Source organism: Caulobacter sp. 602-2, from assembly GCF_011043625.1.
GTDB lineage: Bacteria > Pseudomonadota > Alphaproteobacteria > Caulobacterales > Caulobacteraceae > Caulobacter.
The window spans coordinates 508,780-561,731 of record NZ_JAAKGT010000002.1; the positions used below are offsets into that span (position 1 = coordinate 508,780).

Sequence of the window (52,952 nt, forward strand, 5' to 3'; positions counted from 1 at the left end):
ACTCGCCGCGCTCGGGGATGAGGGTCAGCAGCCGGATCGTCGGGTCATCGGCGTCCTCCCACCAGGCCTCGTCGGCCTTGGTCCAGAGCTCGGCGATCTTGGCCCGGTCGTTGGAGAGCCGGGCCTGCCCCGAGATCAGCACGTACTTGTAGGCGCCGTTGTCGGCCCAGGCGCAGGACACCACCGGAAATCGCTCGAGCTGAGCGTTCTTCTCGCCGCTCTCATCGACAAGGAAATAGATCGCGTGCTCACCTTGGCGCACCCGGGCAGAGAGCGGCCGGCTTTGCTGCGCGCTGCCGTCCCAGGTGGTGAACATGCAGATGTCGATCTTCTCGGCCAGTTCCCAGATGCGATCGCGGACGTCTTCGGGGGGCTTGGGATTGTCGTCTTGCCGCTCTTTCACGGGCGCCTCCTTGCTTGGAAGTGCGTCAACGTCTCGCTCGCCTCGCCGTTGCTCGCCGAAGCAGCGACGTTCCTCGCGAACGCGACCGACCGCAGTTTGGGATCATCGCGGGCGTTTCGCGGGGCTCTAGCTGTCCTTTGCGCGTTCGGCGGGCGCCCGGCGACGGTTTTGAGCGCGCCACTCTGCGGCCCGCGCCGCGCTCGGCCTATGTGCTGACCGGTCCCGCGCGCGAGATCTGGGAGCACTCGATCCCGCCAGTGGCGGCTCTGCGCTACTCGGTGACCTTTCGCCTGTTTCGCAAGGATCCAGCCCAGGGAGCGGTCTTGCCAAGATCGAGCGCAGGCCCAGGGCGCCGACCAGCCGGTCCTGATCCCACACCTCCACGTCGATCGCCGAGACATGGTCGAGCAAGGCAAGGCGCCCGTAATCCAACGCCTCCGCATCGCTGGCGAAATCGACAACCATGAAGGTCAGGCAACTACCGTTCGGAAGATAGGGATAGAAGCTGTAGCTGGTCATGCGGGGCTCCACGCAGCAGGCGGGAGCACGGGGCGATGACCACTCTCTCAGCCGCCGGCGCCCGAAAGCTCGTAGCCAGCGATGGGCGCGAGGTTAGGCTGCATCACAACGATATGCGAGCGCGAGCATGGGAACGAATTGTTACAAGCTCCTAGCGCCCGGAACGTCTTCTGGCACGAGGAATTTGAGGGCCAGGAGCCCTCCCATGTCCGAACACGCTCGTCACCCCACGTCCCCGGCGCCGCCACGCATCGACATCGACGACCCAATGGATCTGGCCCGCTGGGCGCATCGTCTGGGCGTGGCGGAGGCGGACGTGATCAGCGCCGTGATCGAGATCGGACCCGACCGCGACGCTGTAGCCCAGCATGTTCGCATCACGCGCGACGCCGCAGACTGAGCCGGCCTTTGCGGATCGCCACCTACAACATCAACAACGTCGGCAGCCGACTAGACAATCTGCTGGACTGGCTGGCCGAGGCCGAGCCCGATGTGGTCTGCCCGCAGGAACTGAAGGCGGAACAGGGCCGATTTCCGGCCGAGCCTCTAGAGCAGATGGGCTATGGCGCGGTGTGGAAAGGCCAGCGCACCTGGAACGGCGTGGCGATCCTCGCGCGCGGCATGACCCCGGTCCTCACCAGAACCGCCCTCCCCCATGATCCCGATCCAAGGCAGGCTCGCTACATCGAGGCGGCGGTAAACGGCGTCCTCGTCGGCTGCCTCTATCTTCCCAACGGCAATCCCGCGCCGGGCCCCAAGTTCACCTACAAGCTGGCGTGGTTCGACAGCCTGCTTTCCCACGCACGCGCTTTGCTCGACAGCGGAGCGCCCGTCGTCCTCGCAGGCGACTACAACGTCGTGCCCACCGAAGCCGACATCTACCCCAAGCATTCCTACAGCGGCGACGCCCTGCTGCGCATCGAGACCCGTGAGGCCTTCGACTGCTCGACCAGGGCTGGACCGACGCCTTGAGGCAAGCACACCCCATGGCCCCGCCCTATACCTACTGGTCCTATCTTCGTGAGCGCTGGCCCAAGGACAAAGGCCTGCGCATCGATCACCTGCTGCTATCGCCCGGACTGGCCGATGTTCTCGTGGACGCGGGCGTCGACCGCTGGGTTCGGGGACACGGGGCCAGCGATCACGCGCCAGCCTGGATCCTGCTCGATCCATGACCTCTCCCCCCGTCACGCCCGACGGGCGTTACATCGTCGTGCGCGGCAGGCTCTGGCGTCGGAGCAACCCCGACCTGCCGCCCGCGCGACGCCAAACCCTCATCGAACAACTGATGACCGCGCGACGGGCCGTGCGCTGGGCGCGCGCCGCCGGCGACGGCGCGGCCCTTGCCGCCGCAAGAGCAGAGGTGCAGGCCGCAAAAGTCGAGCTTGGCGAGCGTGGAGCGGTCTGGTGGGCCGACGGCGCACCGGATCTGACCCGGCGCCTGGCCAAGACCACGCCCTATGCGGATTGGTGGGCGGCCCAAGGCGGCGGCTAGCGCGACCGCCCGTCGTGATCTAGCCTCCGACCATGCCCCCGCGCCTACGCCCGACCGCTCGCATCCTGACCCCGGCCGGTTGGACCGGCCTCGCCATCTTGGTGGTGCTCGCTGCAGGCGCGTTTGCAGCACTCGCTGTCCATTCGCGCATTTGAACCGGGAAGAGGTCGCCGAGCCGCGGCCAGGGCCGACAAGAGATGGGTCCAAAGCGTGGATGAGTTCGACGACGAGGCCGATGCGCTTTTGGCGCGGATCATGATGATCAGGGACGACCTCAAGGCCGGCCGTCTGTCGCCCAACCAAGAAGCGGCTTATCGCGATCTTGGCCGCAAGGTCGAGCGCGTCACCCGCGACATGGACGCCGCCGCAGATATCGACGCCGCTACGGCGCTCTGGCGGCAAGGCGCCGCCATAATCAAGGCCTACCTCGCGGAGCATTTTCCGGCACCGACCCGTCACTGAACCGACGGCGATCGTTGGCGCTATGATTTCCTAGCCACTAGGCCGCTCCGCCCCTGAGCCCGCCCGCGGTTCGCCCGGGCTCCGGCGTAGCGGAAAAGGCTTGGTCGTCGAGCGCGACGACGGCGCTTGGGGCCAACAACTCCCAGATTAAGCTGCCCGAGCCTCCTGCTCGATTTCGCCTCGCAGCCATCGGAGGCCCTGATCGTAGTCGCGCCTGGCGTGCCAGACCTGCGCCAGCGCGAGGCCGGCAAGCGCGATTGGAGGGGGCGCTATCACCAGACCATCGTCCAGCCTCGCCAAAAGACTTCTACGGGCGGCCGTGAGGATCAGGTCGGAGCCGCGCAACAGCCGAGGGGCGACCGACCAATGCGGCAGAGTGACCGCGACGCGGCGGGCCAACCCCTGGGCCCGTAGCGCGGCGTCTACTTCCCCCAGATCCTCCGGAGAGGCCGCGACCGCCACGTGCGGCCGAGAAAGATAGTCATCGAGTGTTGTGGGAATCCCGGCGCTCGTATCGGCGAGACATGCAAACTCGTCATCAAAAAGTGTTCCAATACGCAGTTCGCGAACGTTTGATTCAACGCCTGGATAAACACCAATCGCCAGATCGATCTCACCCGATTGAATCGACGCCACGGCGCTTTCCCGTCCAAGCGCGACAAGCCGCAGGGCCGCGCGGGGCGCTGATCTTTCAAGCCGGCGCACCAGCCCAGGCAACAGGACCTCGGCCGAGTAATCCGACATCGAAAGCCGGAACTCTCTTCCTGACGCACCGGGATCAAAGGCGTCCTCGCCCAGCAGCCCTCCGATCATGGACAGGGCTTCACGTAGCGGAATCGCCAGTTCCTGCGCCCTGGCTGTCGGCTCAAGACCGCCGGCTCTGCGTACCAGAATTGGGTCGCCCAGAAGGGCGCGCAAACGCGCCAGAGCCTGACTGACGGCGGGCTGCGTCTTGTTCAGCCTCAAAGCGGCTCGCGTTACGTGGCGCTCCAAGAGAAGGGCGTCCAGTACGACGAGAAGGTTTAGGTCGACTCCGCCAAGATCATTAGATTTTCGCATACTCATGATACCAAATGCAAATTTCCATGCACATGAAGAATAACAGACGATGGCGCATCCCCCACCCTGGAGCGCTAAAATGTCCCAAGATGCCTTCACCGATCGCGGGCTGACCCATCTGGCCCTCGTCGTCCGCGACCTCGATCTTAGCCGTCGCTTCTACGAGACCTTTGCGGGCCTCGAGCGCGTGCATGAACGTCCCGGCGAGGGCGCCATCACGCGCGTCGCCTGGATGGCGGATCCACATACCAATTTTACCGTGGTCCTGGTCGAGTCGAGCCAAATGACTGACACGCCGCTTGGTCCTTTTGGCCACCTCGGCATGGCGTGCGAGAGCCGTGCTGACCTGGATCGCTTGGCCGAGCTCGCCCGAGAACGAGGCATCCTTCGCTCTCCACCGACACAAAGCCCACGTCCCGTAGGCTACTGGACCTACATCAGTGATCCGGACGGCAACACTTTGGAACTTTCCTACGCTCAGGAGATCCGCTTTACAGCGCTTCAGACGACGAGGTGACACCAGCACGCTCGTCCGGCGCTAGGCTGCGGCGACGGGCGTTCAAACCCACCTCAGTCAGGATGCGGGCCCTCGCCATCCATGGCGTTTAACGCCATCTAAGCCCATGCCAGGGACACCAGGGGCCGCGGTCGAACCGAGGCATGCGCAAAGCACGCCGCGCCCAGGTGCAGCATCAGCTACAGCCTGAACCCGGCGATCGCCTCAAACGCCCTGGTCACCAAGACGTTGACCGGGGCGCTCCATACGCCTGCGGCGACGACGTTCTCGACCAACATCAACCGTGTCTTCTGACAAGCCTAGAGCATTGAGGCGCTCACGATGGCGCCGAAAGCGTACCGAGTAGAACGAACATCAGCACCCTTATCGTCGGCCGACCATGCTTTCCCCAGCCAAGTGCCCAGGGCGACGGAACACCAAGGCCAAGTTCGCGTTCGCCGCTGTATCGGCCTTGCGCCGAAAGGCGCGCCCCAGGGAACAGCAACATTCGGCCGGACATCTTCACCCGTCTTGCAACACGAGAGTGGCCCTGGCTGGTCCGGGTGATCGGCGGCGGGCTGGCAGCGCTGGCGGCGCTGGCCCTGCATGCATTGATGGACCGCGCCTGGCCCGGCAGCGCCCGTTTTGCGCTGATTTTCCCGACCATCCTCCTAAGCTGCCTGGTGCTGGGGCGCCTGGGCGGGGCCAGCGCCCTTTTCACCGGCCTGATGGGTATCTGGCTGCTGATCATGCCAAGCCGCGGCGACCTGTCAGCCATGAAGGTCGCCGAAGCGGTCAGTCTGCTGACCTACTTGGCCTCCGGGGCATTGGTGATCGTAGTCACCGAGGGCTATCGCGCGATCAGCCGCCAACTGCTCCAGGAACGAGACGCGGCGGCCGCACGCAAGGCGGCGGAGGACGCGCGCTTCGCCGACCTGTTTCGCAACGCGCCCGGTCTGGTCGGCATCTACCGGGGACAGAACCTCGTCGTCGAGTTCGCCAGCCGCAGCCTTCTGGCCTGTCTCGACCGGGGCGAGATGATCGGTCGCTCGTTTCAAGACATGGCGCCGGAGACCGACCCGGCCGTGCTCGCGCTGATGCGGCGCGTCCTGGAAGATGGCGTGACGTTTGAAGGCAAACAGGTCAGCAGCCCCCTGCAAAGGGCCGGCGGCGTCTTGGAAGAGCGCTATTTCGACCTCCTGTTTCGCCGCATCGAGCCAAGCCCGACAGGCGAGGCGCGCCTGCTCGTGCAGGCGGTCGACGTCACCGAGGAGGTGTTGCGACGTCAGGAAAGCGAGCGCGCAAACCAACAGATCAAGGCCGTGCTGGAGGAAATGCCGGTCGGCGTGGCGCTCCTGTCGCCGCAGACCCATGAGGTGGTGCTCTACAATCGCGCCGCAGTCGAAATCCTCGGACATGAGAGCCTGGGCGGCCTGCCCAGCGACTATGGCGCCTATGGCGCAATCCATGCCGACGGTCGGCCCTACGAGCCTCAGGAGTACCCCGCCGCCCGCGCCCTGCAAAACGGCGAGGTGATCGTCAGGGAAGCGATGCTCTATCTGCGTCCCGACGGCGAGAGAGTTCGACTGACGGTGGACTGCAAGCGCGTGGCCGACGTCACGGGCCGTCCGCTCGTGGTCTGCACCTTCACCGACGTCACCGCGCTGCACAGGGCCCTGGACGGCAAGACCCTGCTGATCAACGAACTGAACCACCGGGTCAAGAATACCCTGGCGACGGTGCAATCCCTGGCCAGCCGGGCTTTTTCCCAGGACTTGCCGCCGGCTGCGGCGCGAGAGGCCTTCGAGGGACGACTGCACGCCTTGTCCCAGGCCCACAACGTGCTGACGAGCGCCGACTGGAGAGCCGCCAGCCTGTTGGCCCTGATCGAAGGCGCGATCGCGCCCTTCGGTTCTGAGCGCTTCACCATCCGCGGCAAGGACGTGGATCTGCGGCCCGAAAAGGCCCTGGCCATCGCCATGGCTTTGCATGAGCTGGCGACCAACGCGGTGAAGTACGGAGCTCTTTCAGCCGAGGCGGGCAGCATCGACATCCATTGCGACGACCATGCCGGCGCCAGACGCCTGACATGGCGAGAACACGGCGGCCCACCGGTGGTCGCGCCCGCCACGACCGGTTTTGGCGCGCGTCTGCTGCGCCGGGCGCTGGCCCAGGAAGTCGGTGGAGAGATCCGGCTGGAATTCGCCCGCGAAGGCGTCGTTTGCAGGATCGAGGGGCTGTAAGTCCTCCCGAAAATTCAGTCGCCGATGCGCCTGGTAGCCTTGGCATCGGGCTCACAGCAACGGCGCAGAACGCCTGAATGACAAGCGGCGGGCCTGTCCGACCAAGAGGCTGCCTCTTTGGTCGGACAGGCCCGCCGATATACCGCTTGACCAATCATATAAGCGCTTATACATAAGCACTCATGAGTTCCTCCTCCCCGACCTTGGGCACGCTCTTGCGCCACCTGATCGAACTGTTGGATGGTGAAGTGGAGGCCGCTTACGAGGCGGCCGACCTGTCCTGGCGACCGCGTTACACGCCCGTGCTGCGGGCGCTGATGAGCCAGGGTCCCCAAACGATTAAGGCCATCGCGCTCAAGATCGGCATCAGCCATTCGGCGGTCAGCCAGACGGTCACCCAGATGGTCAAGGACGAACTCGTCGAGCTTCACCCAGGCAAGGATGCGCGCGAGCGGATCGTCACCCTGACCCCGAAGACCGAGCAAATGGTCCCCCGCCTGCAAAGACAGTGGGCTGCGGTCAACCTCGCCGCCGACACGCTCGATCAAGAGCTGTCGGCCCCCTTGTCCGGCGTGGTGAAAGAAGCCATCGCCGCCCTGTCGGAACAATCGTTCGGACAGAGAATCCAGGCCGCGGCCAAGACGCAAACGGCGTCCTGAAGCCCCCTATCCTCTCGGAGTTCATGTTCATGCGTTTCAAGCTGCTTTCAGCCGCTGCGATGTCGCTCGTCCTTATCGGCGGCGAGGCCTTTGCCCAGGTGCAGCCCCCGGCAAATCAAGCCGCGGCGCCCGGCCAGGCTCAGCTTTCCCGAGGCCAGCGCGACGAGGTGCTGGCATCGATCAAGCAAGCCGTCAGGTCGTCCTACGTGTTCCCGGATCGCGCCTCGGCGATCTTCGCCAAGCTGGACGCCGCTCGTCGTTCGGGACGCTATGATGTCGCCTCGCCCAACGAGCTTGCCGGACTGATCAGCGGCGATCTGCGCGAGTCCAGCAAGGACGGACACGTCTATCTGGAGTACGGGCCGGAACGCTATGCGGCGGCCACGGGCGCGCCTCAGGCCCTGCAAACGCTCTCGCAGATCGACGCAGCCGCAGCGCGCCGCGCCAACCACGGCCTGGCCGCCAGCGAGATTCTGTCCGGCAACGTCCGCTATCTGAAGATCACGGCCTTCCATTGGGTCCAGGACGAAACCGGGCAGGCCTATGATGACGCCATGCGCTTCCTGAAGGGAGGCGATGCGGCCATCATCGATCTTCGGGGCAACGGGGGCGGATCGTCCGAAGCCGTCCAGTATCTCGTCAGCCACTTCCTCAAGGCCGGCACGCTGGAGATCACCTTCCTGCAAGCGGGCAAGGAGCCGGTACAGACGCGCTCACTCGACTATCTGCCGGCCGGCCGGCTGTCGGGCGCGCCTCTTTACGTTCTGATCGACGAGGCGTCGGCCTCGGCGGCGGAGTCGTTCGCGTATGACGTTCAGCAGTTCAAACTCGGGCGCCTGGTCGGAACCAACACGGCCGGAGCCGCCAACAACAACGAGTTCAAGCCGATCGCCCCGGGCTTCATGCTCAGCCTTTCAGTGGGCAGTCCCGTTCACCCCGTCAGCGGCGGCAACTGGGAAGGCGTGGGCGTGACGCCCGACACGAAGATTTCGTCGGCGCAGGCGCTCGATGAAGCCCATGCCGAGGCGCTGCGGCTGCTGACCTCCAAGGCCGGCTCCGAGACGGCCAAGGCCGAATACGCCTGGGCGCTCACCGCCGTCGAGGCGCGCCTTAAACCGCCAGTGGTCTCCGCCGATCTGCTTCAGTCAGCTCAGGGCGGCTATAGGAACTATGTGGTCGCCAGGGAAGGCGATGGCCTGTCCGTCGCTCGCCCGGGACATCCGCTGTGGCCGACGCCCCGCAAGCTCCACCCCCTGACGTCCGAGGGTCTCTTCGCCGTGGAGGGTCTCGAGATCCTGCGCGTGAGCTTCAGCAACGGCGCCATGCAGCTTTGGTGGAAAGACGAGAGCGCGCCTCGGAACATCTCTAGAAACTAGCATCCAGGCGTCACTCCCGCGCGTCGGCCTTGCGGCGGCGCTGTGAGACCTTGCGGGCGCACCTGGAACCGGCGCGCAAGCTTTGGAGGTTGAGGGCATCCATGTCGTCTTCCTCAGCTCCCGCAAGCGGCGGCCGAAATGATCGACAAGACCGCCGCGTCCGGAACAATAGGGCTTCGATCGACGACAAAGGCCCGAGGGATCGGCTGCCGGCGCGCCAGACGCGCCGGCGGTAGCGACCATGAACGCTGCTGTAGAAGGCCGCGGCTATATGGCCGAGCCTGCACGCCTGATGTCCGCATCTCCTGTCGTCTGAAGACCTGATCGCGCCATGAACTGCCGCTTGTGCGCCTCCAAGAACAGGACGTTCAGCTCCAGCCCGGCAACGGCAGTGCACGACCCGGAGCGGCAATTGGTGTGCGGTGGAGCTAAGGCCCGCGCATAGGCTTAACGCGGGCAGCGCCCAAGTCCCTGGGCGCGGTCAGCATTACCCTCTGGTGCCCTTTCAGGCCTCCTCCGCCCTCCACCTGGTTCAGTGTGGCATTGGGAAGGTCCGCTCACCACCCTTAGCAGACCCATCCATGGCCTGTTCGCGGCGATGGCCGAGTTGGTCGCCGGTCGTGGGGACAGCTGTTCGATCCGCTGGCTGTCTTCACGAGGATCGCTACGAACCTGTGAGCGGCCCTGTGGAGAAGCGCGACGAATCCGCCGACTCGACCGTCGAGCGATTGACGTTGGCGAGATACGGAACGAGAACATTTCACGAACATTTAATTGCAGCGGCCCGACCGCCAAGGCCCTCCTTGGCGGATCGCGGCCCTACGCCCGGAGCTTCACGCGCATGCCGCCACCGCCCACGTCGTCCAAGCCGCGCATCCATCGCCAGGCGATCGAAAAGCTGTCTCGTTTCGCCTGCGTAGATGTGGTGGATGGCCGCCAGGTCGAACGCACCCTCTACTTCACCTTTCCGGGAGGCGCGCGGAACAGGCGCTGCAACGTCACCTTCGTCGATCCCGAGAACGTGCCGCCGTTTGAAGGCGACCAGGCCTGGTTCTTGATGGAACTGGTCGTCACCAAGCCGTGGTCCTACTGGCGGGCGGTGCGGCAGGTGGGGCAGCCCGATGCCTGAGCGAAGCGACGCGCAACGGCGCAAGGCGGCAGAACTGTCGCCCGAGTTCGCTCAGGTGCGTCTGGTCGAAGCCTTTGAGCGCGAGTGGGAGATCGGTTTTGAGTGCCTGCATTGCGGCGCGCGGCGGACGTGGCGACGCGATGTGATGCTCGGGCGAGCCCGCCGCCTGTTGAACGCCACCATGGCGCAAATCAAGGCCAAGGCCGTCTGCCCTCGCTGTCCTGGTCGACCGCCGGCGATGAGCTTTTCGGGTTTGATGCATCCGGCGGATCCAGAGAGGGCCCGTTGGCGCGCCGTCGAAGCGCTGCTGGAGGCAGGCATCAACCCTTCGGACTACGGCTATGGATATCAGCCCGGACGGCCGCCATGGCGGTGATCTGGCCGACGCTGTCGCGGATCAAATCCCCGCTGACCATCATTTGCCGCCGTTGCGGCAACCAAGCGGTCTGGCCTCGCGACAAAGCGATCATCAGCCTCGGCGGCCACACCCAGCCTCACACGATCCGCGCCAAGCTGCGGTGCAGTCGCCGCGGGGCGAGAGGCCCTGAAGGGCTGATCGAAACCGACGCGGTGTTATAGTCGCCGTGCGACCGCCCTATCGAACGATCCAGGGTCGAACCGCAGCCACGGAAACGACCATCGCCACGCCGTAGATCAGGAAGCCGATGTAGCCCGGGGCGTGGGGCGCGAACAGCTGCAGCAGCCCGATGACCATCAGAGCTGGCATAAGAGCCCCGCCAAGGCATAGCAGCCAAAGCATCGGGCCCTCGGCCCACTGGGGCAACCGGCTTTCATCGTCGTCGTACCAGCCCATGACGCCCCCCCGCAACCTTTACGAGTAATCGTGGGGCGAAAAGCGGCAAAAGGGAAGCCCGCCGCCCTGTCGCCGACGCTTACGAAAGGTCTCGACCTACAGCCCGGCAGGCGGTCGAGGCGGACCGGGTGCCCCGGATCGAGGCGCTCGGATTCGCCGAGGACTGACGGCTAGCCGGGCACCCGCACGTAGACGGTTCGCGGACCGCGAAGCAGCAGCCCCAGAAGGATGCCGACGCCGACAGCGGCGCTCACGGCGAGGAGCGGCTTCTCACGAAGCTTCTCTTCGGCCACCAGACGGGCGGAATCGAAATGCTCGCGGCCGCCGGCGTAGAGCTCCTGGGCGCCGTCCTTGAGATTGTCGTAGGCGTGACGGGCGTCGACGGCGGCGCTGTCGAGCTTGGCCTTGGCGGTGGCGCGGTGACGGGCGGTCGGTGCGGTCGGAATATCGGTCATCGGTTCGACTCCTTGAGGTGGGGGACTCCGGCCAACAAGGGGCGAATGGAGAGATGAGTTCCCCTGCGGCGCCCTCTTATGAATCCTTCGCGGGCGTGGCGCGTTGTGCCTCACGGAGACCTTCAATGCCCCAAGCCGCCAACGATCGCCGCTTCAGCGTCCACGCCCGCCATGCCGGCCGACATCAGACCAGAGTGATTTCCGAGGCGAGCTTCGAGGCCGCTGCCATCGCCTATGTCGAGGACCTGGCCCTAGCGCCGGAGGACGACGGCGAGGTCACCGTAATTGTCGAGGACCTGGACGGCGGCGGACAGCACTGCTTTCGGATCGATCTCGATACCGGCAAGACCGCCTCCTGCAGCTGACGCGAACGAAACGCCGCCCGCGCCGTTGACTCCACGCACCAAACGGCGCGCTGGAGGATGCGACATGGCTTATCGCCCGACTTGGCAGGGACACCTTCGCCTGTCTCTCGTGACCTGCCCCGTGGCGCTCTACACCGCCACCGACAGCGGCGGCGACGTCCACTTCAACCTGATCAATCCCAAGACCAACAACCGGATCAAGATGATCACCACCGATCCGGACACTGGGCCGATCGAGCGGTCGGAACTGGTCAAGGGCTACGAGGTCTCCAAAGGCGAGTACATCCTGCTCACCCAGGATGAGATCAACAGCGTCAAGCTGGAGAGCACCAAGACCATCGACATCGAACGGTTCGTGCCGGCCGATGAGATCGACCGGGTCTACTGGGACAATCCCTACTACCTCGCGCCCGACGGCAAGCTGGCCCAAGAGGCCTTCGCGGTCATCCGCGAGGCGATGGAGCGTTCTGGCCAGATCGCTCTTGGCCGGGTGGTGATGTCAACCAGGGAGCGCCTGCTGGCGCTGGAACCGCGGGGTAAGGGCATCCTTGCCTACACGCTCCGCACCGATGCGGAGGTGCGCAAGGAGGACGAGGTCTTCGGCCCGATCAGCGACAAGGCGCCCGACAAGGCGATGATCGCCATCGCCGAGAAGATCATCGAGCAGCAGGAAGGTCCGTTCGACCCCAGCCAATTCGTCGATCGCTACGAGGAAGCGCTGAAGGAGCTGATCAAGGCCAAGCAGAAGGGCCACAAGGTCGAGAAGGTCGCCGAGCCCGAGGACACCAATGTCGTCGACCTGATGGAAGCTCTGCGCGCCAGCCTCGGCGGCAAGGCCGGCGCAGCCCAAGGCAAGGGCGCGTCCAAGCCCGCCGCCAAATCGGGAAAGACTCCAGCCAAATCGGCCGCGTCAAAGCCTAAGGCTCGCAAGGCCGGATGATCACGCCTCGCCGCCGGCGTCGGTGAAAGCTCGCCGCGCGGCCACAACAGCCTTCTCGGCCTTGCGCCTGTCCTCACGCCAGCGCGCTTTGGAGGCTTCGTCCTCGGCCTCGAGCGCGGTTCGTCGACGGGCGATATCGGCCTCATCGTCGATCCGCCGTTGGTTGATTCTGGCCAGCACCTTCTCCGCCTTGTCGAGCGCTCGGCGATCGGGCTTGGGGCGGGGCGCCGACGGCGCGGCCTTCTCGACCACCTTCAATTTGGGCTTGGCGCGCGGCGCCTCGGGAACCTCCGGCAGGTCCGGCTCCAAGCTATAGCCCCGCGTCGACCCTACGGCGCGCCGCAGAGGCGTCCCCGGATGCGCCAGAGCGGCCTCGACCACAGTGGCGTCCGTCACGAGGCTCGCGGCGCCTTCGGCGAAGAGGTTCTGCCGCGTGCCCCATGCGGCCAGGGCCGCGGCCTGGTTCGGCGCGGCGACCACGCTGTCATGGAACCCGAACTGGGCGCGGTAGACCTTCAGCCGGCGCTTGGCCGGGGCCTTAGCCATGGCCGCAGCGCCGCTGGCAGGCCGGATTAGTCCGCGCCATTGCCGGGGTCGTCGGCCGTGGGATCGTGGGTCGCATCGGTTTTCTTGTTGGGGTCGAGCGCCGGATGAGGCGGCGCCTCAAGGCCGGCCGGGCGCGGCGCGGAGGTCGACTCCTCGGCGGCCTTTGGATTTTCGCTCATCGGCGTCTCCTCGCTTGCCCGCCGCCTTGGCCGATCCGGCCGCAGGGGCGTTAAGAGCCAATCCCCGTCGCCTGGGCCGGTTCCGCCACGTGAAGATCGCTACCTTCAACATCAACAATGTGGTGGCCCGGTTCGACAACCTGATCGAATGGCTCGCGGAGGCCGAGCCCGATGTCGTCTGCCTGCAGGAACTGAAGACGCCGACAGCGAACTTCCCGGCGCAGGCGCTTTCGCAGATGGGTTACGAGGCGGTCTGGAAGGGTCAACGCGCCTGGAACGGCGTGGCGATCCTGGCAAAGGGCGCCAAGCCGGTCGTCACCCGCACGGCCCTGCCTGGTGATACGTCCGACGACCAGGCCCGCTACATCGAGGCTGCGGTCGCAGGCGTCGTCGTCGGCTGCCTGTACCTGCCCAACGGCAACCCTCGCCCCGGCCCCAAGTTCGACTACAAGCTCGCATGGTTCTATCGGTTGATCGCCCACGGGGCGGCCTTGATGGCCAGCGGCGCGCCGGTCGTCCTGGCCGGCGACTTCAACGTCGCGCCTACAGAAGCCGACATTTACCAGCCCAATAGCTGGGCGGGCGACGCGCTCGTGACGCCGCAGATCCGCGAGGCCTTCTCCCGACTGCTCGCCCAAGGCTGGACGGACGCCCTGCGAGCTCTGCCGCCGGGCACCCCGCCGTGGACCTTCTGGTCGTACCTTCGAAATCGCTGGCCGACCGACAAGGGCCTGCGCATCGATCACCTGTTGCTGAGCCCGCACGTCGCCCGGTCGCTGAGCGCCTGCGGCGTCGACCGCTGGACGCGCGGCCAGGACGGCGCCAGCGACCACGCCCCGGCCTGGATCCAGCTCGATCGTTGAGCCACGGCGGACGCGTGGCCGGCGCCGTCAGCATGGGTTAGATGGGGTCATGATCGAAGCGCTCGTCTGTAGTCCCGGCGACGGACTGGCCTTCTGCCTGCAGCCTTAGCCAGCGGCAGCGACGGCCATCGAGCGGTGCGCCGATGATTTCATCGCCGCTCATCGTCTGTTCGGCAAGAAGGCTCGCGGCCATCAGGTGCGGCTCATGCCGCCGTCGACATCGTGCTGGACCGGGTCGCATCGGCCCGTTCGCTCGACGGCCGGCTGATCACGAACCGCCGGCCCTGGCGGCGTTGCGAGAGGACCTGGCCCGCGCCCTGGCCAAGGCTGGCCTGGGCAAGTTCATACCCCCGGCCTGGACGCTCCGGATCGCCCTCGGCGCCTGCGGCTTCGACGTGCCGACCACGCCGGTGACGCCGATCCGCTGGCGCGCGGAAGAGCTTGTTCTGCTCCACCTGCGGCTTGACGGGACGCGACAGGTCGTACTCGGCCGCTGGCCGCTCGCGCCGCCGGCGGACAGGCCCCAAACCTAGTCGACGACGACGCGCGCCGGCGCTTGGGTCAGCTCTTCGTATTCGCCAATCTCCAGCCCCTGCTCGGCGACCTGGGCGCGGCTGAGGATTTTGGTGTCGTAGGCCCTGGCGACGCGGACGCGCAGGCCGCGGTAACGCTGCCCACGAACGGCCGACGTCGTTTCGGTGCGGATCTGCGTCCCATAGAGACGGTCGTTGAGCAGCAGCAGGCCGGGACGAAGCCCGTCGTCGCCCTTGGCGACGGCTTCGGCCGTCATCTCGTCCAGTTGCTCGTCGATCTCTTCCTTGGTCATGCCGGCCTCCTAGGCCGATTCCTCGCCCTGGAAAGCCAGGCTCGTCACCGCGGCGACAGACTGTGCAACCGGGCCAGGAAGGCTTCGGCCGCGACCTCCGCGCCAGCCGTCCGTAGCGCATCGACCTCCAGACCGCGAGCGGCGTCGGTCATCGCGGACAAAGCGTCGATCACCTGGGCGATGTCCTCGGCGGGCACGCCAAGAGCACTGCTCTGGATCAGCAGCGACCGCATCGTCGGCTCGCCGGCCATCTCTCCAAGAAGACGCCGTAGCCGCTTTTCGATCTCGGTGCGCAGGCGGAACAGGCGCATGGCCGTCGGCAGCTGGCGCGACAGGTCCTGAACCGTCGGCAGGACACTCTCCAAGGGTGCGGGCAGAGCCGCCGCCGAGACGGTGTAGGTCGCCACGCCCATCGGCTTGACGCTGTCGCGCAGGGCGTACTCGACGATCGTCTCGTTGCGCGTCTGGCACAGGATGATGCCGATCGACGGCTGGTCGTCGGCATGGCGCAGCTGATCATCCACGGCCGACAGGTAGAAGTTCATCTTGCCGGCGAACTCGGGCTTGAAGGCTTCCACCTTCAGCTCGAAGACCACGTAGCAGCGCAGACGCAGGTGGTAGAACAGCAGGTCCAGCCGGAAGTCCTGATCACCGACCTCCAGCCGATACTGGCTGCCGACGAAAGCAAAGCCCTTCCCGAGCTCCAGGATCAGCTGGCGCAATTGCTCCAGGAGGCCGCGCTCGAGGTCCCGCTCCAGCATGTCCGGGGTCATGGCCAGGAAGTCGAACGCGTAGGGGTCCTTGATCAGCTGCTGGGCCAGCTCCGACTGGGGCGCTGGCAGGGTGCGCCCGAAGTTGGTCAGGGCCTGGCCCTGTCGACGATAGAGATCGCTCCGCAGCTGATGGATGAGGACGTTGCGGCTCCAGCCCTGCGCGACGGCCTGGCGAACATAGAACCGTCGTTCATCGTCGCCGCGCGCGCCGAGCAGCGCGATGTGGTGGCCCCAGGGCAATTTGGCAGCGAGCTGCTGCACAAATTCGAGGTCGGGATAGGCGGCGGCGAAGTCGCGCATGTAGCGCAGATTGCGCGGCGAAAAGCCGGTCATCTCCGGAAACGCCGTGCGAAGGTCCGCGGCAAGGGTGTCGATGATCTTGGCGCCCCAGCCGGCCGACAGCTGTCGCGCGCCGATGTCACGGCCGATCGACCAGTAGAGCCCGATCAGCTCCTGGTTCACCGCCAGAGCCGTGCTCAGGCGCGCTGAGCGGACGCGGGCCTTCAGGGCGTCAAGAAATACGCCGTAGTCCTCGGGCCGGGGGATCAGGCCGGCCATGCCCGCCTCCCCAGTCCTGCGGCGCGCGCCCGGGTCATTCGATCACCGGCCCGCCCCGGGTCCGCCCCAGGGTCCAACTGATGGCGCTCCTGCGCATGACGCCGGAGACGAGCTTGCCCTCCTGACCGTCGAGCACCGGCCGCCAGGGCACGAGGGTGAACTCCCGGCTCTTCTCGATCAGCGCCATCTTGCCCGAGCCCAGAGCGACGGCGCGACGGTAGACGCCCTCGATCTTCTCGCCCGAACGGGTCTCGACGAAGACGCGATTGCGCTCCTGGGCGATGGTGTTGACCGCCGCCTCCAGTTCGCGCCGTTCGAGCCGCGCCAAGAAGCCGGCGCGGAGCACGACGCGCGTCTCCTCCTGGCGGGCAAGACCCTCGGCGATCAGCCATCGCCGGCGCTGGTCGAGCGCCTGACGGACGGATCGCCCGAAGCCCGCGTCGCGAAGGGGCTCGGGCGTGGCCGACACCAGCTCCCGGTCTAGCCAGGTCGCGCCGTCCCGGCCGGCCTGCACCTCGACCTCAAGGGGCGAGAGGACCTCGACCACCACCGGCGTGTCACGCGCCCGCTTCGCCTCATGGGCGGCGGCGCGTTCGACATGGTCCTCAGGGATGTTCCACGAGCCGTCGTCCTGCCGCTCGGGTCCGGCCCCGGCCCGGCGCAGGCCCTCCAGCCGCCGTTCGTGCGCCTGGATGAAGCCCTGGGCGGCTTCCTTGTCCAAGGCGCGATGCAGGCTGGCGCTGTAGCGGCCTTCGTTGACCTCGGCGACCGCCGCCACCGACCGGTCGACGGGGCGAGCGTCGGTCGACCGGCGCGAGACCCGCACCACCGCGCCCTCGGCGACACGCTCCGTCGCTGATCCACGCCCAAGGTCGACGTAGTGGGCGCGGCCGTCGACGCCGTCGACGACGAGATAGTGGCGATCGCGCTGCTCGTCGCCAAGTCCACGGCGCACGACGCGGCCGACGAGCGGGCGCTGGCCAGGCGCGTTCGGATCGAACTCCGCCAGATCCGCAGGCGCTCGCTCGACGCCGCCTTCGGCCAGGGCCCGATAGAGGGTCCGCTGGATGTCTCCGCGCTCGCCCATCCGCCGCAGGGTCTCCTCCACGCCGTCGGCCAGGCGCCAGCGCGACGGCGCGACCTCCTCGGCCAGGCCCAGTCGTCGCAGGGTCTGGAGCCGTCCGGCGCGCGCGGTCTGCTGCAGCGAGTCCCAGTGTCCCGGCGACACCAGGCCCTCCTCGTCGACGGCGGCGATCAGGCCGCGGTCGAGGCTGGTCAGCCGTTCCTGCTCGACCTCGCGTATCAGGCGCATGCGGATGTCGTGGTCGGTGCGCGGGCCTAGATCGAGGGTGACCAGCTCGCTCGCCCGCTCGCGCAGGCCGCGGGTGATGTAGTCCTTGGCGATGATCAGGTCCTTGCCCTGGTCGTCGCGCCCGCGGACGATGATGTGGGTGTGGGGATGGCCGGTGTTGTGGTGATCGACCGCCACCCAGTCGAGCCTGGTCCCCAGGTCCCTTTCGACCTGCGCCATCAGCCGCCGGGTCAGGGACTTCAGGTGCTCGTACTCCGCGCCGTCCTCGGCCGAGACGATGAACCGGAACTGGCGAACGTCCTTGCCCTTCCGCGCGCGGTCGAGGAAGGCGCGGCCGTCGGCCTGATCGGTGTCGGGTCCATAGAGCAGCCCTGGCGCCCCGTCGCGAGTGACGCCGTCGCGCTGGACATAGGCCAGGTGCGCCCGCGCCGCGGCTAGGCCCCTACCCGAGAGCCTGGGCGTCGAGACCTTCACCACCACCCGCCGCGAGCGATAGCCGGCCCGCAGGTCTCGGCCCGAGCGCAGGGTGCGCGCGACGCCCGCGCCGCGTCCGATCCGCTGGCCGGTGAAGCGGCTCGCTGGCTTAGGGCCAGGCAAGCGTCCGCCGCCGGCCAGGATGGCAGAACGCAAGACCCGGGACAGATAGCTCTTGGACCTGGCGCCCAGTGCGCGCGGCTTGCCCAGGCGGGGAATGAAGTCGTCCTCGCCGCTCATGGCCAAAACCCCGTCCGGCGCCAGAAATTCCGTCTCTGAAACAAGGCTTTGACGCCAAACCGGCGCCAGCCGCCCGCCCCTGGCGCCAAGCCGCCGCACCGAAAAACGATGTGCAGACAACACCTTGCGGAGACGGCCGGAACGGCTGGCGCCGCAGCTTTATCTTGCCTTCCCGCCTCCCGCTCAAAGCCAAGCTTGCACCCGTTCATCGCCCCGCCTCCGCAAGCGGCGCCGCAGGCGCGCTGAGGACGAAGAACAGGCGCGTCCCCGAGACGACGGCGGGCGGCATCTCGCCCGTCGGCGGCGAGGCGGACAGCGTCGCCAGATAGGCGCGCGTCTCGGCCGGAAGCGAAGCCCGGCCGGCCAGGTGTTCGGCGTAGCGGGCGGGTCCGGCGTTATAGGCGGCGAACAGGCCCGGGTAGCCGAAGCGCCGGTGGAGTTCGGAAAGATAGGCCGCGCCGGCCATGATGTTGTCGCGCGGATCATGCGGATCGGGGCCAAGACCGTGGCGAGCGGCAAGCTCGGCATAGGTCGCCGGCATCACCTGCATCAGCCCCATGGCCCCGGCGCGCGAGACGATGGGCGCGCCGTCCAGATGCGTGCGGCCGCCGCTTTCAGCCCGCATCACCGCCGCGATCCAGGCCGCCGGCACGTCGAAGCGCTGCGAGGCCTGCGCGATGATCGGCGCCCAGGCGGCGACCCGCGCGGCGACCGGATCGGCCGGCGCAAGGGGCGCCGTCACCGCCGCCAGGACGGTCAAGGCAGCCATAGCGGGCTCGCCTTGCCGATGATCGCCGACTGCTCGACCGGCCCGAAATAGCGGCCGTCGAAGGACTCCGGCGCGGGGTTGAGCAGCAGAACCGCGCCGCCCGCGAGACGCTGGCAGCCGCTCCACCAGGGCAGCGGACGACCGTGACGGTCGGCCGCCCGACGCGTCGCGGCGGGCCGGCCGTTGACCGCCAGCATCGGCCCGTCGGCGCACACCAGGTCGCCATCCGCCGCCGCCACGCCCTTGATCAGCGGCACGTTGGCGGGGAGGTAGCCGCGCCGCGCGGCCAGAGCCCGCGCAGCCGGCGGCGGCACGGCCAGCGCCCGGTCGCCGACGGCGACGAGGGCGCCGGGCCACACGCGCCAGAGGCCGATGGGCGCGCTGGCCGAGGCGTTCCAGACCAGGCGCGGCGCCGGATCGAGGGCCAGCGGCGCGACGACGATGGCGGCGCCGAACGCCGCCCAGGCGAGCAGCGCGGCCCGCTTGCGCGCGCGCGCGGCGAGCACGCGGCTACGCATGGGGCCGTTCCTGGCCGTGGCGTTCGGCCTTCCCGCTGTCCTGCGACCAAGCGTCGAGGTCGTCGATATGATAGCGCACGAAGCGGCCGTGGCGACGAAAGCGCGGGCCGATCCCTTCGCTGCGCATGGTCTCGAAGGTTCGCTCGGACAGGCCGATATAGTGGGCGGCCTGGGCGGTGTTGAGGAACGGGCTGCCCTGCTTGGCGCGGGCGGCGCGCGCATTGGCGTCGTCGTCTACGGTCATCGCCGTGCTCTCCAGAGCGCGGCGCGATGGTCTAGACTGGGGCGCCGCGTACGGCGAGCACAGCGGCGCGGGCGGCTTTGCGGGACGTACGCAAACGCCCTTGCGCGAAATCGTTCCCCCGTTCTTCTGCGCCCTCTGGGCGGGCGGCGAGGCCCCCGCGCCGGGCGGCGCGAGGGCCGGGCCCTTCAGCCTTCGTTCCAGATCATCGCGTAGACGCTGTCGTCGTCCTGGTCCGGGGCGCGGCCAAGATTGACCTTGAAGGCCCGGGGACCGAGTTCCGGATGGGCGATGTTGAAGCTGACATAGGGCCTGCCTTCCTGGTTGGTGTTGTTCCAGCCGGCCCCGACCTCGACTCCGCGATGGGTCAGGCGGTAGTCCGGATGGGCCGGGCTGCGCTTGGGGCCGACGGGGGTGGCGGCGATGGCGCGGGGGCCGTCGAAGGTCAGAAGCTCGCCCGAGAAGCTGCCGTTTTCGTGCTTGGTGACGTATCCGAGGGTGGCGGTCATGGCTGGGGTCCTCTGTTGCTCTTCACCGGGGCCGATCCCCGGCGACAGGCGCCCCGTCTGGCCGACCCGGCCCGCCTTGACCCGAAGGGCCGTAGCGCAGCGAAGGACCCGAGCGGCGGGTTTTTTTGCAGCGAAGCGGCGCGAGGAGCCGCATTCCCCGGCAGGGGGATGCGGCGGGGAAAAAAGCCCGCCGTGACGGTTCAAGGCGGGACGGGGCGGCCATAGGGTTCAAGCCATCGTCGTGGGTTCGACAACGGGGAAGCGCGACTGGACCCCGGCCATGGCCGCCACCCTCGGAGGCGGCGCCGATCTCGGAAGCGGCGGCTTCCCGTGCGCGCTTCTGACCTTCGACGACCCCCGCGCCATCGTCGCCGCCCCGGTCGGCTCCAGGTTCGGCCCGGCCCGTTCGGACGCCCGCCTGTCCCGTCGCCGGGGTCGAGGTCGGGGTCGACTGCAACGAACGCCAGACAGGAAGGCAGGCCCTATGTCGGCTTCGACATCGCCCATCCGGCGCTCGGTCCCCTAGGGCCTTAAGGCCGATCTCGGTCGCGCCCCGGATCAGGACGGCGACCACGTCCAGGCGATGATCTGGCACGAAGGCTGAAAGGCCCAGCCCCCGCGCCGCCCGGCGCGGGGGCCTCGCCGCCCGCCTTCCTCACCGGCCAGCCGCCCGCACGAAAGCGCGCGAGTGCGGGGGCTTTCAGCCCCCGACCTCCCAGAGCAGGCGCCAGCGGTCCGGCGCGAACAGGTCGCCGACGCACTTCAGGCGCAGGACGAGGGGCGCAGGTCCCCATTCGGGCTGGGCGATTTCCAGCACCATTTCCGACAGGGTGTCGGCGACGCCGGGCGGCACGCGGCCCTGGCCGATGGTCAGGCCGGCGGCGGCCAGGGCGACGGTGAAGCGCTCCGGATAGAGCGGGTCGTTGGTCGGGTCCGGATCGACGGCGATGCAGGTCTTGCCGCCGGCGGTGTGGATCCAGCCGATGAGACCACCGCCCTCCAGGGCGTCGAGATATCCAAGTTCGACCAGCATGGCCTTCGCCTCCTCGCAAGCTCGCCGGGGCCGTTCCTCGGCGATGACCCGGCGTGATGGGGCGTGGCGGCGGCCCGGACCCGAAGGGCCGGAGCGTCAGCGGAGGACCGGAGCGACCCTATTTTTTGGAGCGAAGCGGGCGCGAGGAGCCGCGAAGCGGCGGGGAAAAAATCGGGCCGCGATGGTTCCGGGGCGACGGCGCGTCCCATAGCTTTAAGGTCATTGTCGAGGAACGGACCCGCGAGACTCGCGCAGGCGAAGGCCATGCTGGTCGAACTTGGATCCCCCTCGGCGCCCAGGGCGGCGGTCTCATCGGCTGGGTCCACGCCGTCGGAGACCGCCCCCATCGCCGTCGATCCGGACCTGGCCGACGACCCGACCCGGGGCGCGCCGTCGCCCAGGCCGCCGCCGGCCTGACCATCGGCCAGGGCCGCGCGCCGCCCGGCGTCGCCGGCGCCCTGTCGGAAATGGCGGCGGCGATCGCTCAGCCCGAACGGGACCCGCGCCGCTCGTCCCGCGCCTGAAGTGCGTCGGCGACCTGTTCGCGCCGGACCGTTGGCGCCTGCTCTGGACGGCGCATGAAAAAGCCCCCGCGCTCGCGCGCGGGGGCAGGATCACGGCGGCGCCGGGCGAGCGCCCGGCCGTCTATTCGGCCGCGATGTCCGCCGGGCTGGCGTCGACGCCCGAGGCGGGCAGTTTCGGCGCCTTGCGCAGCAAGGGCGCCACCGCCCTGCCGGTCTCGGCCGTGCGCAAGGACCGCTTGGTGTAGGCCCCGGCCGGGAAGGTCAGCCAGCGCGGGGTCCACTTGCCGGCCTTGGGACGGCCGCCCGTTCCGTCAAGGCAGTCACGCAAGACGGCCTTCTGCGTCTTGACCTTCTCGCCGACATTGCCGTCGGCGACCTTCTTGCCGCCGACCTCCTTGAGCATGGCGTTGACCGTCTCGCGGTCGCGCGTCAGTTCGAAGAAGGCCGCGTCCGGCTCCCAGAAGGCGCCGGTATCAACCTTCAGATAGAGGCCTGCGGCCTCGACCGCCTCGCCGCCGGCGGCCAGGGTTTCGCCGATGACCACGGCCGCCGTCGCCAGGACGTCGGCGTCAAGCACGGCGAGCAGCTTGGCGAACAGGGCGGCGGTCCCGCCCCGGCGCGGTTGGCCGACGAGGTCGCGGGCGCCGTCGAGATCGAGCGCCTTGGCGACGGTCTCGCGCCGCGCGCGAAAGACCGCCTCGGCGGGGCTGGCCTCCAGGCTGGCGGCGACGCATTCGGCCCCGGCGCGATGCGGGTCCGGCTCGACCTTCCAGTAGGGCGACCCGGCGATGGCGTGGGCCAGGAGCAGGCGCAGGGCGACGCCGGGATGGTCCGTCAGGACCGCCCGGACGGCGGCCAGCCGATGCAGGTCGATATAGGCCTGTTGGTTGGCGGTGACCTCGGGGCGGTCAGCCGAGACCGGGGGCTGCCCGGCCTCGACACGGGCGGCCTTGGCCGCCGCCGCCCGGCTGCGGCGGGCCTCCTGGGCGCTGAGCCAGCCCGCATGCTCGGTGACCTCGCCGCTGCTGCTGACCTCTATGAAGACCTTGCCGCCGGAGGCCTTGGGGGTCCGTTCGTGCTTCCACGAATGAAACATCTTGCCCGGCTCGAGCAGCTCGACGCCCGCCCAGCCCTCGGCGGCGAGGGCCTGCGAGCGCGCCGCCAGGGCCTCGTTCTGGCAGCGCCAGAACAGGGCCGGATCGGTGAAATAGCTGTCGTGGCCGAAGAGGTCGGCGGCGATCTTGCCGGGATAGGTTTCGAGCGAGAACAGGGCGTAGCGGGTCGGGATCGAGGCGCCGCCGAACAGCCACGCCCGCAGCTGGGCGCCGACGGGCGCGCGCTGCTCGGGGTCGTTCTTCATGGCCAGCCACTCCCTTTGCCTGGACTGGCTGGCCAGGGTCAGGGCGCGCACGGTGGGAACGTCGATCTCGTCGCGGCGATAGAGGTTGCGGATCTGCGGCAGGAGGCGCCCCAGGGCCAGGACCTGGTTCACAGCCGCGTCGGTCAGGCCGAAGGTCGCGCCGATCTGCTCGGGGCTGCGGCCCTTCCTGATCAGCTTGACGAAGGCCTCCCAGCGGCTGACCTCATCGGGCGGCAGGCGCTGGAGGTTCTCGATCAGCGAAGCCTCGATGGCGGCGGCGTCGTCACCGGCCCGGAGGATGCCGATGGCACCGGATCGATTTCGACGCCGTCGGCCAGGGCGGCCATGGCCGCGTGCCAGCGGCGGGCGCCGGCGACCACTTCGAAATGGTCGGGGACGACGACGCCGTCTTGCAGGGTCTCGCGCACCAGCAGGGTCAGCAAAACGCCCCGTTGCCGGATCGAAGGGGCGATGTCGGAGACGTCGGGCGCGGGGCGGCCAAAGTGCATGTTGAGCGGCGAAACCGTCATGTTGCGGGGATCGGCGAATGCGAGTTTCATGGCAGGACTCCTGTTGATCCGGAGTGGAACCGACCCCGTCGGGAGTTTGTGGAGACTGGCGGCGGGGTCGGGGATGCGCCGGGATTGGCGCGGTCGACCGGCGGCCGGGCAGGCCCGGCGGCCGGAAGGGCGAGACCGGCGCGGTCGGTCATGTGGGCCGCCCGTCGCGGCGGGCGGTGATCTTCAAGAGCGTCTCGGCCTGGGAGATCGAGCCGGTGCGGCGCGCGGCGGCCGTCCAAGCCGACAGCGGAAGCATGGTCGAGAAATAGAGGTCGCGCTCGATGGTCAGGCCGCCGATCAGCCGCACGGCTTCGATCTCGACGAGGCTGAACGATCCAAGTTCGGGCTCGCCGAGATCGGCCAGCCCGAACAGGGTGTCGCCGTCGGCGTCCATCTCGGTGACTAGCCACGTGCCAAGGCCCGCCGGGTTGAAGAACTTGGCTAACGGGACGTGGTCGGTTTCAACCTCGGCCGCGCCGTTGGCCAGCAGGGCGGCGCGCAGGATGGGGGTCAGGAGCGTCATGCCGCGACCTCCTCTTGGGTCGCCGCGATCAGGGATGAGGCGGCGACCTGAGCCTCGGGCGCGAAGGCCAGGAGGTAGTCGGCGGCCTTGGAGGCCTGGGAGGCGGCCCGGAAGATGGCGCGATTGTCCTCGCGCAGAACCTCCAGCCAGGAGCCGAGATAGTCGGCATGGCGGACGGTGGGAACGACGCCCAGGCTGGCGCAGACGAAGGCCCCGCCCATCTCGGCGACCAGTTCCTCACGGGCGTAGGCCTTCCCGCCGCGCACGCCCGACTGGTCACGATCCAGGCGCGTAGCGTGTCCCGTCCAGTGCGACAACTCGTGGAAGCAGGTGCGGTAATAGTTGATCTGGTCGCCGAAGGCCGGCTGCGGCGGGACCTGCACATAGTCGAGGACGGGCGAGTAGTAGGCGCGGGATCCGCCGATGCGGAAATCCGCGCCGGTGGCGGTGATCAAGGCTTCGGCATGGGGGACAAGCTGGCGCTCGGGCAAGGGCGCGGGTTCGGCGTCCACCCCGGAAAGGCCTTCGCACTGGGCGAGATTGAAGACCGTGAAGCGCTTGAGAAACGCAACCTTGCCCGGCTCGTCGCCATCGCGTGCGGCGCGCTCCTGCTCGGCCTTGGGCGTGAACCGGTCGGCATAGAAGACGGTCGTTCCACGCTCGCCCCGCCGCACGCAGCCCCCGGCGGCGAGGGCCTGCTTGAAGGTCAGCCAGCCTTGCGAGGGATAGCCGTTCTCGATGACGGCGCCCCACAGCAGCAGGATGTTGACGCCCGAATAGCGACGTCCCGTCACCCCGTTGCGAGGCAAGGACAGAGGAGCGCCGGGCGCTCGCCCCCAAGGCTGCACCCAGGGCAGTCGCCCGGCTTCAAGCTCCCTGATGATCCTGGCGGTCACCTCCTCGTAAAGGTTGACCTCAGGCGCGGACGAACGCGGGACGGCCGCCGCAGGCCCCGGGGCCTGAACGGCGGACTTGGGCGGTTGGCGGGCAGAGCGCATGGCGGGCCTCCATCACCGCCCCAAGCCCGCATCCTTTCGCCGGAAAGGGGGGTGGGCGGCGAGAAAGCCGGGAAGGCCCGCGCGAGCCTGGACGCGCACCCGCAGGGCCGGAACGCAGTGGAGGACCGGCCGAAGGCCGGTTGCGCGCCCAGGCGGCGGGCCTAGACCGGCGCGCCGCCCATCCCCCTTTCAGGCGGAAGGAAAAAGAAAGGAGCCAGCGCGCGAAGCGCGCTGTCCGTATGGGAAGAAGTCGGCGCTCTTGGCGTCCGCGCGGCGCCGGCGCCAGCTGATACGTCCGCCGCCGGCGCGGAAGCGCAGGTCAAGCACAGGTTGCGCGCCCGAAGCCGGCCTAACCTCGAACATTCCGCTCGGCAGATCGAAGGGCTTGCGACCTCTACCGCCCAAGCGGCGTGGCGCCCCAGCGGGCGGCCTGACGTCGCGCGCAACGGCCGGACGTCGACGATGGGCGAGTATTGTTCCACCGCCGCTGAAACGCGATGACATCCCCGGACCCGATCGAAGGCCGCCGCGACCTTACCGGATGCCCGCCCAAGAACGCGTCGTTCAGGACGCGCTCCATCCTCCGCCCAGCGCCTGGAACGATCTGATCGCCGCACGCGCAGCTTCGGTCCTGGCCCGAGCCCTGGCGTCTTGCACGGCCTGCAGTCGCGTGTCGGCGTCCAGCACCTCCACCAGACTGACCGCGCCCGCCTGATAGGCGACCTGCGAGGCGGTTCTGGCCTCGGCCAAGGATGCCTCGCCGTCGGAAAGCGCCCGCTCCTGGCTCTCGCGTTTGACGAGGCTGACAAAGGCGTTCTCGACATCCTCGCTCGCCCGCAGCACGGCCTGCTGGTAGGCCGCCAGCGCCTCGGCCTTTCGGCCGCGCGCGGCCTTGACCTCCGCGCCGACCCGACCGAAGTCGAAGAGACGCCAGCGCAGGCCAAGAACGCCCTGGGCCTGGGCCGCCGGGCCCTCGAACAGAGTACCGCGGTCAGTGGTCGCCGTGCCGACCAAACCGCTCAGCGAAAACTTCGGGAAGTATTGAGAAAGCGCCGATCCGACCTCGGCGTTGCTGGCGCGCAGGCGCTCCTCGGCGACCACCAGATCCGGACGGCGACGCAGAAGCTCGACGGGCCCGCCAGCGTCGGCCAGGCCCGGCGCGGCGGGGATCGCCTTCGCCGTGATCAGCTCGGCGCGATAGGTCCCAGGTTGCGCGCCCTGGATGACGTCCATGGCGTTGAGCGCCGCCTCCAGCCCCTCCTCGAGCACGGGAATACTGGCGCGGGTCTGCGCCAAGGCGCCCTTGGCCTGTTGCAGCTGCAGATCGGCCGCGGCGCCGTGGTCGTACTGAAGCTGCACGGTGTCGACGAGCCGCGCCTGGGTCTCCACCTGGCGACGGGCCACAGCGAGCCGTTCCTGCAGGCCGCGCACCAGCATGTAGGTGTCGGCCGTCTGGGCGGCGACGGCGAGCCTGGCGGCGGCGGCCCCGGCCTTGGCCCCGTCATAACGGGCCAGGGCTGCCTCGCGGTCGCGGCGGGTTCCGCCGAAAACGTCCAGCTCCCAGCCAGCGACGAGATTGCCCTCGTAGAGAGACCCGTCGCGATCAAAGCCCGGCGTGGCGGCCAGCAGGCGCCCGGTGGGCGTCTGGGTCGAGGCGTGGACGCTCGCGCCCTGAGCCTGGACCGACGCCGAGGGCAGGAGCGCGGCCGTGGCCGCGCCCAGCCCCGCCCGCGCCTGGGTCACGCGCGCGGCGGCCTGGGCCAGATCCAGATTTTGCGCCAGGGCCCGCTCGACGAGGCGATTGAGGACGGGGTCGTTGAAGCCCTGCCACCAGGTGTCGACGGGCGCCGGGGCGAGCGCGCGTGCCGTCACCGCCGCCTGGCCCATGAAGGCGCCGGTCTTGGGCGGCGTGGGCGCCGCATAGTCGGGACCGACAGCGCATCCGGAGACGAGAACGGCGCTGGCGGCGACCAGCAGGGCCGGAAGGGTGACAGAGCGCATGGGGATCTCTCTGAGCGCAAACTTGATCGTGACTAATTGCCAATATCGTCACTCGTTTGTCAATCTCAAGACCCGGTGCTAGCTTGCGCTCATGAACACGATCGACCCATCCTCCCCCGCAGCCGGCCAGCGCGGTCCTGTCGAACACGGCGTGCGCGACCAGATCGTCGATGCTGCCAGGGCGCATTTCAGCCGCTTCGGCTATGGCAAGACGACGGTCGCCGATCTAGCCAAGGCGATCGGCTTCTCCAAGGCCTACATCTACAAGTTCTTCGATTCCAAGCAGGCCATCGGACAGGCGATCTGCACCCAGTGCCTGGATGCGGTGCTCGCCGGCGGCGAGGCCGGGGCGACCGAAGGAAGGTCGGCAACTGATAAATTACGTAGATACTTCAACGGCATCATCGCCACGAGCGCCGAGTTGTTCTTCGAAGACAAGATGCTGTACGACATCGCCGCCCATGCGGCCGAGGAGCGTTGGCCCTCGGTGATCGCCTATCTCGAGCGCGCCGAAGAGCGGCTCAAGGAGATCATCCTCCTGGGCCGCGAGACCGGAGAGTTCGAGCGCAAGACGCCGATCGACGAGACTTGCGATGCGATCTTGCTGGTCATGCAGAGCTTTATGAACCCGCTGATGCTCAAGCATAATTTGGAGGGTTTGCCCCAGGCTCCAGCCAAGGTGATCAACCTCGTGCTGCGCAGCTTGGCCCCGTAGCCAGATAGTGACCAGTTGACAAAATAGTCACTCGGCAGCAGCTTAGGCGCCTTCCGTCCAGGCAGGATCCTTAAGCCATGTCGTCTCGCCCCCTCGCCGTCGCCCTGCTCGTGGGCGGTCTTGCGCCACTCGCCGCGTGCGGCGGCAAAACTGGCGCGGAAGACCCGCGCACCGCCCCGCCGGTCGTGCGGGTGGCGACGGCCGGTCCGGCCCAGGGCGTCGAGCGCCGGTTCAGCGGCGTGGTCACCGCCCGCGTGCAGAGCGATCTCGGCTTTCGGGTCGGCGGCAAGGTGGTGGCGCGCCTGGTCGATGCGGGCCAGACCGTGCGGCGCGGCCAGCCGCTGATGCGGATCGACGCCACCGACTACGCCCTGGGCGTCTCGGCTCAGAACCAGCAAGTCGAGGCCGCCCGGGCCCGCGCGCTGCAGTCGGCGTCGGAGGAGCGGCGACTGCGGAGTCTGGTTTCGGCCGGCGCGGTCTCGGCCCTGGCCTACGACCAGGCCAAGGCCGCCGCCGATGCGGCCAAGGCTCAACTCGACGCCGCCGAGGCCCAGGCCCGGGTGTCGAAGAACACCGCCGGTTACGCGATCCTCATCGCCGACGCCGACGGCGTCGTGGTCGAAACCCTGGTCGAGCCCGGCCAGGTGGTGGCCGCCGGGCAGACCGTTCTGCGCCTGGCCCACGCCGGTCCGCGCGAGGCGACCATCACCCTGCCCGAGACGGTCCGTCCCGCACTAGGCTCGCCGGCGCAGGCCTACGGCTTCGACGACCACCCGGTCGGCCAGGCCAGGCTTCGCCAGCTCTCCGACGCGGCCGACCCGCGCACCCGCACCTTCGAAGCCAAGTACGTGCTGAGCGGCGCGGCCGCGCAGGCTCCGCTGGGCTCGACCATGGTCCTGACCCTGCCCGCCCAACCGGGCGCGTCGACCAATGGCGTCGAGGCGCCGATCGGCGCGCTCCACGACACCGGCAAGGGGACGGGCGTCTGGGTGGTCAAGCCCGGCGCCTCGACCGTCGAGTGGCGGCCGGTGAGCGTGAGCGGCGTCAGCGCCGAAAACGTTACGATCACGAGCGGCCTGCGCGGCGGCGAACAGTTCGTGGCGCTGGGCGCCCACCTGCTTCACCAGGGCCAGCGCGTTCGCGTCCAGACCGGAGCGGCGCAATGAACTTCAATCTCTCCGCCCTGGCGGTCCGCGAGCGATCGATCACCCTCTTCCTGATCATCGCCCTGACCTTCGCCGGCGCCTTCGCCTTCCTGAAACTGGGACGCGCCGAGGACCCGAGCTTCTCGATCAAGGTGATGACCATCATCAGCGCCTGGCCCGGGGCCACGGCCCAGGAGATGCAGGACCAGGTGGCCGAACCGCTCGAAAAGCGGATGCAGGAACTGAAGTGGTACGATCGCTCGGAGACCTTCACCCGTCCCGGTCTGGCCTTCACCACCCTGACGCTGAAGGACCAGATCCCGGCCAAGGAACTGCAGGAACAGTTCTACCAGACCCGCAAGAAGATGGCCGACGAGGCCGCAAGCCTGCCGCGCGGCGTGCTGGGCCCCTTCGTCAATGACGAATATGGCGACGTCACCTTCGCGCTCTACGCCCTGAAGGCCAAGGGAGAACCTCAGCGCCTGCTGGTTCGTGAGGCCGAGACCCTGCGCCAGCGGCTGCTGCACATCCCCGGCGTCAAGAAGGTCCAGATCATCGGCGAGCAGCCGCAGAAGATCTTCGTGGAGTTCAGCCAAGCGCGCCTGGCCACGCTGGGCGTCAGTCCCAGGGACCTCTTCTCGGCGCTCAACGACCGCAACCTGGTCACGCCCGCCGGCGCGATCGAGACGCAAGGTCCCCAGGTGCAGATCCGCCTCGATGGCGCGATCGACAGCCTGGAGACGATCAAGGAAACGCCGATCGTGGTCGGCGGCCGCACGCTGAAGCTCTCGGACATCGCCGAGGTCAAGCGCGGCTACGAGGATCCGGCGACGTTCCTGATCCGTAACGGCGGCGAGCCTGCCATCGTGCTCGGCGTGGTGATGAAGGACCGCTTCAACGGTCTGGAGTTGGGCAAGAGCCTCGAGAAGGAGGCCAAGGCGATCCAGGGCGAGATGCCCATGGGCATGAGCTTCACGAAGATCACCGACCAGGCGGTGAACATCCACGAAGCCTACGGGGAGTTCATGCTGAAGTTCTTCGTGGCCCTGGCCGTGGTCATCGTGGTCAGCCTGATCAGCCTGGGCTTTAGGGTCGGGGTGGTGGTGGCCATGGCCGTACCGCTGACCCTGGCCGGCGTCTTCGTGATCATGCTGGTCACCGGACGCGATTTCGACCGCATCACCCTGGGCGCGCTGATCCTGTCGCTGGGTCTGCTGGTCGACGACGCCATCATCATCATCGAGACGATCGTGGTGAAGATGGAAGAGGGCAAGGACCGCGTAACGGCGGCGACCTATGCCTGGGGCCACACGGCCGCCCCGATGCTGGCCGGCACCTTGGTGACGATCATCGGCCTGATGCCGGTGGGCTTCGCCAAGTCCACGGCGGGCGAATACGCCGGCAACATCTTCTGGGTCGTGGCCTTCGCCCTGATCACCTCCTGGTTCGTGGCGGTGATCTTCACGCCGTATCTCGGCGTCCTGATGATCCCGAAGATCAAGCCGATCGAGGGTGGTCATGGGGCGATCTACGACACCCCGCGCTACCGCAAGCTGCGCACCCTGGTCACCTGGACGGTGGACAATCGCTTCAAGGTCGCCGCCGGCGTCGGCGCGGCCATGGTCGCCGCGGTGCTGATGATGGGCGGGATCAAGCAGCAGTTCTTCCCGCTGTCGGACCGGCCCGAGGTGCTGATCGAGGTGCAGATGCCCGAGGGGCAAAGCATCGGCTCGACCAGCCAGGCCGTGGCCAAGGTCGAGGCGTGGCTGGCCAAGCAGCCCGAGGCCAAGATCGTCACCAGCTATATCGGCCAAGGCGCGCCGCGCTTCTTCCTGGCCATCTCGCCTGAACTGCCTGATCCCTCCTTCGCCAAGATCGTGGTGCTGACGCCCGACGAAAAAGCGCGTGACGCGCTGAAGAAGCGCCTGCGCCAGTTCGCCGCCGACGGCTCGGTCCCGGGCGCCAAGATCCGCGCCACCCAGATCGTGTTCGGTCCGCCCTCGCCTTTCCCGGTGGCCTTCCGCGTGATGGGCCCGGACGCCGACCGCGTTCGCGACATCGCCGAAGAGGTCAAGGGCGTGATGCTGCGCAACGAGGGCCTGCGCCAGGTCAACACCGACTGGGGCGAGCGCGTGCCGACCGTGCATTTCGTGCTCGACCAGGACCGCTTGCGCGCCTTTGGCCTCAGCTCCACCGACGCCTCCCAGCAGCTGCAGTTTCTGCTGACCGGCGTTCCGGTGACCCAGGTGCGCGAGGACATCCGCTCGGTGGAGGTGGTCGCCCGCACCACGGGCCAGGACCGCCTGGATCCGGCCAGGCTCGGCGCCTTCACCCTGGTGGGCGCGGCGGGCGAGCGCATCCCGCTCGACCAGATCGGCAAGGCCGAGATTCGCATGGAGGACCCGATCCTGCGCCGCCGCGACCGGCTGACGACGATCACCGTGCGCGGCGACATCGACGAGCGCCTTCAGCCGCCGGACGTATCCATTGCGGTCCAAAAGTCCCTGCAGCCGATCATCAAGGCTCTGCCGGCGGGCTACAAGATCGAGATGGGCGGCTCGATCGAGGAGGCGGGCAAGGCCAACAGCGCCCTGGCCGTGGTCTTCCCGCTGATGTTCATCCTGATGATGGTGGTGATCATCTTCCAGGTCCGCTCGCTGTCGGCGATGTGGATGGTGCTGCTGACCGCGCCTCTGGCCCTGGTCGGCGTGGCTCCGACCTTGCTGATCTTCCACCAGCCGTTCGGGTTCAACGCGATCCTGGGCCTGATCGCCCTGGCCGGCATCATCATGCGCAACAGCCTGATCCTGATCGGCCAGATCCAGATCAATCAGGAAGAGGGCCTGGATCCCTTCCATGCCGTCATCGAGGCCACGGTGCAGCGCGCCCGGCCGGTGATCCTGACGGCGCTGGCGGCGGTGCTAGCCTTCATCCCGCTGACCTGGTCGGTGTTCTGGTCGTCGATGGCCTACACCCTGATCGGCGGCACGATCGGCGGCACGGTCCTGACCCTCGTCTTCCTGCCGCCGCTCTATGCGATCTGGTTTCGGATCAAGCCCCCCCGCAGCGCTGCGACTTCGACCAGCGCCCCAGAGCCGGTAGCGACATGAAGATCACTGCTCGCCAGCGCCCCCCGTCATAAGCCGCATAGATCTGGAGCCAAACCATGAGCCCCCTTGAAGCTAAACTGGCCGACCATATCGCTCCTGGCATGTCCGGCCTGGAGCAGCTCCAGGCGATGATCGCAGCCGGTGGACGAGCGCCGATCGGCGAGACCTTGGAATTCTCGCTGACCGAGGCCGGCGATGGCTGGGCGGCGTTCGAGGGGAGGCCTGGGCTTTACGCCTACAACCCGATCGGCACAGTGCACGGCGGCTACGCAGCAACCTTGCTGGACTCCGCCTGCGGCTGCGCCGTTCACTCCAAGCTCAGCGCCAGGCAAACCTATACGACCCTGGAGCTGAAAGTGTCGTATCATCGCCCCCTGACGGACAACACGGGCCTGGTGCGCGCCGAGGGCCGAGTGGTGACCTTCGGCCGCCGCGCCGCCTTCGCCGAGGCCACGATCAAGGACGCCAGGGGGAGGATTTACGCCACCGCGACCTCCAGCCTGCTGGTGTTCGAGCGCGCGACCTAGCGCCGGATCTAAGTCGCATCGCCATCTGCGGGGCGCGTGACGGACAAGAGGCCTTCGCCTCCCAACCGCCTCCAGGCTCCGGGACGGCCTGCGCCGGCGCGCGCGATCAGTCTTGAGTGATCCTGAAGGACTTTGGCTCGGACGTCACATCGGGGACGTTGAACTCGGCCCGCAGTCCGCTTGCCCGCCAGTCGAGCCGCGCCTTGCCTCGTAGCTGGCGCCTGATGATGGCGCCGATCATCGCCGAACCGAACCCCGAGGGCCTCGGCTCGGCTGGCGGCGGCCCGCCGACCTCCTCCCAAACCATCGTGAAGCCACGTCCGGATTCGCTCGGCATCCAGCGGACGGCGAGTACGCCCTGCGGTGCAGAAAGGCAGCCATGGGTCGCAGCATTGGCGAGCATCTCGTGCAGGACCAGAGCCAGCGGCTGGACCAGCGGCGCCCCGACGTGGATTTCGGGACCATCAAGGGTGGTGCGGCGAGCATCGAACGGCGCGACCTGGAGCTCGAAAAGCTCGCGCAACGGGGCGGCTCGCCAGCGCCGCTCCGACAGGTAGGCATGGGTCCTGGCCAGAGCTTGGACCCGTCGCTGCACAGCGGCGGCGTACTGGGTCGCGTCACGCGCTCGGCTTAGCCGGACGATCCCCTCGACGATCGCCAGCGCGTTCATCGCCCGATGGTCCACCTCGCGAAGAAGAATCCGACTTTCCTCCCGCGCCAGCTCGGTCGCCTGACGCTCAATGCTGACGTCGACGAGAGAGGCGAAGAAATAGGCCAAGCCCCCCTTCTCGTCGTGGGCCGGGCTCAGGTTGACGCGGTTCCAGAACGTGGAGCCGTCTTTGCGATAATTGAGGATCTCGACCTCCGCCGGTCGCGCTTGCTCGACCGCCTCATGGAGGACTTTGACCGCCTGCGAATTCGTCGATGGGCCTTGAAGCAAACGACAGTTGCGGCCGATCACTTCGTCAAGACGATATCCCGTAAGGTCCAGAAAGGCCGCGTTAGCCAAAATGATCGGGTTATCGTCCTGCGATGGATCGCAAATGAGTATGGGGGTGCTAGCCCGCTCGACGGCGAAGAACACAAGGTCCCGGCGATCGGCGTGAACGGTCGAGGAATCCAGGCTGTCGCTCAAAGACTTCTTCCTCCCTCGCCGCACCGTTCGGGGCTAACGCCAAGCCGTGTCAGGGGTTGCGGGGCGAATGGGGATCAAGCTCCACGCCATAGATCAGTTGACGCCCGACCTGGGAGGCCAGCAGCGCTCCGGTCGCCAGGCTTCGGCGCCTGTGCGAGGTATCCGCTCGCGTCCCAGATCGCTGAGCGGCTGACAGCGTCCAGTCGCTCGGTCGAACCGCTGGCGCTCGTCAACCTTCCGATTCAGGACGCCCGGGTCCCTTGCTCGATTTCGTCTCGCAACCCGCCGAGCGCCTGATCCTAGCCGCCGGGCGGCCAGACCTGCACCAGCACAACGCGGCAAGCGCGATCGGAGAGGGTGCTTGCAGCAGACCATGGTCCAGCCTCGCCCCCAGCCTCCAAGGCCGTCGCGCGAAGGCCGGGACACCGCCGCACGACAGCTAAGGAGCAACCGACCAGCGCCGCAGGGCGCCCAGCGGCCAGACCGGCGGGACGCATGCGGGCTAGGCCCGCATCGCCATCCGCTGCGTGCAGTCCCCCAGGCTGGGCGGAAAAAGAAAGCGTCCGGCGCGCTCGCCGTTACGCAGCCGAATTTCCAGGACCACCGGTTCGCCGGCTTGCGCCAGGCCATGACAAAGATCGCGCGCGGCCTGTTCGGCGCGGGCGCCGGTGGCGAAGGTGCGAGGACTGGTCTCGAAGTCGCCGCGGACGATCCAGCCGTTTATTGACGGCTCGACGAAGATATAGCTCGGCATAGGCATGGTTTGGTTCAGGTCGATGAAGTGGCGGCCGACCTGCGCAGGTCGGCCGCCTGCCCCAACTCAAGAGAAGCTGTCGCGATCCAGGCGGCTCAGCGCGGACAACACCTCGCTGAGCGGCACCGGCGCCGGCGTTCCCAAGAGCCATCTTTGACTAGGCCGGTGCTCGACGGCGCTGGCGTCGGACGCCCAGGCCGCCAGGATCTCGCGCTTTTCGGCGGGATCGAGTTCGCCGTCCTTGAGCACCTCCAGGGGGTGGAGAAAGCCGACGGCGGGCCGCGCTGGCCAGCGTCGCGCCCGCTCCGTCGTGCTGACGTCTCTGTCCACGGCGAGCCTCCTTAGGCCGCCGCCCGGGAGGACGCGTCTTGCAGAAGCGGCGCTGATCGGCCCGCCCCCGCCTTGATCGGAATCTGGCGGGGCTTGAGCGCCTCGGGGACCTGGCGCGTAAGATCGATCACCAGCACCCCGTGGGCGTGGCTCGCGCCGCTGACGATGACGTGGTCGGCCAGTTGGAACCGAAGCTCGAAGGGAAGCTGCGCCAGCCCCTGGTGCAGATAGGTCCGGGCCTGTTGTCCATCGCCCGTCGCCCTGCGCCCGCTGATCACCAGCAGATTGGCCTGGGTGACGATCTCCAGATCGGCGGGCGAGAAACCCGCCGCCGCCAGGGAGATACGATAGGCGTCCTCGCCGGTCATTTCGACATCGAAGGGCGGACAATGCGTGCCGGCGCCGCCGCTCAGAGCGGTCTCGATCAGGTGAGCCATGCGATCGACGCCGATCATCGAGCTGTAGAGGGGCGCCAGATCAATAGCGGTGCTCATTTCCATCTCCTCGAAAGCAAGTTGGACATGAGGGGCGCTGAACCAGCGTCAGCCGCCCCGATCCGGGCGCTGTCGGCGCCCGGCAAGCAGGCGTTGAATTAGGGCAGAGCGCAAAGACGTCAAGACGCCCCTGGCAAAAGTCGCTCACACGCCGACGGCGCCGCGCCTGCCGGTCGCGCTGGGAGCCGTCCTTCGGCTCTCGCGACGCCGAGAGCACGCCGTCGCAAGCCGCATTGAGATCAACGACGATCATTTCGGAACCGCCTGGAGCCTGGCGGCTGTCGACACGGCGCCCCAAGCCACGGCGCTCGGATCCGTTGGAGCCCGCTGTGCGAAAGCGACGACGCGCCGCGAGACATCTGCACGGCCGCGCCACGCCACTTTCCAAGTTGGAAAGTTTACACTTGCCATGACGGAAAGTGCCTATTAGCTTTCCAACATGGAAAGTAAGGAGGCGCCCGTGAGCCCCGCCCCGTCGATCGATCCCGCCGAAGCCGCGCGTATGCTGGCCAAGGTCGAGGCTGTCAGCACCGATCTGGCCCGCCGCGCCAGAGCCCCGATCTGGTATCATCCCGCCCTGGGCCTGCTGATGGGCGGCCTGGTCGCCGTGCAGGGGCAGTCCTTCCCGGTGCTGATCGGCTACTACTTGATTTTCCTCCTGGGCTTGGCGCTCTTGGTGCGAGCCTACAAGCGCCACACCGGCATGTGGGTCAGCGGCTACCGCGCCGGCCGCACGCGCTGGGTCGCCGTCGGCCTGGCGGTCCTGACGGCCTTGTCGCTCCTGCTCTCGGCCTGGTTGGCGCGCGAGCACGCCCTGGTCGCCGCCCCGTTCGTCATCGGCGCCCTCGCCGCGGGGGTGGTCACGATCGGCGGCTTCGTCTGGGAGGCCGCTTTCCGCCGCGACCTGCGCGACGGCCCCGCCCTGTGAGCCTCGCCGTCCTCGACCCGGTCATCCACGCCCCCAACCGCCTGCAGATCTGCTGTATGCTGGCGAGCGTCGACACCATTGATTTCGCCACCCTTCGCGAGGCGCTGGACGTCTCGGAATCGGTGCTTTCCAAGCACATCAAGACCCTGGAGGAAGCGGGCTATCTGAAGGTCAGCAAGAGCCCGTCGGAGGGACGGCTTCGCACCTGGACGGCGCTGACCTCCACCGGCCGCAAGGCTGTGAAAGGCCATCTGGCCGCGTTGAAGGCGATGATGGAGGGCGTACCCGGGGTCTGAGCGCTGGCGGGCAGGTGGTGTCTCTCAAGCGGCCGGATCGCTCCGAACCTCGCCCGCCGGTCCTAGCCTCGGCAATGATGGGTCCGAGGCTTTAGCCGGCACCGATCGCCCTTGTGTCGAAGTCAGCCGCAAGCCTGGCCAGGCCTCGTCCGTCGCGACAGTGGACGGACGCGCGCCCCGGTCGCTTCCAGGCCTCTCACTCCGGAGCGGCTCGCACGAGATCAGGCCTTGGCGCGAAGACGGCGCCGCAGCGCTCGATCAACAGGCTCGCCTGGATCGGTTTGGACAGATGGCCGTCGGCTCCCGCCGCCAGCGACGCCTGGACGTGTTCAGGCATGGCGTTGGCGGTCAGTACGTGGACCTGTGTCCGCGGCCGGCGCTCGGCCGCCTCCAGCGCGCGGATACGCCTGATGGCGGTCAGGCCGTCCATGACCGGCATCTGCATGTCCATCAAGATCATGTCGAAAGCACCGCGCTGATAAGCCTCCACCGCTTCGGCGCCGTTCTCGACGCTGATCAGGTCAATACCCGTGGCGCCGAGGATCAGCTCGACCACACGCCGGTTGGTGGGATGATCCTCGGCCAGAAGGACGCGCATACCGGCCAGGGGCGCCTGGGCGTCACAACCCGCCGGCCCCGCCGCCTCATGCGCCGGAGCCTGGCCGCGCGGCAGCGGCGCCACGAATGTGAAGGTCGCCCCCTGGCCACGGCGCCCTTCGGCCTCGAGCCTGCCGCCCATCGCCTGGGCCAATGACTGGGAGATCGCCAGCCCCAGCCCGCTGCCTCCATATGAGCGGGTGTTGGAGCCGTCAGCCTGCTCGAAGCGGGAAAAAAGCCGCGCCTTGGTCTCCTCGTCGAAGCCGATGCCGGTGTCGCGAACCTCGAACATGACCGTCGAACCCGACTGGGCCTCAGCGAGCCTCACCGAAAGGCGGACATGGCCTTCCGAGGTGAACTTGACCGCATTGCTGAGGAGGTTCGACAGGATCTGCCTGATGCGTATGGCGTCGCCAATGAAGGTCCCTGCCGCGTCCGGGCTGATGTCGACCGTGAGGTCCAGACCCTTGGCCTGGGCGGCGGCGTCGAACAGTTCGGCGCAGGCCCCAACCGACGCCGCAAGATCAAAAGGTTCGGCCCGCAACTCCAGCTTCCCCGCCTCGATCCGCGCCAGATCCAGAATGTCGGTCAGGAGCGTCTCCAAGGTTCTGGCGGAAGTTTCGACCAGTTCGACCATGCTCCGCTGAGCCTGGGTCAAGGGCGTGCGCGCCAGGGCGCCGGCGACGCCCAGCACGCCGTTGAGGGGCGTACGGATCTCGTGGCTCATATTGGCCAGGAACTGCGACTTGGCGTCGTTGGCCGCGTCGGCCTTGGCCGCAGCCTCCTTCAGGGCGTCGGCGGTCTGCTGCGCCAGGGCCAGGGAGGTCGCGACCGCCCGGGCGTCGGCCAAGCCGCGCCGCGTCGCCGCCGCCAGATGCGCCACATACATGAGGTTGGCCACGCAGACGAAGGCCGCGGCCCCCTTCCCGGGCTCGGTGGCCAGCGAATAGAGCGGCAGGCCGATCAGCAGGCAGATGAACGGGGTCGTGCCCGCCCAGAGCATGGCCGCAGACGAACTGGCGTGAAGCCGAACGTTCATGACGCCCCCGGCCAGCACCGTCACGGCCAAGACCCGGCCCTGCCATCCTTCGTTGAACCAGGCCGCCGGGGCCACGCTTGCGAAGATGGCGGTGCTCAGAGCCACCGACGCGATGAACAGCCGCTTGCGCGCTTCGCTCGGCTGATAGCCGGCCTTGCGCATCGGGCGGGAAAGCCATGACGTGGCCAGCTGAGCCATGACGGTGGCGGCCAGCCAGACCGCGGGCCAGGCGCTGGCGTTGTTGAGATAGATCGCCGCAGCGATGCCGACGCTGAAGAAAAGCCGAAGGGGGAACTCCCGCACCCTTCGGTGAGCAATGCCATACCAGTCTTCCTGTCGCATCCGGCCATGGTCGATCACGGCGATTTAACAGGTCGATAAGACCCCGACAGAACTTCCCGCGACAATCCGTCGCGACTGTTCAGTAATGGCGCCCAGCGCCCCAGCAATTATCAAATGATATTGCCGAAGATCAGCCGCGGGCGCCGATCACTCAATCCAAGGCAAACACATCGGGCGTCGAACGCGGCAAGCCACGCCGGATCGCGGCACTCCCGAGCTTTGGCGCCTCTAGCCTGCGCTGGTGATCTGCGGAGCACGCCAAGCCTCGCGGCGTCCCTGCTCGCGTCAACAACGGGCGTCTCCGCCAAGCCCGGACGGGATCAACGATGAGCGCGGCGTTGCATCCCTCGGGGCGGCAGCATCCCTCCGGCCCGCAACTGCCGATCCAGCGCCCGACATCGCACCGCACGCCGGACCATGTTGCCAAGATCGCGGCGCTCTGGGCCAAACCCCGCCCTGCGAAAAGTCCCGGACGCGGCCTCGACCAAGGGGCCGGTCCGGCGCGTCGCCTCAACGGCTCCTGCCGCGGGACCGAGATGTTCACCGCCTCGTTTCCCGCCGACGAAGCCAGGGTCGTTGAGCCTGAGGGGCTGCTGACGGCGCGCCGGCGCCCCTCCGTCAGGCCGGCGTAGGCCGCTGTCCACGGGCTTGTGCGGGGAGAAAGCTCAGGCCGTCGATGCGTCTCGCCAACCGCTCTGGAAGCTTGGCGGCGAGATCTGCCTCGAGCGGCGGGCGCGGAGCCCCCCCGGCCTCAATGACGAGTATGGTGCTCAGCGTTGCGCTTTCGCGTGGCGGCGGCTTTCTTGGCCGAGGCCGAGCGCTCGGCGGCGCTGCGGCTGGCCGAGGCCTAGCCACCCTTCTTGCCGCCCTTGTGGGACGCTGGATGGCCGGTGTCCTTGCCGCGGCCCGAGCCGGACTTCTTGCCGCCGCCGTCGTCCTTGTTGACCGTGGCCCAGGCGCGCCGCTCGGCCTCCTTGGTCGATACGCCCTTGTCCTCGTAGGACTCGGCGATGTGGTCGGCTTTGCGCTCCTGCTTGTCGGTATAGGCGCTTTTGTCACCTCGGGGCATGTCGTCCTCCTGACGGGCGCGGATAGGCGCCCGTCCCCGATAGCTCCTTGAGGGAGCCAAGCGTTCCCAAAGCAAAGTCAAGGGCTTAGCTTGAAGTGCCTTTTGACGCAGACAGGAACACAGGCCCTCACCGGCCCGTTGCCGACCTAACCTCGCCGCTCCTCGGCGAGGGCAGGGACGGAAAAACGATCATGACCGAGCACCGCGACGACAACGGCCTGCAGCAGCAACAAAACGACCCTCAGCGCCAGCAAGCCGGTCAGCAAAACCAGCAGGGCGAAACGCGTTCGCCCCAGCAGCAGTCGGACGAGCGCCAGCAAGCCCAGCCGGGCCAGCAAAACCAGCAGGCCGATCAGAATCGCCGCCCGTCTGAACAAGCCGAAAGGACGGGCCAGGACGAGCTCGACAACGGCTCGGTCGGCGGCGCCGAACCCGCTGGCGACCTGCAGCCGGGGCGCACCGGCGACGGCGGCGCCGAACGCTAGGCAGACGGGCCGCTCGTGCTGAGCGGCCCTTTTCCTTGGAGCCCAGATGACCCATCCCGACCGCCGCGTCGTTCTCGCAGCCGCCACCGGCGGCCTGGCCATCGCCGGAACCTCCACGGCTCAGACCCAGAAAGGCCGCCCCTTGGGAACGCCCTCTGATCCGACCACGGCCTACGCCAAGCCGCCCTTCCCCAAGCAGCAGCAGCCCTGGCCGGGCCTGACCAGCCAGATGTCGCCGCGGCCAGACCACGGCGAAACCAGCTACAAGGGTTCAGGACGGCTGCAAGGGCGCAAGGCGTTGCTGACCGGCGGCGACAGCGGCATCGGCCGCGCCGCGGCGATCGCCTTCGCCCGTGAAGGCGCGGACGTGGCCATCAACTATCTGCCGGCCGAGGAGCCCGACGCGCAGGAGGTCGCCAAGCTGATCCGCGAGGCCGGGCGCAAGGCGGTGCTGATCCCGGGCGACATCAAGGACGAGGCCTTTTGCCAGCAATTAGTCGATCGCGCCGCGGGCGAGCTGGGCGGTCTCGACATCCTGGTCAACAACGCCGCGCGCCAGTTCTCGCGAGACTCGATTCTGGACATCACCACGGCCCAGTTCGACGAGACCTACAAGACCAATGTCTACGCCATGTTCTGGATCACCAAGGCGGCGGTCCCGCATCTGAAGCCCGGCTCGGCGATCATCAACACCGCCTCGGTCAACGCCTATGAGCCCAGCGAGAATCTCCTCGACTACGCCTCGACCAAGGGCGCGATCATGATCTTCACCAAGGGCCTGGCCAAGCAGCTGGCCCCCAAGGGCGTGCGCGTCAACGCCGTGGCCCCCAGCCCGTTCTGGACGCCGCTGCAGGTCACCGGCGGCCAGCCTGCCGACAAGCTGCCGCAGTTCGGCGCCGACAGCCCCATGGGCCGGCCCGGCCAGCCGGCCGAGCTGGCGGGCATCTACGTCCTGCTGGCCTCCGGCGAGGCGAGCTACTCGACCGGCCAGGTCTTCGCCGCCGTCGGCGGCCGCGGCGGCCCCTAGCCGCCCCCAACCGTTCTTGAACCAGGAGGAGCCAACCATGTCAGGTAAGCAGAAGGTCGATCGCTGGGGCGGTCCCGGCGCCAGCCACGAGAACCGCGACAAGCCGCGGCCCGATCCCGTCGTGAAGGATCGCGACGATCCCGATCACGCCGGCCAGCACGCCCGCGTCTCCGGCGGCGGCGGCGAGCGCGATGTCCATCATGGGCACGATCCGCAGGACAAGCGCTCGTTCGAGGCCAGCGACGGCGAAAAACGCCACGACTGATCGCGAGCTGGCCGCTTCGCAGGCCCAGACGCCGTCAGGCGCAGCCTCCAGGCGAGATGCATCGCCTGAGCTCTCGATCGAACGCGACGCGGGCGCCCCGGCAGGCCGCCCGCCGATAGCTGCATTGGCGTGCTGCTGGAGAAAAAAGCGCTCGATGCCCCTCCCCTGCGACCTCGGGTCGGCGAGCCAAAGCCGTTGGGGATCTGCGCGCGTTCCAGTCAAGCCCGCCCCGTCGGCGCCTTGATCGAACGGCGACACCAGACGCCGCGATCAGATCGAGATCGAGTTGTACCAGCAGGCATTGCATCGGCCCTCTGCGGCCTGCGATGTATCTCTTTCCCATCCCCCTCGGCGCCACGGGGTTCGGAACGGAGCGAGGGGCGGCGCACCCGCCGTCGTGGACGTGAGACCATAACGCTGAGAGATCAGGAGACGAGGAGCCATGGTGACGCCGGCCGGCGAGACGGTATGGGGGGCGCTCGTCAACCAAGCCTTCACGATCGACGACAGCGTTCTGGAGGGCCTTTCCACCATGCTCGTCATCGCACAGCACCCGGGCGATGAGACGCTTGGCTGCGGCGGTCTGCTGGCCCGCGGGGCCGAGCGTGGGCTGCGTCCTCGAGTGGCCTTCCTGGCCGACGGAGAGGGCTCCTGTCCGCGCGCGCCAGAACGACTGGCACGGCAGCGAAGATCCGAAGCGATCCGGGCGCTCGAGACACTTGGCGTGCCCAAGAGCGACGTCCTTTTCCTCGACTGGCCAGGCCACCGCCCCCGCCCCAGCGGGCTTGCCGCCTATCAGGAGACGCTGAAGGCGCTGGAAGACTGGTGCAGCGCGTTCACACCGTGGAGCATTTGGACCCCCTGGCGCGGCGAGACGAATGTCGCTCGCATCGCCGCCGCAGAGCTCGGCGCCGACCTGCGCGGTCGACTGGCCCGTAATGTCGCGGTGATGGAATACCTGGTCTGGGGGTGGACAGATCCAGACCTCGTGCAGCGCCATGGGGCCAAGAACGTGTGGGGCTTGGCGTGCGCTGATCTCATCGAACGCCGCCGGCGATCACTTCAAGCCCATGCCACGCAGTTGGGGCCCATGACTGATGATCAACCAAGACCTGCGCTTCCGCCCGAGATCGCCGCCTTGGTCGGGCGCCCCTTCGAGATCTTTCTCGAACGTCGCCTGTAAACAAGCACTCATAGAAACTGTGGCGCTGCTTGATCAGCGGCCAAGGGCGTGCGGTTCCTCCACCGCGACTGGATGGCTCCTCGCGGACGAGCAGGTCTCATGATCCGAGCCGGCGATTTGAAGCACGGATCTGGCCAAATCCAGGATGCAAAAGGCCCTGGCGCTCGGGGGAACCTCGCCAGGGCCTAGCAGTCACGTGGTCAAAGGGGATTGACCCCCATGAAATGCTCACCGGTGCAGCTTGTTCCGCCGCTGTCGTTTCACAATCGTCGAGCGGCGCCGGGAAATCCTGCCTGCGCCTGTTCGGCGGCGTCGGCAGGGAAGAAAAGCCGCCTCGTCAGAAGCATCGGCAGCAGACGCAGGTCCGTGCAAACCACTGCATTTGAGCCAGCTCTAGAACCCCACCATTCAATGAATACGACTTTCGAGCCTTGCGCCGGTACAGCTGACAGATCGCTGTGGAGATCAGAGCTTGCTAGCGCTTCAACCAGTCTGTGAAACGAACGGGCTTCTGCAGGCAGAGCACCCTTTCCAAGTCCGGGGGGATGATGTCCAGGTCGTACCCTGTCAAAAGGATAATGGCTACGTCGCGGTCAAAGGCCGAACGCTTCATCCAGACCAATCCGCGCAAATTGCGCTTAGAAGCGCACGTCACGCTCGTCCTTAAGGTTGGGCTTGGATGCGCCACTGGGCGTTGGCGTTCTTAGGGTTGCCCGTGCGCGTCAGATAAGGTTCGTCGCCCGACAGCCAGATGTACTGGTTCCAGTAGGTGTTGCGGATCGACGTGCCCTGGCCGACGCTCTGCAGGTCGTAGGTGGCCGGCTGGGTCCCGTTGCCGGGGGCGAACAGCTTCACCGCCCCGGTCAAGGCCCGGTAGTCAAGGAACAGCATCGGGTCCTGGGCGGATCGGAACATCGTGTTGGTGTTGGGCCCGATCCGGGCGAAGTCCAGCGGCGTTCCGTCGCGATTGTAGATCAGCGAGTCGGGGACCACCCCGTCCGGGGCGATCATGTACTTGCCGTTGGCCACGCTCTGGATCCGCACGACCGTGCTGGTGCTGGCCGCTTGGGTCGGGATTTGCCAGCCGGCGGGCGTCGGGCTCATGGGCGCGATTGGCCCGTTGCGCCAGCGCCAGTTGTACCAGATCCGGGTCTGCGGATCGAACTGGTCCTCATAGCCGGGATTGGGCAGGGCGTTGTAGAGGCACTGGCGCTGGGTGTCCTGCAACTGGCGGACCGCCGAGGCTTGGTCGGTGGTTCCGAAGTCCAGTTTACTCATGCACTGGGCCTGGGTCATGCCCTTGCCGGTCTGTCCGGCGGCCAGCACGTAGGTGTCGCCACGGTTGGCGGTGTTGGCGTACCAGCCGCGCATCTCGGTCTCGTCGTAGCTCAGCCAGTTCTTGACCAGGGTGTTGGCCTCGGCCCGGGCGGCGGCGGCGCGCTGGGCCGGCGGCAGGCCCATGGTGCGGATGAAGGCGGCCCAAAGGTCCTTGCTGGCTTCGGTCGCGACCAGAGCCGTCGGCTTCATGTTGCTGGCCTTGTAGGCGTCCCAGCTGGGGTTCAGCCGCCCGTCAACCGTGGCCTTCCAGATCACGTCGCCGCTGGAATAGTCGACGGCCACTGCCCAGTTCGAGTGGCTGTGCTGCTCGGAGCCCAGCGCGCACAAGTAGCTCTTGACCTCACGCACCTTGATGTAGTTGTCGCTGGCGATCCGCACCGTGTGCTCGGAGCTGAACGAGTCCTGGAACAGGTGCACGGCCCGGCCGAACAGGAAGTAGTTTCGGTCGACCGTCACCAGCGACGAGGTCACCCCGCCGTCATAAACCGCGATGTTCGACTTGGGCGCCGTGGCGGCGGCGACGAAGTAGTCGACGAAGCGCTGTTGCGAGGTTTTCGCCGCGCGTACGCCACCGTCCGGACCGTTGTCGTCGTAGCGGCGCATGAAGTGATCGTACTGCACCTCAGCCGGCTCCTGGGCCACGGCGTCCCAGCACTTCTTCGATTCGGCGACGCTGTAGCCGGCCAGGTCGACCCAGCGTTCGCCGATGATGGCGTCGTAGACGGCCTTGTAGCGCGAGGCGTAGCGGGTGTCGTTCCATCGCTGGCTGCGGATGCGCTGGGCCTCGGCCTGGCCAGGACCGTTCAGGACGGTGTTCCAGGCCTTGCCGCCGCCCACGGTCCAGCCGCGCCGCGGGTCGTTGGGGTCGGGCAGGTCGGGCGCGCTGGCCGGCGAATAGCCAAGCAGCTCGATGGCCGACATGCGGGTCAGCCACTCGTGTCCCATCGGCACGGCGTTGATGGGCCCCAGGCTGACGCTTTGGGTGAAGGCCCCGCCCGGCACGGCCGACCCCACGCCAAGGGTGAAGGCTACGGCGGCGCCCAGCTTGCCGAGGATCGATGCGCGCATGATGTGTCCCCATTCGCGATCGCCCATACGACCGCTTGCCTGGAGCCGGAAAACACAACATTGTGCATCCTTGGGATGTATTTATTTTCACACCCTCATCACGAGCATTCCCAGGCGGGACGAAGCCGATCTTTGAGCTGAGGAAGGCTGCGCTCGCGCGACACGGCGCGGACTTGCAGCGGATCACGATCGCATGCACGTTCGCTCGCTCGGGAGAGATCGCTCCAACAATACAGGTGGCCAGTTTGTCTAGCGCGCAGGGCGACAGCAGACCAAGCCAATGACATCAGCCCATCCTTCTCTGCCGAACCGGAGGTCTGTATCGCTGGCCGGGTCGCGCCAGTTGCTGCCCTTGATGCACCTCCAGGAACTGGACCTTCCGCCGCCATCTGACAGCGCGACGTTTCGCCAGGGGGAAATCACTGCGCGATCGAGAGAAGGGCCGTGCATCAGACCATCAAAAACTGTGGACAGCGATCCAGCGAAAACCAACCGGCAACCATCCTGCGCGAAAACCCCCGCATTGGATTGAGCCGAGAGGTTTGGTCATGGATTTTCAGGAACACGCACACAACCATCACCACATCCGCGAAGCGCTCGTCGCGGCTCTGAGCGAGCGACAACCGATCGATTTGGCCGCCTTGCGATCGGATCGTCACTGCCCCACCGGCTGCTGGATCCACGGCGAGGGCGCCCGGCGTTGGGCCGGCAACCATGCCTTCCTAGGCTTGCTGGAAAACCATCGGGCCTTCCACCAGCAGGCGGGTTTGGTTGCCGACCAAATCAATCGCGGGCAATGGTCCGAGGCTCAGAAATCGCTCCGCGATGGGTCGCCCTTCGCCTTGGCGCTTTCAGACCTTGCCGCCGCCCTAAGGCGAATGCGGGCGACGGCTGAGTCGCTTGCGGCCTAGCTAAGCGCGCAGTGCCAAGCCCGCTTCCGTGTCCGCCGCGTGAGGCGGAAACAGGAACCGGCCGGCGCGCGCGCCATCGCGCAGGCGAATCTCCAAGACCACAGGCTCGCCGGCGTCCGCCAGGCGATGCGCCCAGTCACGCGCGGCCTGCTCGGCCCGGGCGCCGGTGGTGAACTGCAGGGGACTGTCGCGGAAGTCGCCGCGAACGATCCAGCCGTCGCTCGACGGCTCGACAAAGATGAAACAAGGCATGGTCATAACGCAAAGCAGCGAGCGGAGCGAAGTGGCGGCCGACCATCGGCTGGCCGGCCGCCCGCCCCAACTCAAGAGAACAGGTCGCGGTCCAGGCGGCGCAGCGCGGACAGGACCTCGCTGAGCGGCACAGGCGCGGGCGTTCCCAAGAGCCATCTCTGACTGGGCCGATGCTCGACCGCGCTCGCATCGGAAGCCCAGGCCGCCAGGATTTCGCGCTTTTCGGCGAGATCGAGATCCTGATCCTTCAGCACCTCCAAGGGGTGGAGGAAGCCGACCGCCGGCCGAACGGGCCATGGCCGAGCCCGATCTTTCGCATGGGTATGCGTGCGCATGGCCAGCTCCTTACGCGGCCTTGCGCGTCTTGGCCGGCTTGAGCTCCAGCGCCTGCTGGCGCGCGCCGACCCCGATCGCAATCTGCTTGGGCTTCAAGGCCTCGGGCACCTCGCGGACCAGATCGATCGACAAGACGCCATGGGCATGGACGGCGTCCTTGACCACGACATAGTCGGCCAGCTCGAACCGGCGCTCGAACGCGCGGTGGGCCAGGCCCTGGTGAAGGAAGGTTCGCGCGCCCTGGTCTTCGTTCGCCGCCCTTCGGCCCTTGATCACCAGGAGGTTCGGCTGGGCCACGACCTCGAGATCCTTCGGCGCGAAGCCCGCGACCGCCAGCGAAATGCGGTAGGCGGTCTCGCCGGTTTTCTCGATGTCGAACGGAGGATAGCTGGCGCTCGCCTCGGTGCGGAGCGCGGTCTCGACGAGATCGACCATGCGATCCACACCGATCATGGAGCTGTAGAGAGGGCTGAAATCAAAAACAGTGCTCATTTCCATCTCCTCGAAAGCAAGTTGGACATGAGGGGCGCCGAGCCACGCGCTATGCGCCCCAGGGCCAGGCCCTGTCGGCGCCCGGCAAGCAGGCGATGAATTAGGACACGGCCGAAACGCGTCAAGACGCTCGCATCAGAAATTTTTCGATCCGTGAACCAAGGTGTCACCGGGCCCAAAGCCAAGGCGGAGCCGAGCCACCGCGCATGGCTTGCCGGGGGCTAATGCAGCGAGATCACGCCATTGACGGCTCGCCACTCCGACGGACCGATCAATCGATGGTGGGCGACCTGGACCGAGTGCAGCGCGGCTTCGATCTCGCGCCGCCAATGGTCGAGAAAGGCCTGCAGCATGGGAAAGCGCGGAGCAAGGTCGTATTCCTGCCAGACGTAGAGCTGAAGCACGGCCGGATAGTCGAGCCGATAGTAGTGGATTTGGGCGGTCGCCAGGCCGTAGCCGTCGAGCTGCTTGAGAAAATCCCTGTCCATGGGCGGCGTCCTCAGGCGATAGCGACCAGGCGCTTGGCGTTAGAGACACGGGCGCGGGGCAAATCGAACCTCCTGTTCTTTGATCCTTTCCCGTCAGCGAACGCCGATCTGGCGCATTCGCGTGCGCTGATTTTTTGGCCCAGGCGCTGGAAGCGTCAAGCCGTCAGGGACCATCGCAAACGGCCGCCAGGGGCGGATCCAACCCCGTCGAAAAATTTTCACCGCGGGCTCTTGAAGCCTCTTCGGCGCCGCCTAGCTTGACGTCCGTCCGCTAGGTGCGAGCCCGGTGGACCCATCACATTCTGTTTTGCATCTGGAGGTTATGCATGCATTTCCGCCCCTTGCACGACCGTGTGGTCGTCCGCCGCATCGAGGCCGAGGAGAAGACCTCGGGCGGCATCATCATCCCCGACACCGCCAAGGAAAAGCCCCAGCAGGGCCAGGTGGTCGCCGTCGGCCCCGGCGCCCGCGATGACGCCGGCAAGCTGGTCGCGCTGGACCTCAAGGCCGGCGATCGCGTCCTGTTCGGCAAGTGGTCCGGCACGGAGATCAAGATCGATGGCGAGGACCTGCTAATCATGAAGGAGAGCGATATCCTCGGCGTTCTGGAGACGGAGGCGACGCTCAAGAAGGCCGCCTAATTCGCCATCCCATTTCCGTCCACTGACAGCCCAACCGAGAGGAGTAGGAACCATGGCTGCCAAGGAAGTAAAGTTCTCATCCGACGCGCGCGACCGCATGATGCGTGGCGTCGACATCCTGGCCGATGCGGTCAAGGTCACCCTGGGCCCCAAGGGCCGCAACGTCGTCATCGACAAGAGTTTCGGCGCCCCGCGCATCACCAAGGACGGCGTCAGCGTCGCCAAGGAAATCGAACTGAAGGACAAGTTCGAGAACATGGGCGCGCAAATGCTGCGCGAGGTGGCCTCCAAAACCAACGATCTGGCCGGCGACGGCACCACGACCGCCACTGTGCTGGCCCAAGCCATCGTCCGTGAAGGCTCCAAGGCCGTGGCGGCCGGCATGAACCCGATGGATCTCAAGCGCGGCATCGACCTGGGGGTCGGCGCCGTGGTGGCCGATCTCAAGAGCCACGCGCGCAAGATCAGCGCCAACACCGAGATCGCCCAGGTCGGGACCATCTCGGCCAATGGCGATGAGGAGATCGGCCGCATCTTGGCCGAGGCTATGGAAAAGGTCGGCAACGAGGGCGTGATCACGGTCGAGGAAGCCAAGAGCCTGGCCACCGAGCTGGAGGTGGTGGAAGGCATGCAGTTCGACCGCGGCTATATCAGCCCGTATTTCGTGACCAACAACGACAAGCTCCGCGTCGAGCTCGACGACCCGTACATTCTGATCCACGAGAAGAAGCTCTCGAACCTGGCCGCGCTTGTGCCGCTACTGGAGAAGGTCGTGCAGTCCGGCCGCCCGCTGCTGATCATCGCCGAGGACGTCGAGGGCGAGGCCCTGGCCACCCTGGTGGTCAACAAGCTGCGCGGCGGCCTGAAAGTCGCGGCCGTCAAGGCTCCGGGCTTTGGCGATCGCCGCAAGGCCATGCTCGAGGACATCGCGGTGCTGACCGCCGGCAATGTGGTCTCCGAGGAGCTGGGAACCAAGCTGGAGAACATCACCGTCGAGATGCTCGGCCGGGCCAAGAAGGTCACGATCGACAAGGACAACACCACCATCGTCGACGGGGCGGGCCAGCGCGGCGAGATCGATGCTCGCGTCGCCCAGATTCGCAGGCAGATCGAGGACACCACCTCCGACTACGACCGCGAGAAGCTGCAGGAACGCCTGGCCAAGCTCGCCGGCGGCGTGGCCGTGGTGCGCGTCGGCGGGGCGACCGAGGTCGAGGTCAAGGAAAAGAAGGACCGCGTCGACGACGCCCTGCACGCCACCCGCGCGGCCGTCGAGGAAGGCATCCTGCCCGGCGGGGGCGTGGCCCTGCTGCGCGCCCTAAAGGCCCTGGACGGCGTCAAGCCGGCCAATGACGATCAGAAGGCTGGTCTCGATATCGTGCGCCGCGCCCTGCAGGCCCCAGCCCGCCAGATCGTCGCCAATGCCGGCGAGGACGCCTCGTACGTCGTCGGCAAACTCCTGGAGAAGACCGACTACAGCTGGGGCTTCAACGCCGCGACCGGCGAGTACCAGGACCTGGTGAAGGCCGGGGTCATCGACCCGGCCAAGGTGGTGCGCACGGCCCTGCAGGACGCCGCCTCGGTCGCCTCGCTGCTGATCACCACCGAGGCCTTGATTGCCGAGGCGCCCAAGGACGTCGCGCCGGCTCCGGTTCCGGCGATGGAATACTGATCATCGCGCCTAGCGGACGCTAACTTCGAGGGGCCTTCGGGCCCCTCTTTCTTTGGTTGAAGTCCGCTACTCCAAAGCGTCAGGGGCCAACCGCTTGACGGTCCTGCCAGCGCCATTTGCGGACATTGCGTCGGCACCAAGAACACGACGCTCTTGGGCCCGGCGCGCCAATAGCCGACTTTGGATCACCTCCGAGAACACGACTTCGGCGCTCAGGTGGCGCACGCGCCTCGGGCCGAGAGCATCCAATCGCGCCGCGCGCCAAACTTCCTCTGTAGATGTCATCAAATCAGCCGGTCGTTTCTCAGGCCCGATGCGATGCGGCAGATCGTCGCTAGAAATCTTCACGTTCGTGTCGGGGGTTTCCCGCATAGCGCGAAATCAGGTCAATATTCTCCATCATCAAATTCTCTGAACAGAAAATAGCTACCTTTAATTGAGAACAAGCAACCCAAATCGGGCTCGATTTTCTAAGACCGCGACAAATCACGCCTTCGAATTTTACCGTTCGTTGACCCCAGTTCGCTTCCTTTGCGCGAAAGCTTGACCTCGGAGGAAGCGCGGTGATTGGGTTACGCAATCGTTTGAATGGCAATCCGGCCCATACCTTGGCGGCGCTGGATCGTTCACTCGCCACGATCGAATTCGACCTGTCGGGCAAGATCCTGTCCGCCAACGCCAACTTCTGCGACGCCATGGGCTATGGGCTCTCCGAGATCGTCGGCAAGCACCACAGCCTATTCGTCGAGCCTGAGTATGCAGCGAGTCAAGACTACCGCGACTTCTGGTCCAAGCTCGGCCAAGGCGAGTTCGATGCGCGTGAATATCTGCGCATCGGCAAGGGCGGTCGCGAGGTCTGGATCCAGGCCTCCTACAATCCTGTCCGCAACGGCTCGGGCAAGGTTGAGCGCGTGGTGAAGGTCGCCACCGTAATCACGGACCAGAAGCTGCGTAACGCGGATTTTGAAGCCAAGCTCACCGCCATCAGCCGCGCTCAGGCGATCATCGAATTCTCCACCGACGGCTTGGTTCTGGACACCAATCAGAACTTCCTCGACGCGCTGGGCTACAGCCTCTCGGAGATCAAAGGGCAACACCACCGGATGTTCGTCGACAAGACCTACGCCGGCTCGCCCGAATACGCTGACTTCTGGCGTAAGTTGAACGCGGGCGAATATGTCGCCGCCGAGTTTAAGCGTGTCGGCAAGGGCGGCCAGGAGGTCTGGATCCAGGCCTCTTACAACCCCGTGTTCGGGCCTAGGGGCCGCGTCGAGAAGATCGTGAAATTCGCCACGGTGGTGACCGGGCGGGTCGACGCCGTCAACCAGATCGCCGCCGCCCTTGAGCGCTTGGCGGCTAACGACCTGACCTGCCGGCTCGACCAGCCGATCGATCCGCAGTTCCAGAAACTGCGCGACGATCTCAACCGCGCCCTGGCCGCCCTCGACGAGACCATGAGTTCGGTGACCACGGCCACCGGCAGCGTCGGCGCTGGAGCCGACGAGATCTCTATAGCCTCGGACGACCTCTCCCGCCGCACCGAGCAACAGGCCGCCAGCCTCGAGGAGACCGCCGCCGCGCTCGACGAGATCACCGCCACGGTCAATCGCAGCGCTGAGGGCGCCCGGCAGGCTTCGGCAGCGGCATCCAGCGCCCGGGCAGACGCCGCTCGTTCGGGCGAGATCGTTGGCGACGCCGTGGCCGCCATGGGCGAGATAGAGAAGTCGTCGGGCCAGATCACCAGCATCATCGGCGTCATCGACGAAATCGCCTTCCAGACCAATCTGTTGGCTCTCAACGCTGGCGTCGAGGCCGCCCGCGCTGGGGAGGCTGGTCGCGGCTTCGCGGTTGTCGCCCAGGAAGTCCGCGCTCTGGCCCAACGCTCAGCCGAGGCGGCCAAGGAGATCAAGACCCTGATCGCCAATAGCGGCTCGCAGGTCGAACGCGGCGTGAAGCTGGTCGGCGAAACCGGCCGCGCGCTCGGCGAAATCGTCGAGAAGGTTGGCCAGATCGACGGCCTGATCTCCGAGATTGCCCAGTCTTCCAAGGAACAGGCGACCGGCCTCAACGAGGTCAATGTCGCGGTCAATCAGATGGATCAGGTCACCCAGCAAAATGCGGCCATGGTCGAGGAGGCCACCGCCGCGTCCGCCAGCCTGAAGTTCGAAGCAGGCGAGCTTCGCCAGATGGTCGGACGGTTCAGAATCAGCGCGGTCACGGCGACAAGCGCCGCGTCCAGCCCGCCTCGCGAGCGTCCCGGCGCGATCAAAAAGACGCGCCCAATGACCCGCGCCCCGATGCTGGTCCGGGGCTCAGCGGCGCCGACGCTCGATAGCTGGGAAGAGTTCTGAGTCAGGCCCACATTGGAGCGAGCGCATGACCGCTGACGAATCCACATTGCTGATGGGCGACTATCAGTCTGGCGTTACCGCGGCCCTGATCGGCATCCTCATCGCGCTGGGCGTGATGTCGCGAGAGGAGTTCGCCGGAGCGTTCGATCGTCTCGAGCACGCGCGACGATGGGCGCCTTCGCGGCCTGTTCCGCCCCCTGATCGACAACCTTTTCGTGCGACGATCGCCCCCAGCTCGTCATCGAGGCCTCGGTCCTCGTCCGACGCGCGCCATGAGCGGAAGTTGGCCCAACGCCCGAAACCGGACATCGCCGCGGCTCCGAACGTCGGTGCAACCGCGTTGATCCGCACCAAGTTTCGGCTCGTGCACCGCCGCACGAATGGTGCGTCCCGGAAAATCTGCACCGCCTCCGCACGGCTGCGCTCGACTTAGACGCGCACGAAGTGTCACCTGATCCTGGTAAGGAGCCCCTACTCTCAGCAAGGACCCGACATGAAATCTGTACGGCCTATGTTCGCCGCCCTGGTCGGCTTGGCGCTTTCTACCAGCATCGCCCATGCCCAGACGACCCCGTCCGATGTCCGCGACCTTGTCGGCGCGCGCGCCGCCGGCGGAGAGTCAGAGTTGGCCTCGCGCGGCTACATCAATGTGGGCGGCCAGTCGGGCGATGATCGCAAATGGACCTACTGGTGGAACGAGCGCCGCGGGGTCTGCCTGTCGGTGACGACGGTGAACGGCC

Annotated in this window: 64 protein-coding genes (2 of these 64 only partly in view); 32 read left to right on the top strand and 32 right to left on the bottom strand. The window is 67.3% G+C overall.

The features are described 5' to 3' along the window. Positions 1-403: the 5' portion of a pyridoxamine 5'-phosphate oxidase family protein gene (locus tag G5B46_RS06745; protein WP_205691511.1), read on the bottom strand. Its footprint begins 104 nt before the window's first position; the window shows 403 of its 507 coding nt (coding positions 1-403); it begins with the start codon at positions 401-403; its stop codon lies beyond the left edge, outside the window. Positions 404-529: 126 nt separating this feature from the next. Further along, a complete protein-coding gene (locus G5B46_RS06750) occupies positions 530-922 on the bottom strand; it encodes a hypothetical protein (protein WP_165257173.1) in 393 nt (130 codons plus the stop codon). Positions 923-1,127: 205 nt separating this feature from the next. Between G5B46_RS06750 and G5B46_RS06755 the strand changes: the two genes are divergently transcribed. The 5 genes from G5B46_RS06755 to G5B46_RS06770 all read left to right on the top strand — a co-directional run bounded on the left by G5B46_RS06755 (position 1,128) and on the right by G5B46_RS06770 (position 2,879). Continuing rightward, positions 1,128-1,322 (top strand): DUF3606 domain-containing protein, encoded by a 195-nt coding sequence (locus tag G5B46_RS06755; RefSeq protein WP_165257175.1) that lies wholly within the window; start codon positions 1,128-1,130, stop codon positions 1,320-1,322. An 8-nt stretch (positions 1,323-1,330) separates the two neighbouring features. Then, positions 1,331-1,894, top strand: a complete 564-nt coding sequence (locus G5B46_RS06760; protein ID WP_240903359.1) for an exodeoxyribonuclease III — start codon at positions 1,331-1,333, stop codon at positions 1,892-1,894. Between the two features lie 14 nt (positions 1,895-1,908). Continuing rightward, entirely contained in the window at positions 1,909-2,097 is a 189-nt protein-coding gene (locus G5B46_RS24305) for a hypothetical protein (RefSeq protein ID WP_240903360.1), read from the top strand. Further along, a complete protein-coding gene (locus tag G5B46_RS06765; protein ID WP_165257177.1) occupies positions 2,094-2,417 on the top strand; it encodes a hypothetical protein in 324 nt (107 codons plus the stop codon). Before G5B46_RS24305 ends, G5B46_RS06765 begins: the two co-directional genes overlap by 4 nt. A 210-nt stretch (positions 2,418-2,627) precedes the next feature. Next, on the top strand, positions 2,628-2,879 hold the full coding sequence (locus tag G5B46_RS06770; RefSeq protein ID WP_165257178.1) for a hypothetical protein: 252 nt from the start codon (positions 2,628-2,630) through the stop codon (positions 2,877-2,879). A gap of 147 nt (positions 2,880-3,026) precedes the next feature. Here G5B46_RS06770 and G5B46_RS06775 read toward each other — a convergent pair whose 3' ends face one another. Beyond that, positions 3,027-3,944: a LysR substrate-binding domain-containing protein gene (locus G5B46_RS06775; RefSeq protein ID WP_205691512.1), complete on the bottom strand. Its 918-nt coding sequence runs from the start codon at positions 3,942-3,944 to the stop codon at positions 3,027-3,029. 73 nt (positions 3,945-4,017) lie between these two features. Here G5B46_RS06775 and G5B46_RS06780 point away from each other — a divergent pair, with 73 nt between their 5' ends. From G5B46_RS06780 to G5B46_RS06810, 7 genes are all read left to right on the top strand, one after another. After that, positions 4,018-4,455, top strand: coding sequence for a VOC family protein (locus tag G5B46_RS06780; RefSeq protein WP_165257180.1), 438 nt, complete (start codon positions 4,018-4,020; stop codon positions 4,453-4,455). A 542-nt stretch (positions 4,456-4,997) separates the two neighbouring features. Beyond that, positions 4,998-6,677: an HWE histidine kinase domain-containing protein gene (locus G5B46_RS06785; protein ID WP_165257182.1), complete on the top strand. Its 1,680-nt coding sequence runs from the start codon at positions 4,998-5,000 to the stop codon at positions 6,675-6,677. A 215-nt stretch (positions 6,678-6,892) separates the two neighbouring features. Beyond that, positions 6,893-7,336: a MarR family transcriptional regulator gene (locus G5B46_RS06790; RefSeq protein ID WP_240903362.1), complete on the top strand. Its 444-nt coding sequence runs from the start codon at positions 6,893-6,895 to the stop codon at positions 7,334-7,336. A gap of 29 nt (positions 7,337-7,365) precedes the next feature. Continuing rightward, positions 7,366-8,712: a S41 family peptidase gene (locus G5B46_RS06795; RefSeq protein WP_240903363.1), complete on the top strand. Its 1,347-nt coding sequence runs from the start codon at positions 7,366-7,368 to the stop codon at positions 8,710-8,712. 841 nt (positions 8,713-9,553) lie between these two features. Then, positions 9,554-9,841 carry a hypothetical protein gene (locus G5B46_RS06800; RefSeq protein ID WP_165257187.1) on the top strand — a complete coding sequence of 96 codons (288 nt, stop codon included), beginning with the start codon at positions 9,554-9,556 and terminating at the stop codon, positions 9,839-9,841. Then, a complete protein-coding gene (locus G5B46_RS06805; RefSeq protein ID WP_165257188.1) occupies positions 9,834-10,217 on the top strand; it encodes a hypothetical protein in 384 nt (127 codons plus the stop codon). Before G5B46_RS06800 ends, G5B46_RS06805 begins: the two co-directional genes overlap by 8 nt. Then, entirely contained in the window at positions 10,208-10,420 is a 213-nt protein-coding gene (locus tag G5B46_RS06810; RefSeq protein ID WP_165257190.1) for a hypothetical protein, read from the top strand. Before G5B46_RS06805 ends, G5B46_RS06810 begins: the two co-directional genes overlap by 10 nt. A 16-nt stretch (positions 10,421-10,436) precedes the next feature. Here the strand turns inward: G5B46_RS06810 and G5B46_RS24675 are convergent, their stop codons facing one another. Together G5B46_RS24675 and G5B46_RS06815 are read right to left on the bottom strand one after the other, a co-directional pair. Beyond that, a complete protein-coding gene (locus G5B46_RS24675) occupies positions 10,437-10,568 on the bottom strand; it encodes a hypothetical protein (protein WP_276611512.1) in 132 nt (43 codons plus the stop codon). Between the two features lie 257 nt (positions 10,569-10,825). Further along, complete coding sequence (locus tag G5B46_RS06815) at positions 10,826-11,110, bottom strand: hypothetical protein (RefSeq protein WP_165257192.1); 285 nt, start codon at positions 11,108-11,110, stop codon at positions 10,826-10,828. A 125-nt stretch (positions 11,111-11,235) separates the two neighbouring features. On the opposite strand from G5B46_RS06815, the gene G5B46_RS06820 reads away from it, so the two are divergent. Next, the gene (locus tag G5B46_RS06820; protein WP_165256536.1) at positions 11,236-11,475 is read left to right on the top strand and encodes a DUF5961 family protein; all 240 of its coding nucleotides are present in this window, start codon (positions 11,236-11,238) and stop codon (positions 11,473-11,475) included. A gap of 64 nt (positions 11,476-11,539) precedes the next feature. Next, positions 11,540-12,415 carry a Ku protein gene (locus G5B46_RS06825; protein WP_165257194.1) on the top strand — a complete coding sequence of 292 codons (876 nt, stop codon included), beginning with the start codon at positions 11,540-11,542 and terminating at the stop codon, positions 12,413-12,415. Here the strand turns inward: G5B46_RS06825 and G5B46_RS06830 are convergent, their stop codons facing one another. Together G5B46_RS06830 and G5B46_RS24310 are read right to left on the bottom strand one after the other, a co-directional pair. Further along, entirely contained in the window at positions 12,416-12,961 is a 546-nt protein-coding gene (locus G5B46_RS06830) for a hypothetical protein (RefSeq protein ID WP_165257196.1), read from the bottom strand. It lies immediately after the preceding gene. A 26-nt stretch (positions 12,962-12,987) separates the two neighbouring features. After that, positions 12,988-13,140, bottom strand: coding sequence for a hypothetical protein (locus G5B46_RS24310; protein ID WP_240903364.1), 153 nt, complete (start codon positions 13,138-13,140; stop codon positions 12,988-12,990). A gap of 14 nt (positions 13,141-13,154) precedes the next feature. Between G5B46_RS24310 and G5B46_RS06835 the strand changes: the two genes are divergently transcribed. Then, complete coding sequence (locus G5B46_RS06835; protein ID WP_240903365.1) at positions 13,155-14,003, top strand: exodeoxyribonuclease III; 849 nt, start codon at positions 13,155-13,157, stop codon at positions 14,001-14,003. Between the two features lie 37 nt (positions 14,004-14,040). Here G5B46_RS06835 and G5B46_RS06840 read toward each other — a convergent pair whose 3' ends face one another. The 9 genes from G5B46_RS06840 to G5B46_RS06880 form a co-directional block, all read right to left on the bottom strand. Continuing rightward, the gene (locus G5B46_RS06840; protein ID WP_165257199.1) at positions 14,041-14,196 is read right to left on the bottom strand and encodes a hypothetical protein; all 156 of its coding nucleotides are present in this window, start codon (positions 14,194-14,196) and stop codon (positions 14,041-14,043) included. Between the two features lie 336 nt (positions 14,197-14,532). Further along, positions 14,533-14,829 (bottom strand): hypothetical protein, encoded by a 297-nt coding sequence (locus G5B46_RS06845; RefSeq protein WP_165257200.1) that lies wholly within the window; start codon positions 14,827-14,829, stop codon positions 14,533-14,535. A gap of 44 nt (positions 14,830-14,873) precedes the next feature. Next, a complete protein-coding gene (locus tag G5B46_RS06850; protein WP_165257202.1) occupies positions 14,874-16,160 on the bottom strand; it encodes a PDDEXK nuclease domain-containing protein in 1,287 nt (428 codons plus the stop codon). A gap of 34 nt (positions 16,161-16,194) precedes the next feature. After that, positions 16,195-18,186, bottom strand: a complete 1,992-nt coding sequence (gene rlxS, locus G5B46_RS06855; RefSeq protein WP_165257203.1) for a relaxase/mobilization nuclease RlxS — start codon at positions 18,184-18,186, stop codon at positions 16,195-16,197. Positions 18,187-18,391: 205 nt separating this feature from the next. Continuing rightward, entirely contained in the window at positions 18,392-18,955 is a 564-nt protein-coding gene (locus tag G5B46_RS06860) for a transglycosylase SLT domain-containing protein (protein ID WP_165257204.1), read from the bottom strand. Then, positions 18,943-19,473 carry a S26 family signal peptidase gene (locus G5B46_RS06865; protein WP_165257206.1) on the bottom strand — a complete coding sequence of 177 codons (531 nt, stop codon included), beginning with the start codon at positions 19,471-19,473 and terminating at the stop codon, positions 18,943-18,945. The genes G5B46_RS06860 and G5B46_RS06865 overlap by 13 nt, the downstream gene beginning before the upstream one ends. Continuing rightward, positions 19,466-19,717 carry a helix-turn-helix domain-containing protein gene (locus tag G5B46_RS06870; protein WP_165257207.1) on the bottom strand — a complete coding sequence of 84 codons (252 nt, stop codon included), beginning with the start codon at positions 19,715-19,717 and terminating at the stop codon, positions 19,466-19,468. Before G5B46_RS06870 ends, G5B46_RS06865 begins: the two co-directional genes overlap by 8 nt. A 185-nt stretch (positions 19,718-19,902) precedes the next feature. Further along, a complete protein-coding gene (locus G5B46_RS06875) occupies positions 19,903-20,223 on the bottom strand; it encodes a DUF736 family protein (protein ID WP_165257208.1) in 321 nt (106 codons plus the stop codon). A 700-nt stretch (positions 20,224-20,923) separates the two neighbouring features. Next, positions 20,924-21,256, bottom strand: coding sequence for a hypothetical protein (locus G5B46_RS06880; RefSeq protein WP_165257210.1), 333 nt, complete (start codon positions 21,254-21,256; stop codon positions 20,924-20,926). Between the two features lie 264 nt (positions 21,257-21,520). Between G5B46_RS06880 and G5B46_RS06885 the strand changes: the two genes are divergently transcribed. Further along, positions 21,521-21,673, top strand: coding sequence for a hypothetical protein (locus tag G5B46_RS06885; RefSeq protein ID WP_165257211.1), 153 nt, complete (start codon positions 21,521-21,523; stop codon positions 21,671-21,673). Between the two features lie 228 nt (positions 21,674-21,901). On the opposite strand, the gene G5B46_RS06890 is transcribed toward G5B46_RS06885, so the two are convergent. The 5 genes from G5B46_RS06890 to G5B46_RS06905 form a co-directional block, all read right to left on the bottom strand. Beyond that, positions 21,902-23,272 carry a chromosome partitioning protein ParB gene (locus G5B46_RS06890; protein WP_240903366.1) on the bottom strand — a complete coding sequence of 457 codons (1,371 nt, stop codon included), beginning with the start codon at positions 23,270-23,272 and terminating at the stop codon, positions 21,902-21,904. 122 nt (positions 23,273-23,394) lie between these two features. Further along, positions 23,395-23,700 (bottom strand): ParB N-terminal domain-containing protein, encoded by a 306-nt coding sequence (locus tag G5B46_RS24315; RefSeq protein ID WP_240903367.1) that lies wholly within the window; start codon positions 23,698-23,700, stop codon positions 23,395-23,397. 148 nt (positions 23,701-23,848) lie between these two features. After that, positions 23,849-24,223, bottom strand: coding sequence for a DUF2958 domain-containing protein (locus G5B46_RS06895; RefSeq protein WP_165257212.1), 375 nt, complete (start codon positions 24,221-24,223; stop codon positions 23,849-23,851). Beyond that, positions 24,220-25,221, bottom strand: coding sequence for a zincin-like metallopeptidase domain-containing protein (locus G5B46_RS06900; protein ID WP_165257213.1), 1,002 nt, complete (start codon positions 25,219-25,221; stop codon positions 24,220-24,222). The genes G5B46_RS06895 and G5B46_RS06900 overlap by 4 nt, the downstream gene beginning before the upstream one ends. A gap of 564 nt (positions 25,222-25,785) precedes the next feature. After that, positions 25,786-27,222, bottom strand: a complete 1,437-nt coding sequence (locus tag G5B46_RS06905) for a TolC family protein (RefSeq protein ID WP_165257214.1) — start codon at positions 27,220-27,222, stop codon at positions 25,786-25,788. A gap of 91 nt (positions 27,223-27,313) precedes the next feature. Between G5B46_RS06905 and G5B46_RS06910 the strand changes: the two genes are divergently transcribed. From G5B46_RS06910 to G5B46_RS06925, 4 genes are all read left to right on the top strand, one after another. Next, complete coding sequence (locus G5B46_RS06910) at positions 27,314-27,937, top strand: TetR/AcrR family transcriptional regulator (protein WP_165257215.1); 624 nt, start codon at positions 27,314-27,316, stop codon at positions 27,935-27,937. Positions 27,938-28,014: 77 nt separating this feature from the next. Beyond that, complete coding sequence (locus G5B46_RS06915) at positions 28,015-29,103, top strand: efflux RND transporter periplasmic adaptor subunit (RefSeq protein WP_165257216.1); 1,089 nt, start codon at positions 28,015-28,017, stop codon at positions 29,101-29,103. Continuing rightward, positions 29,100-32,192 carry an efflux RND transporter permease subunit gene (locus G5B46_RS06920; protein WP_165257217.1) on the top strand — a complete coding sequence of 1,031 codons (3,093 nt, stop codon included), beginning with the start codon at positions 29,100-29,102 and terminating at the stop codon, positions 32,190-32,192. The genes G5B46_RS06915 and G5B46_RS06920 overlap by 4 nt, the downstream gene beginning before the upstream one ends. A 56-nt stretch (positions 32,193-32,248) precedes the next feature. Next, a complete protein-coding gene (locus G5B46_RS06925) occupies positions 32,249-32,719 on the top strand; it encodes a PaaI family thioesterase (RefSeq protein WP_165257218.1) in 471 nt (156 codons plus the stop codon). A gap of 106 nt (positions 32,720-32,825) precedes the next feature. Here the strand turns inward: G5B46_RS06925 and G5B46_RS06930 are convergent, their stop codons facing one another. From G5B46_RS06930 to G5B46_RS06945, 4 genes are all read right to left on the bottom strand, one after another. Continuing rightward, positions 32,826-33,854: a PAS domain-containing protein gene (locus G5B46_RS06930; protein ID WP_165257219.1), complete on the bottom strand. Its 1,029-nt coding sequence runs from the start codon at positions 33,852-33,854 to the stop codon at positions 32,826-32,828. A gap of 502 nt (positions 33,855-34,356) precedes the next feature. Continuing rightward, positions 34,357-34,614: a hypothetical protein gene (locus G5B46_RS06935; RefSeq protein ID WP_240903368.1), complete on the bottom strand. Its 258-nt coding sequence runs from the start codon at positions 34,612-34,614 to the stop codon at positions 34,357-34,359. 60 nt (positions 34,615-34,674) lie between these two features. Beyond that, positions 34,675-34,938, bottom strand: coding sequence for a hypothetical protein (locus G5B46_RS06940; RefSeq protein ID WP_165257220.1), 264 nt, complete (start codon positions 34,936-34,938; stop codon positions 34,675-34,677). 11 nt (positions 34,939-34,949) lie between these two features. Next, complete coding sequence (locus G5B46_RS06945) at positions 34,950-35,432, bottom strand: Hsp20 family protein (protein WP_165257591.1); 483 nt, start codon at positions 35,430-35,432, stop codon at positions 34,950-34,952. A 460-nt stretch (positions 35,433-35,892) separates the two neighbouring features. Here G5B46_RS06945 and G5B46_RS06950 point away from each other — a divergent pair, with 460 nt between their 5' ends. Together G5B46_RS06950 and G5B46_RS06955 are read left to right on the top strand one after the other, a co-directional pair. After that, a complete protein-coding gene (locus G5B46_RS06950) occupies positions 35,893-36,360 on the top strand; it encodes a hypothetical protein (protein WP_346764883.1) in 468 nt (155 codons plus the stop codon). Continuing rightward, positions 36,357-36,656, top strand: a complete 300-nt coding sequence (locus G5B46_RS06955; protein WP_165257223.1) for a transcriptional regulator — start codon at positions 36,357-36,359, stop codon at positions 36,654-36,656. The genes G5B46_RS06950 and G5B46_RS06955 overlap by 4 nt, the downstream gene beginning before the upstream one ends. Before the next feature lie 196 nt (positions 36,657-36,852). On the opposite strand, the gene G5B46_RS24320 is transcribed toward G5B46_RS06955, so the two are convergent. Further along, positions 36,853-38,652, bottom strand: a complete 1,800-nt coding sequence (locus G5B46_RS24320) for an ATP-binding protein (protein ID WP_165257224.1) — start codon at positions 38,650-38,652, stop codon at positions 36,853-36,855. Between the two features lie 829 nt (positions 38,653-39,481). Further along, entirely contained in the window at positions 39,482-39,703 is a 222-nt protein-coding gene (locus G5B46_RS06965) for a hypothetical protein (protein WP_240903369.1), read from the bottom strand. Positions 39,704-39,894: 191 nt separating this feature from the next. On the opposite strand from G5B46_RS06965, the gene G5B46_RS06970 reads away from it, so the two are divergent. The 4 genes from G5B46_RS06970 (at position 39,895) to G5B46_RS06985 (ending at position 42,663) form a co-directional block, all read left to right on the top strand. Continuing rightward, positions 39,895-40,188 carry a hypothetical protein gene (locus G5B46_RS06970; RefSeq protein WP_165257226.1) on the top strand — a complete coding sequence of 98 codons (294 nt, stop codon included), beginning with the start codon at positions 39,895-39,897 and terminating at the stop codon, positions 40,186-40,188. A 46-nt stretch (positions 40,189-40,234) separates the two neighbouring features. After that, the gene (locus tag G5B46_RS06975; protein ID WP_165257227.1) at positions 40,235-41,215 is read left to right on the top strand and encodes an SDR family oxidoreductase; all 981 of its coding nucleotides are present in this window, start codon (positions 40,235-40,237) and stop codon (positions 41,213-41,215) included. A gap of 37 nt (positions 41,216-41,252) precedes the next feature. Beyond that, entirely contained in the window at positions 41,253-41,480 is a 228-nt protein-coding gene (locus G5B46_RS06980) for a hypothetical protein (RefSeq protein ID WP_165257229.1), read from the top strand. Positions 41,481-41,922: 442 nt separating this feature from the next. Next, positions 41,923-42,663 carry a PIG-L family deacetylase gene (locus G5B46_RS06985; RefSeq protein WP_165257230.1) on the top strand — a complete coding sequence of 247 codons (741 nt, stop codon included), beginning with the start codon at positions 41,923-41,925 and terminating at the stop codon, positions 42,661-42,663. Positions 42,664-43,326: 663 nt separating this feature from the next. On the opposite strand, the gene G5B46_RS06990 is transcribed toward G5B46_RS06985, so the two are convergent. After that, positions 43,327-45,069 (bottom strand): hypothetical protein, encoded by a 1,743-nt coding sequence (locus tag G5B46_RS06990; protein WP_205691513.1) that lies wholly within the window; start codon positions 45,067-45,069, stop codon positions 43,327-43,329. 548 nt (positions 45,070-45,617) lie between these two features. Between G5B46_RS06990 and G5B46_RS06995 the strand changes: the two genes are divergently transcribed. Next, on the top strand, positions 45,618-45,980 hold the full coding sequence (locus G5B46_RS06995; RefSeq protein ID WP_165257232.1) for a CZB domain-containing protein: 363 nt from the start codon (positions 45,618-45,620) through the stop codon (positions 45,978-45,980). On the opposite strand, the gene G5B46_RS07000 is transcribed toward G5B46_RS06995, so the two are convergent. From G5B46_RS07000 to G5B46_RS07015, 4 genes are all read right to left on the bottom strand, one after another. Then, positions 45,981-46,232 (bottom strand): hypothetical protein, encoded by a 252-nt coding sequence (locus G5B46_RS07000; protein ID WP_116491641.1) that lies wholly within the window; start codon positions 46,230-46,232, stop codon positions 45,981-45,983. It abuts the gene before it with no gap. Between the two features lie 71 nt (positions 46,233-46,303). Then, a complete protein-coding gene (locus G5B46_RS07005) occupies positions 46,304-46,567 on the bottom strand; it encodes a hypothetical protein (RefSeq protein WP_101718696.1) in 264 nt (87 codons plus the stop codon). 10 nt (positions 46,568-46,577) lie between these two features. Beyond that, on the bottom strand, positions 46,578-47,060 hold the full coding sequence (locus tag G5B46_RS07010; RefSeq protein WP_101718697.1) for an Hsp20 family protein: 483 nt from the start codon (positions 47,058-47,060) through the stop codon (positions 46,578-46,580). Between the two features lie 221 nt (positions 47,061-47,281). Then, complete coding sequence (locus G5B46_RS07015) at positions 47,282-47,548, bottom strand: protein usg (RefSeq protein WP_101718698.1); 267 nt, start codon at positions 47,546-47,548, stop codon at positions 47,282-47,284. 326 nt (positions 47,549-47,874) lie between these two features. Here G5B46_RS07015 and groES point away from each other — a divergent pair, with 326 nt between their 5' ends. The 5 genes from groES to G5B46_RS07040 all read left to right on the top strand — a co-directional run. After that, a complete protein-coding gene (groES, locus tag G5B46_RS07020; protein WP_101718699.1) occupies positions 47,875-48,189 on the top strand; it encodes a co-chaperone GroES in 315 nt (104 codons plus the stop codon). Positions 48,190-48,241: 52 nt separating this feature from the next. Next, positions 48,242-49,861 (top strand): chaperonin GroEL, encoded by a 1,620-nt coding sequence (gene groL, locus G5B46_RS07025; protein WP_165257235.1) that lies wholly within the window; start codon positions 48,242-48,244, stop codon positions 49,859-49,861. Between the two features lie 584 nt (positions 49,862-50,445). Continuing rightward, positions 50,446-52,212 (top strand): methyl-accepting chemotaxis protein, encoded by a 1,767-nt coding sequence (locus G5B46_RS07030; protein ID WP_205691514.1) that lies wholly within the window; start codon positions 50,446-50,448, stop codon positions 52,210-52,212. A 25-nt stretch (positions 52,213-52,237) separates the two neighbouring features. Then, positions 52,238-52,645 (top strand): hypothetical protein, encoded by a 408-nt coding sequence (locus G5B46_RS07035; protein ID WP_165257239.1) that lies wholly within the window; start codon positions 52,238-52,240, stop codon positions 52,643-52,645. 60 nt (positions 52,646-52,705) lie between these two features. Beyond that, positions 52,706-52,952 carry the beginning of a hypothetical protein gene (locus tag G5B46_RS07040; protein ID WP_165257241.1) on the top strand. 527 nt of this gene lie beyond the right edge of the window, so 247 of the gene's 774 nt are visible here — the first part of the coding sequence; it begins with the start codon at positions 52,706-52,708; its stop codon lies off the right edge, out of view.

Excerpts from the sequence above, each read along its gene's own strand:
- G5B46_RS06750 (WP_165257173.1), bottom strand. The coding sequence starts at position 922 with ATGACCAGCTACAGCTTCTATCCCTATCTTCCGAACGGTAGTTGCCTG.
- G5B46_RS06755 (WP_165257175.1), top strand. The coding sequence starts at position 1,128 with ATGTCCGAACACGCTCGTCACCCCACGTCCCCGGCGCCGCCACGCATC.
- G5B46_RS24305 (WP_240903360.1), top strand. The coding sequence starts at position 1,909 with ATGGCCCCGCCCTATACCTACTGGTCCTATCTTCGTGAGCGCTGGCCC.
- G5B46_RS06765 (WP_165257177.1), top strand. The coding sequence starts at position 2,094 with ATGACCTCTCCCCCCGTCACGCCCGACGGGCGTTACATCGTCGTGCGC.
- G5B46_RS06775 (WP_205691512.1), bottom strand. The coding sequence starts at position 3,944 with ATGAGTATGCGAAAATCTAATGATCTTGGCGGAGTCGACCTAAACCTT.
- G5B46_RS06780 (WP_165257180.1), top strand. The coding sequence starts at position 4,018 with ATGTCCCAAGATGCCTTCACCGATCGCGGGCTGACCCATCTGGCCCTC.
- G5B46_RS06795 (WP_240903363.1), top strand. The coding sequence starts at position 7,366 with ATGCGTTTCAAGCTGCTTTCAGCCGCTGCGATGTCGCTCGTCCTTATC.
- G5B46_RS06800 (WP_165257187.1), top strand. The coding sequence starts at position 9,554 with ATGCCGCCACCGCCCACGTCGTCCAAGCCGCGCATCCATCGCCAGGCG.
- G5B46_RS06805 (WP_165257188.1), top strand. The coding sequence starts at position 9,834 with ATGCCTGAGCGAAGCGACGCGCAACGGCGCAAGGCGGCAGAACTGTCG.
- G5B46_RS06810 (WP_165257190.1), top strand. The coding sequence starts at position 10,208 with ATGGCGGTGATCTGGCCGACGCTGTCGCGGATCAAATCCCCGCTGACC.
- G5B46_RS24675 (WP_276611512.1), bottom strand. The coding sequence starts at position 10,568 with ATGCCAGCTCTGATGGTCATCGGGCTGCTGCAGCTGTTCGCGCCCCAC.
- G5B46_RS06815 (WP_165257192.1), bottom strand. The coding sequence starts at position 11,110 with ATGACCGATATTCCGACCGCACCGACCGCCCGTCACCGCGCCACCGCC.
- G5B46_RS06820 (WP_165256536.1), top strand. The coding sequence starts at position 11,236 with ATGCCCCAAGCCGCCAACGATCGCCGCTTCAGCGTCCACGCCCGCCAT.
- G5B46_RS06825 (WP_165257194.1), top strand. The coding sequence starts at position 11,540 with ATGGCTTATCGCCCGACTTGGCAGGGACACCTTCGCCTGTCTCTCGTG.
- G5B46_RS06830 (WP_165257196.1), bottom strand. The coding sequence starts at position 12,961 with ATGGCTAAGGCCCCGGCCAAGCGCCGGCTGAAGGTCTACCGCGCCCAG.
- G5B46_RS24310 (WP_240903364.1), bottom strand. The coding sequence starts at position 13,140 with ATGAGCGAAAATCCAAAGGCCGCCGAGGAGTCGACCTCCGCGCCGCGC.
- G5B46_RS06840 (WP_165257199.1), bottom strand. The coding sequence starts at position 14,196 with ATGGCCGCGAGCCTTCTTGCCGAACAGACGATGAGCGGCGATGAAATC.
- G5B46_RS06845 (WP_165257200.1), bottom strand. The coding sequence starts at position 14,829 with ATGACCAAGGAAGAGATCGACGAGCAACTGGACGAGATGACGGCCGAA.
- G5B46_RS06850 (WP_165257202.1), bottom strand. The coding sequence starts at position 16,160 with ATGGCCGGCCTGATCCCCCGGCCCGAGGACTACGGCGTATTTCTTGAC.
- rlxS (WP_165257203.1), bottom strand. The coding sequence starts at position 18,186 with ATGAGCGGCGAGGACGACTTCATTCCCCGCCTGGGCAAGCCGCGCGCA.
- G5B46_RS06860 (WP_165257204.1), bottom strand. The coding sequence starts at position 18,955 with ATGGCTGCCTTGACCGTCCTGGCGGCGGTGACGGCGCCCCTTGCGCCG.
- G5B46_RS06865 (WP_165257206.1), bottom strand. The coding sequence starts at position 19,473 with ATGCGTAGCCGCGTGCTCGCCGCGCGCGCGCGCAAGCGGGCCGCGCTG.
- G5B46_RS06870 (WP_165257207.1), bottom strand. The coding sequence starts at position 19,717 with ATGACCGTAGACGACGACGCCAATGCGCGCGCCGCCCGCGCCAAGCAG.
- G5B46_RS06875 (WP_165257208.1), bottom strand. The coding sequence starts at position 20,223 with ATGACCGCCACCCTCGGATACGTCACCAAGCACGAAAACGGCAGCTTC.
- G5B46_RS06880 (WP_165257210.1), bottom strand. The coding sequence starts at position 21,256 with ATGCTGGTCGAACTTGGATATCTCGACGCCCTGGAGGGCGGTGGTCTC.
- G5B46_RS06885 (WP_165257211.1), top strand. The coding sequence starts at position 21,521 with ATGCTGGTCGAACTTGGATCCCCCTCGGCGCCCAGGGCGGCGGTCTCA.
- G5B46_RS24315 (WP_240903367.1), bottom strand. The coding sequence starts at position 23,700 with ATGAAACTCGCATTCGCCGATCCCCGCAACATGACGGTTTCGCCGCTC.
- G5B46_RS06895 (WP_165257212.1), bottom strand. The coding sequence starts at position 24,223 with ATGACGCTCCTGACCCCCATCCTGCGCGCCGCCCTGCTGGCCAACGGC.
- G5B46_RS06900 (WP_165257213.1), bottom strand. The coding sequence starts at position 25,221 with ATGCGCTCTGCCCGCCAACCGCCCAAGTCCGCCGTTCAGGCCCCGGGG.
- G5B46_RS06905 (WP_165257214.1), bottom strand. The coding sequence starts at position 27,222 with ATGCGCTCTGTCACCCTTCCGGCCCTGCTGGTCGCCGCCAGCGCCGTT.
- G5B46_RS06910 (WP_165257215.1), top strand. The coding sequence starts at position 27,314 with ATGAACACGATCGACCCATCCTCCCCCGCAGCCGGCCAGCGCGGTCCT.
- G5B46_RS06915 (WP_165257216.1), top strand. The coding sequence starts at position 28,015 with ATGTCGTCTCGCCCCCTCGCCGTCGCCCTGCTCGTGGGCGGTCTTGCG.
- G5B46_RS06920 (WP_165257217.1), top strand. The coding sequence starts at position 29,100 with ATGAACTTCAATCTCTCCGCCCTGGCGGTCCGCGAGCGATCGATCACC.
- G5B46_RS06925 (WP_165257218.1), top strand. The coding sequence starts at position 32,249 with ATGAGCCCCCTTGAAGCTAAACTGGCCGACCATATCGCTCCTGGCATG.
- G5B46_RS06935 (WP_240903368.1), bottom strand. The coding sequence starts at position 34,614 with ATGCCTATGCCGAGCTATATCTTCGTCGAGCCGTCAATAAACGGCTGG.
- G5B46_RS06945 (WP_165257591.1), bottom strand. The coding sequence starts at position 35,432 with ATGAGCACCGCTATTGATCTGGCGCCCCTCTACAGCTCGATGATCGGC.
- G5B46_RS06965 (WP_240903369.1), bottom strand. The coding sequence starts at position 39,703 with ATGCCCCGAGGTGACAAAAGCGCCTATACCGACAAGCAGGAGCGCAAA.
- G5B46_RS06970 (WP_165257226.1), top strand. The coding sequence starts at position 39,895 with ATGACCGAGCACCGCGACGACAACGGCCTGCAGCAGCAACAAAACGAC.
- G5B46_RS06975 (WP_165257227.1), top strand. The coding sequence starts at position 40,235 with ATGACCCATCCCGACCGCCGCGTCGTTCTCGCAGCCGCCACCGGCGGC.
- G5B46_RS06980 (WP_165257229.1), top strand. The coding sequence starts at position 41,253 with ATGTCAGGTAAGCAGAAGGTCGATCGCTGGGGCGGTCCCGGCGCCAGC.
- G5B46_RS06985 (WP_165257230.1), top strand. The coding sequence starts at position 41,923 with ATGGTGACGCCGGCCGGCGAGACGGTATGGGGGGCGCTCGTCAACCAA.
- G5B46_RS06990 (WP_205691513.1), bottom strand. The coding sequence starts at position 45,069 with ATGCGCGCATCGATCCTCGGCAAGCTGGGCGCCGCCGTAGCCTTCACC.
- G5B46_RS06995 (WP_165257232.1), top strand. The coding sequence starts at position 45,618 with ATGGATTTTCAGGAACACGCACACAACCATCACCACATCCGCGAAGCG.
- G5B46_RS07000 (WP_116491641.1), bottom strand. The coding sequence starts at position 46,232 with ATGCCTTGTTTCATCTTTGTCGAGCCGTCGAGCGACGGCTGGATCGTT.
- G5B46_RS07005 (WP_101718696.1), bottom strand. The coding sequence starts at position 46,567 with ATGCGCACGCATACCCATGCGAAAGATCGGGCTCGGCCATGGCCCGTT.
- G5B46_RS07010 (WP_101718697.1), bottom strand. The coding sequence starts at position 47,060 with ATGAGCACTGTTTTTGATTTCAGCCCTCTCTACAGCTCCATGATCGGT.
- G5B46_RS07015 (WP_101718698.1), bottom strand. The coding sequence starts at position 47,548 with ATGGACAGGGATTTTCTCAAGCAGCTCGACGGCTACGGCCTGGCGACC.
- groES (WP_101718699.1), top strand. The coding sequence starts at position 47,875 with ATGCATTTCCGCCCCTTGCACGACCGTGTGGTCGTCCGCCGCATCGAG.
- groL (WP_165257235.1), top strand. The coding sequence starts at position 48,242 with ATGGCTGCCAAGGAAGTAAAGTTCTCATCCGACGCGCGCGACCGCATG.
- G5B46_RS07035 (WP_165257239.1), top strand. The coding sequence starts at position 52,238 with ATGACCGCTGACGAATCCACATTGCTGATGGGCGACTATCAGTCTGGC.